The 56,674-nt window shown below is 70.4% G+C and carries 54 protein-coding genes and 1 pseudogene (2 of these 55 cut by a window edge); 17 read left to right on the top strand and 38 right to left on the bottom strand.

Features of this window, described 5'->3' with window-relative positions; genetic code table 11:
* The 4 genes from mqnC to CEB94_RS23630 form a co-directional block, all read right to left on the bottom strand.
* Window positions 1-1,068, bottom strand: the 5' portion of a protein-coding gene (mqnC, locus tag CEB94_RS23645; protein ID WP_175434123.1) for a cyclic dehypoxanthinyl futalosine synthase. It extends 132 nt beyond the left edge of the window; 1,068 of the gene's 1,200 nt are visible here — the first part of the coding sequence; its start codon is at window positions 1,066-1,068; its stop codon lies off the left edge, out of view.
* Window positions 1,069-1,138: 70 nt separating this feature from the next.
* On the bottom strand, window positions 1,139-2,134 hold the full coding sequence (locus CEB94_RS23640; RefSeq protein WP_246111894.1) for a CPBP family intramembrane glutamic endopeptidase: 996 nt from the start codon (window positions 2,132-2,134) through the stop codon (window positions 1,139-1,141).
* 26 nt (window positions 2,135-2,160) lie between these two features.
* Window positions 2,161-2,889, bottom strand: a complete 729-nt coding sequence (locus CEB94_RS23635; protein ID WP_175434122.1) for a prepilin peptidase — start codon at window positions 2,887-2,889, stop codon at window positions 2,161-2,163.
* Window positions 2,886-5,879, bottom strand: a complete 2,994-nt coding sequence (locus tag CEB94_RS23630) for a BTAD domain-containing putative transcriptional regulator (protein ID WP_175434121.1) — start codon at window positions 5,877-5,879, stop codon at window positions 2,886-2,888. The genes CEB94_RS23635 and CEB94_RS23630 overlap by 4 nt, the downstream gene beginning before the upstream one ends.
* Before the next feature lie 321 nt (window positions 5,880-6,200).
* Here CEB94_RS23630 and CEB94_RS23625 point away from each other — a divergent pair, with 321 nt between their 5' ends.
* Window positions 6,201-6,848, top strand: coding sequence for a hypothetical protein (locus CEB94_RS23625; protein ID WP_175434120.1), 648 nt, complete (start codon window positions 6,201-6,203; stop codon window positions 6,846-6,848).
* Between the two features lie 44 nt (window positions 6,849-6,892).
* The gene (locus tag CEB94_RS23620) at window positions 6,893-7,903 is read left to right on the top strand and encodes a hypothetical protein (protein ID WP_246111893.1); all 1,011 of its coding nucleotides are present in this window, start codon (window positions 6,893-6,895) and stop codon (window positions 7,901-7,903) included.
* Between the two features lie 105 nt (window positions 7,904-8,008).
* Here the strand turns inward: CEB94_RS23620 and CEB94_RS23615 are convergent, their stop codons facing one another.
* The 10 genes from CEB94_RS23615 to CEB94_RS23570 form a co-directional block, all read right to left on the bottom strand.
* Window positions 8,009-8,239 (bottom strand): hypothetical protein, encoded by a 231-nt coding sequence (locus tag CEB94_RS23615; protein WP_031141079.1) that lies wholly within the window; start codon window positions 8,237-8,239, stop codon window positions 8,009-8,011.
* Between the two features lie 296 nt (window positions 8,240-8,535).
* Window positions 8,536-9,006, bottom strand: a complete 471-nt coding sequence (locus CEB94_RS23610; protein WP_175434119.1) for a pilus assembly protein TadG-related protein — start codon at window positions 9,004-9,006, stop codon at window positions 8,536-8,538.
* A complete protein-coding gene (locus tag CEB94_RS23605) occupies window positions 9,003-9,431 on the bottom strand; it encodes a TadE/TadG family type IV pilus assembly protein (protein ID WP_175434118.1) in 429 nt (142 codons plus the stop codon). The genes CEB94_RS23610 and CEB94_RS23605 overlap by 4 nt, the downstream gene beginning before the upstream one ends.
* Window positions 9,432-9,893 carry a TadE family protein gene (locus CEB94_RS23600; RefSeq protein ID WP_175434117.1) on the bottom strand — a complete coding sequence of 154 codons (462 nt, stop codon included), beginning with the start codon at window positions 9,891-9,893 and terminating at the stop codon, window positions 9,432-9,434. It abuts the gene before it with no gap.
* Window positions 9,894-9,922: 29 nt separating this feature from the next.
* Complete coding sequence (locus tag CEB94_RS23595; RefSeq protein WP_175434116.1) at window positions 9,923-10,174, bottom strand: hypothetical protein; 252 nt, start codon at window positions 10,172-10,174, stop codon at window positions 9,923-9,925.
* 74 nt (window positions 10,175-10,248) lie between these two features.
* Window positions 10,249-11,172, bottom strand: a complete 924-nt coding sequence (locus CEB94_RS23590) for a type II secretion system F family protein (protein WP_175434115.1) — start codon at window positions 11,170-11,172, stop codon at window positions 10,249-10,251.
* On the bottom strand, window positions 11,172-12,122 hold the full coding sequence (locus CEB94_RS23585) for a type II secretion system F family protein (protein ID WP_175437127.1): 951 nt from the start codon (window positions 12,120-12,122) through the stop codon (window positions 11,172-11,174). Before CEB94_RS23585 ends, CEB94_RS23590 begins: the two co-directional genes overlap by 1 nt.
* A 46-nt stretch (window positions 12,123-12,168) precedes the next feature.
* A complete protein-coding gene (locus tag CEB94_RS23580) occupies window positions 12,169-13,476 on the bottom strand; it encodes a TadA family conjugal transfer-associated ATPase (RefSeq protein WP_175434114.1) in 1,308 nt (435 codons plus the stop codon).
* Entirely contained in the window at window positions 13,473-14,363 is an 891-nt protein-coding gene (locus CEB94_RS23575; RefSeq protein ID WP_175434113.1) for a hypothetical protein, read from the bottom strand. Before CEB94_RS23575 ends, CEB94_RS23580 begins: the two co-directional genes overlap by 4 nt.
* A 17-nt stretch (window positions 14,364-14,380) precedes the next feature.
* A complete protein-coding gene (locus tag CEB94_RS23570; protein WP_175434112.1) occupies window positions 14,381-15,121 on the bottom strand; it encodes a hypothetical protein in 741 nt (246 codons plus the stop codon).
* Window positions 15,122-15,657: 536 nt separating this feature from the next.
* On the opposite strand from CEB94_RS23570, the gene CEB94_RS23565 reads away from it, so the two are divergent.
* Both CEB94_RS23565 and CEB94_RS23560 read left to right on the top strand, forming a co-directional pair.
* A complete protein-coding gene (locus CEB94_RS23565) occupies window positions 15,658-15,795 on the top strand; it encodes a hypothetical protein (RefSeq protein ID WP_175434111.1) in 138 nt (45 codons plus the stop codon).
* Complete coding sequence (locus CEB94_RS23560) at window positions 15,785-15,961, top strand: hypothetical protein (RefSeq protein ID WP_175430197.1); 177 nt, start codon at window positions 15,785-15,787, stop codon at window positions 15,959-15,961. The genes CEB94_RS23565 and CEB94_RS23560 overlap by 11 nt, the downstream gene beginning before the upstream one ends.
* Here CEB94_RS23560 and CEB94_RS23555 read toward each other — a convergent pair whose 3' ends face one another.
* The 6 genes from CEB94_RS23555 to CEB94_RS23530 form a co-directional block, all read right to left on the bottom strand.
* Window positions 15,962-17,122, bottom strand: coding sequence for an LCP family protein (locus CEB94_RS23555; RefSeq protein ID WP_246111892.1), 1,161 nt, complete (start codon window positions 17,120-17,122; stop codon window positions 15,962-15,964).
* A gap of 35 nt (window positions 17,123-17,157) precedes the next feature.
* On the bottom strand, window positions 17,158-19,083 hold the full coding sequence (locus tag CEB94_RS23550; RefSeq protein WP_175434110.1) for a bifunctional polysaccharide deacetylase/glycosyltransferase family 2 protein: 1,926 nt from the start codon (window positions 19,081-19,083) through the stop codon (window positions 17,158-17,160).
* A gap of 513 nt (window positions 19,084-19,596) precedes the next feature.
* Entirely contained in the window at window positions 19,597-20,436 is an 840-nt protein-coding gene (locus CEB94_RS23545) for a hypothetical protein (protein ID WP_175434109.1), read from the bottom strand.
* A 59-nt stretch (window positions 20,437-20,495) separates the two neighbouring features.
* On the bottom strand, window positions 20,496-21,074 hold the full coding sequence (locus tag CEB94_RS23540) for a hypothetical protein (RefSeq protein ID WP_175434108.1): 579 nt from the start codon (window positions 21,072-21,074) through the stop codon (window positions 20,496-20,498).
* A gap of 46 nt (window positions 21,075-21,120) precedes the next feature.
* Window positions 21,121-22,296: a hypothetical protein gene (locus CEB94_RS23535; RefSeq protein ID WP_175434107.1), complete on the bottom strand. Its 1,176-nt coding sequence runs from the start codon at window positions 22,294-22,296 to the stop codon at window positions 21,121-21,123.
* Between the two features lie 63 nt (window positions 22,297-22,359).
* Window positions 22,360-22,935 (bottom strand): hypothetical protein, encoded by a 576-nt coding sequence (locus CEB94_RS23530; protein ID WP_175434106.1) that lies wholly within the window; start codon window positions 22,933-22,935, stop codon window positions 22,360-22,362.
* Between the two features lie 498 nt (window positions 22,936-23,433).
* Here CEB94_RS23530 and CEB94_RS23525 point away from each other — a divergent pair, with 498 nt between their 5' ends.
* The 6 genes from CEB94_RS23525 to CEB94_RS23500 all read left to right on the top strand — a co-directional run bounded on the left by CEB94_RS23525 (window position 23,434) and on the right by CEB94_RS23500 (window position 28,807).
* The gene (locus CEB94_RS23525) at window positions 23,434-23,784 is read left to right on the top strand and encodes a hypothetical protein (protein ID WP_175434105.1); all 351 of its coding nucleotides are present in this window, start codon (window positions 23,434-23,436) and stop codon (window positions 23,782-23,784) included.
* A gap of 101 nt (window positions 23,785-23,885) precedes the next feature.
* Window positions 23,886-25,277, top strand: a complete 1,392-nt coding sequence (locus CEB94_RS23520; protein ID WP_246111891.1) for a C2 family cysteine protease — start codon at window positions 23,886-23,888, stop codon at window positions 25,275-25,277.
* A 47-nt stretch (window positions 25,278-25,324) separates the two neighbouring features.
* Entirely contained in the window at window positions 25,325-25,669 is a 345-nt protein-coding gene (locus tag CEB94_RS23515; protein ID WP_246111890.1) for a hypothetical protein, read from the top strand.
* Window positions 25,650-26,417 (top strand): hypothetical protein, encoded by a 768-nt coding sequence (locus tag CEB94_RS23510; RefSeq protein WP_175434103.1) that lies wholly within the window; start codon window positions 25,650-25,652, stop codon window positions 26,415-26,417. The genes CEB94_RS23515 and CEB94_RS23510 overlap by 20 nt, the downstream gene beginning before the upstream one ends.
* Before the next feature lie 95 nt (window positions 26,418-26,512).
* The gene (locus CEB94_RS23505) at window positions 26,513-27,190 is read left to right on the top strand and encodes a hypothetical protein (RefSeq protein ID WP_175434102.1); all 678 of its coding nucleotides are present in this window, start codon (window positions 26,513-26,515) and stop codon (window positions 27,188-27,190) included.
* A 180-nt stretch (window positions 27,191-27,370) separates the two neighbouring features.
* Window positions 27,371-28,807: a PE-PGRS family protein gene (locus CEB94_RS23500; protein WP_175434101.1), complete on the top strand. Its 1,437-nt coding sequence runs from the start codon at window positions 27,371-27,373 to the stop codon at window positions 28,805-28,807.
* A gap of 56 nt (window positions 28,808-28,863) precedes the next feature.
* Here the strand turns inward: CEB94_RS23500 and CEB94_RS23495 are convergent, their stop codons facing one another.
* Both CEB94_RS23495 and CEB94_RS23490 read right to left on the bottom strand, forming a co-directional pair.
* The gene (locus CEB94_RS23495) at window positions 28,864-29,703 is read right to left on the bottom strand and encodes a hypothetical protein (RefSeq protein ID WP_175434100.1); all 840 of its coding nucleotides are present in this window, start codon (window positions 29,701-29,703) and stop codon (window positions 28,864-28,866) included.
* Between the two features lie 38 nt (window positions 29,704-29,741).
* Window positions 29,742-30,002, bottom strand: a complete 261-nt coding sequence (locus CEB94_RS23490) for a hypothetical protein (protein WP_175434099.1) — start codon at window positions 30,000-30,002, stop codon at window positions 29,742-29,744.
* Between the two features lie 204 nt (window positions 30,003-30,206).
* Here CEB94_RS23490 and CEB94_RS23485 point away from each other — a divergent pair, with 204 nt between their 5' ends.
* Both CEB94_RS23485 and CEB94_RS23480 read left to right on the top strand, forming a co-directional pair.
* On the top strand, window positions 30,207-30,467 hold the full coding sequence (locus tag CEB94_RS23485) for a WXG100 family type VII secretion target (protein WP_031141039.1): 261 nt from the start codon (window positions 30,207-30,209) through the stop codon (window positions 30,465-30,467).
* Window positions 30,468-30,735: 268 nt separating this feature from the next.
* Window positions 30,736-31,185, top strand: a complete 450-nt coding sequence (locus CEB94_RS23480; RefSeq protein WP_175434098.1) for a hypothetical protein — start codon at window positions 30,736-30,738, stop codon at window positions 31,183-31,185.
* Window positions 31,186-31,248: 63 nt separating this feature from the next.
* Here the strand turns inward: CEB94_RS23480 and CEB94_RS23475 are convergent, their stop codons facing one another.
* From CEB94_RS23475 to CEB94_RS23460, 4 genes are all read right to left on the bottom strand, one after another.
* Window positions 31,249-35,730 carry a type VII secretion EssC family protein gene (locus tag CEB94_RS23475; RefSeq protein ID WP_175434097.1) on the bottom strand — a complete coding sequence of 1,494 codons (4,482 nt, stop codon included), beginning with the start codon at window positions 35,728-35,730 and terminating at the stop codon, window positions 31,249-31,251.
* Window positions 35,731-35,828: 98 nt separating this feature from the next.
* Window positions 35,829-38,225 (bottom strand): serine/threonine-protein kinase, encoded by a 2,397-nt coding sequence (locus CEB94_RS23470; RefSeq protein WP_175434096.1) that lies wholly within the window; start codon window positions 38,223-38,225, stop codon window positions 35,829-35,831.
* A 197-nt stretch (window positions 38,226-38,422) separates the two neighbouring features.
* Complete coding sequence (locus CEB94_RS23465; RefSeq protein ID WP_175434095.1) at window positions 38,423-40,372, bottom strand: serine/threonine-protein kinase; 1,950 nt, start codon at window positions 40,370-40,372, stop codon at window positions 38,423-38,425.
* A 92-nt stretch (window positions 40,373-40,464) separates the two neighbouring features.
* A complete protein-coding gene (locus CEB94_RS23460) occupies window positions 40,465-41,313 on the bottom strand; it encodes a menaquinone biosynthetic enzyme MqnA/MqnD family protein (protein WP_175434094.1) in 849 nt (282 codons plus the stop codon).
* Between the two features lie 322 nt (window positions 41,314-41,635).
* On the opposite strand from CEB94_RS23460, the gene CEB94_RS23455 reads away from it, so the two are divergent.
* The 3 genes from CEB94_RS23455 to CEB94_RS23445 all read left to right on the top strand — a co-directional run bounded on the left by CEB94_RS23455 (window position 41,636) and on the right by CEB94_RS23445 (window position 42,954).
* On the top strand, window positions 41,636-41,839 hold the full coding sequence (locus tag CEB94_RS23455; protein WP_003992177.1) for a cold-shock protein: 204 nt from the start codon (window positions 41,636-41,638) through the stop codon (window positions 41,837-41,839).
* A 110-nt stretch (window positions 41,840-41,949) separates the two neighbouring features.
* Window positions 41,950-42,189 (top strand): hypothetical protein, encoded by a 240-nt coding sequence (locus tag CEB94_RS23450; protein ID WP_175434093.1) that lies wholly within the window; start codon window positions 41,950-41,952, stop codon window positions 42,187-42,189.
* A 105-nt stretch (window positions 42,190-42,294) separates the two neighbouring features.
* On the top strand, window positions 42,295-42,954 hold the full coding sequence (locus CEB94_RS23445; protein ID WP_175434092.1) for a class I SAM-dependent methyltransferase: 660 nt from the start codon (window positions 42,295-42,297) through the stop codon (window positions 42,952-42,954).
* Between the two features lie 313 nt (window positions 42,955-43,267).
* On the opposite strand, the gene kstD is transcribed toward CEB94_RS23445, so the two are convergent.
* The 4 genes from kstD to CEB94_RS23425 form a co-directional block, all read right to left on the bottom strand.
* A complete protein-coding gene (kstD, locus tag CEB94_RS23440) occupies window positions 43,268-45,049 on the bottom strand; it encodes a 3-oxosteroid 1-dehydrogenase (protein ID WP_175434091.1) in 1,782 nt (593 codons plus the stop codon).
* A gap of 221 nt (window positions 45,050-45,270) precedes the next feature.
* Entirely contained in the window at window positions 45,271-46,392 is a 1,122-nt protein-coding gene (locus tag CEB94_RS23435; RefSeq protein ID WP_175434090.1) for a sugar ABC transporter substrate-binding protein, read from the bottom strand.
* 107 nt (window positions 46,393-46,499) lie between these two features.
* Window positions 46,500-48,419, bottom strand: a complete 1,920-nt coding sequence (locus CEB94_RS23430; RefSeq protein WP_175434089.1) for an AMP-dependent synthetase/ligase — start codon at window positions 48,417-48,419, stop codon at window positions 46,500-46,502.
* A 327-nt stretch (window positions 48,420-48,746) separates the two neighbouring features.
* Window positions 48,747-50,036 (bottom strand): acetyl-CoA C-acetyltransferase, encoded by a 1,290-nt coding sequence (locus tag CEB94_RS23425; RefSeq protein ID WP_175434088.1) that lies wholly within the window; start codon window positions 50,034-50,036, stop codon window positions 48,747-48,749.
* Window positions 50,037-50,141: 105 nt separating this feature from the next.
* On the opposite strand from CEB94_RS23425, the gene CEB94_RS23420 reads away from it, so the two are divergent.
* Window positions 50,142-51,446, top strand: a complete 1,305-nt coding sequence (locus CEB94_RS23420) for a 3-oxoacyl-ACP reductase (RefSeq protein ID WP_175434087.1) — start codon at window positions 50,142-50,144, stop codon at window positions 51,444-51,446.
* On the top strand, window positions 51,446-52,297 hold the full coding sequence (locus CEB94_RS23415) for a MaoC family dehydratase (RefSeq protein ID WP_175434086.1): 852 nt from the start codon (window positions 51,446-51,448) through the stop codon (window positions 52,295-52,297). Before CEB94_RS23420 ends, CEB94_RS23415 begins: the two co-directional genes overlap by 1 nt.
* Here CEB94_RS23415 and CEB94_RS23410 read toward each other — a convergent pair.
* The 8 genes and pseudogenes from CEB94_RS23410 to mqnE all read right to left on the bottom strand — a co-directional run.
* Window positions 52,285-52,950: a TetR/AcrR family transcriptional regulator gene (locus tag CEB94_RS23410; protein ID WP_175434085.1), complete on the bottom strand. Its 666-nt coding sequence runs from the start codon at window positions 52,948-52,950 to the stop codon at window positions 52,285-52,287. The two genes, CEB94_RS23415 and CEB94_RS23410, sit on opposite strands and share 13 nt — an antisense overlap.
* 94 nt (window positions 52,951-53,044) lie before the next feature.
* The gene (locus tag CEB94_RS23405) at window positions 53,045-54,343 is read right to left on the bottom strand and encodes a dicarboxylate/amino acid:cation symporter (protein ID WP_175434084.1); all 1,299 of its coding nucleotides are present in this window, start codon (window positions 54,341-54,343) and stop codon (window positions 53,045-53,047) included.
* Between the two features lie 68 nt (window positions 54,344-54,411).
* Window positions 54,412-54,471 (bottom strand): annotated as a pseudogene (locus CEB94_RS42255) (putative leader peptide); the annotation flags it as partial.
* Window positions 54,472-54,653: 182 nt separating this feature from the next.
* Window positions 54,654-54,953 (bottom strand): DUF4229 domain-containing protein, encoded by a 300-nt coding sequence (locus CEB94_RS23400; protein ID WP_175434083.1) that lies wholly within the window; start codon window positions 54,951-54,953, stop codon window positions 54,654-54,656.
* A 91-nt stretch (window positions 54,954-55,044) separates the two neighbouring features.
* A complete protein-coding gene (locus CEB94_RS23395) occupies window positions 55,045-55,569 on the bottom strand; it encodes a GNAT family N-acetyltransferase (RefSeq protein ID WP_175434082.1) in 525 nt (174 codons plus the stop codon).
* Window positions 55,570-55,585: 16 nt separating this feature from the next.
* Entirely contained in the window at window positions 55,586-56,044 is a 459-nt protein-coding gene (locus CEB94_RS23390; protein ID WP_342790431.1) for a uracil-DNA glycosylase family protein, read from the bottom strand.
* The gene (locus CEB94_RS41910) at window positions 55,977-56,237 is read right to left on the bottom strand and encodes a uracil-DNA glycosylase family protein (protein WP_342789745.1); all 261 of its coding nucleotides are present in this window, start codon (window positions 56,235-56,237) and stop codon (window positions 55,977-55,979) included. The genes CEB94_RS23390 and CEB94_RS41910 overlap by 68 nt, the downstream gene beginning before the upstream one ends.
* A gap of 93 nt (window positions 56,238-56,330) precedes the next feature.
* On the bottom strand, window positions 56,331-56,674 hold the 3' end of the coding sequence (mqnE, locus tag CEB94_RS23385) for an aminofutalosine synthase MqnE (RefSeq protein ID WP_175434081.1). Its footprint extends 820 nt past the window's final position; 344 of the gene's 1,164 nt are visible here — the last part of the coding sequence; its start codon lies off the right edge, out of view; its stop codon occupies window positions 56,331-56,333.

Raw genomic sequence — 56,674 nt, 5'->3', positions numbered from 1 at the left:
CGTGGTCGCGCGCTGGGCGGGCACCCGGCCCGCCTTCCGGATCAGATCGATGATCTCCATCCGGTTGGACCGGTGCTTGGCACCGGCCGACGACACCACGTTCTCCTCCAGCATGATCGAGCCGAGGTCGTCGGCGCCGTAGTGCAGGGAGAGCTGCCCGACCTCCTTGCCCGTGGTCAGCCAGGAGCCCTGGATGTGGGCGATGTTGTCCATGAACAGCCGCGCGATGGCGATCATCCGCAGGTACTCGAAGAGCGTCGCCTGCGTGCGGCCCTTCAGGTGGTTGTTCTCGGGCTGGTAGGTGTACGGGATGAAGGCGCGGAAGCCGCCCGTACGGTCCTGGACGTCGCGGATCATCCGCAGGTGCTCGATGCGCTCGGCGTTGGTCTCGCCGGTGCCCATGAGCATGGTGGAGGTGGACTCCACGCCCAGGTTGTGCGCGATCTCCATGATCTCCAGCCAGCGCTCGCCGGACTCCTTCAGCGGGGCGATGGCCTTGCGGGGCCGCTCGGGCAGCAGCTCGGCACCGGCGCCGGCGAAGGAGTCGAGGCCGGCGGCGTGAATACGCTGGATGGCCTCCTCGACGGACACCTTGGAGATCCGGGCCATGTGCTCGACCTCGGATGCCCCCAGGCTGTGGATGACCAGCTGAGGGAAGGCCTGCTTGATGGCGGCGAAGTGCTTCTCGTAGTACTCGACGCCGTAGTCCGGGTGGTGTCCGCCCTGGAACATGATCTGCGTGCCGCCCAGCTCGACGGTCTCCGCGCACCGGCGCAGGATGTCGTCCAGGTCACGCGTCCAGCCCTTGGCGGTGTCCTTGGGCGCGGCGTAGAACGCGCAGAACCGGCAGGCCGTGACGCACACGTTCGTGTAGTTGATGTTGCGCTCGATGATGTACGTCGCGATGTGCTCGGTCCCGGCGTACCGGCGGCGGCGTACGGCGTCGGCGGCGGCGCCCAGCGCGTGCAGCGGGGCGTCCCGGTACAGCACGAGCGCCTCGTCCGGGGTGATCCGCCCACCGGCGGCTGCACGGTCGAGGATGGGCTGAAGGTCGGCCTTCTCGGTCACCGGGCGTCCCTTTCGTAAGGGTTGTGGACGGACCAGCCCAGCGTACGCCAGGGGTTCGGGGGGCTGGACGTCAGGCCGTGCGGGCGGGGTAGGGGTACGGGGCGGGCGGCATCGCCGGGGCGGAGAGGCGCTGCGGCTTGCGCCGCCGGGCGAGCCACAGCACGATCGCCGCGTAGAGCAGGTCGGTGACCATGGCGGCGAGGGCCAGCGACCAGGGCGCGTCGGCCGCGGTCTCGTCCGACGACAGTCCACCGACGACCGCGGCGGAGGCGCCGAAGGCCAGCAGGTTGTTCAGGACGTGCAGGGCGATGGCCGCTTCCAGGCCGCCGGTGCGGATCGTGAGCAGCCCCGCCACCAGACCGTTCACCAGCAGACCGAGGAAGCCCCACCGGGTGCCCCAGCCGTGGGCCGCGGCGAACAGCACGGCCTGCGGGACGACCGCGAGCCAGGGGGAGCGCACGAACGCGCCGACCGCCTGGGTCAACCAGCCGCGGAAGACGTACTCCTCGGCCGCGGCCTGCAACGGGACGAGGACGGCCAGCACGGCCAGGGCCGCGAGGAAGGAGCGCAGGCCCACCCAGGTGTCGGACTCGCCCGGCTCGCCCGGCAGGAGGAAGGCCGTCGCCGTGAGCAGGAGGAGGGGCGGCAGCCCGGCCAGCAGACACCACCCCAGCCAGCCGATCCGCAGCCGTCCGGTCACCGACGAGACGGTGCCCGCGGGCCGTCTCGCCGGCCACAGCGTGGCCAGCAGCACCAGGGGCAGGGCTATCGCGATGGACACGAGATCCATCGCCGTGTTCCCGAGCGGCCCTAAGTCGACACCGGCGTCGGGCAGTTCCGGCGCACCGATCGCCGTTCCGAGACCGTAGGTGACGCCCAACAGCACGAGGAGGATCACGAAGTAGGCGACGGCCAGCAACAGGGTCCCGACCCATGCCCGCCACCAGCGGTGACGGCCTGTGGTGCGGTCCATGCGGTGGTAGGGCTGGCCGGTGGGGTGGGGGGACGGACCGGTCGGGTGGGGGTACGGGGACGGGCCGGTGGAATACGGGGAGGCTGTTGTCATGATCACCAGGATGCCGGGCCCCCGTCTCACGCCGTGCAGGAACCCACCAAGAGCCCCAGGAACGCCCCCGCGATCAGGAACGGCCCGAAGGGGATGGCTGTTTTGCGGTTGGCCCGGCGGGTGACGACCAGGGCGGTGCCGTACAGCGCGCCCAGGAGGAAGCCGGCGAACGTGCCGAGCATGACCGTCGGCCAGCCGTACCAGCCGAGGGCGGCACCGGCGCCCAGGGCGAGTTTGACGTCGCCGAAGCCCATGCCCGCGGGATTGATGAGGAACAGCACGAAGTAGCCGCCGCCCAGGGCGAGGGAGCCGAGCAGGGCGGTGGTCCACTCCCCCGCGTGCTCGGGGACGAGAGCGGTGAGGCCGAGCAGGGCCAGGGCGGCACCGGCGAAGGGGAGGGTGAGCGGGTCGGGCAGGCGCCGTACGCGGAAGTCGACGGCCGTGAGCAGGACGCCGACCGGGGCGAGCAGCAGCCAGACCCCGAGCTCTGGGCGGGTTCCGGTCGCGGCGGCCAGGACGGCGCAGACCAGGGCGGTCGCGATCACCAGCGGAGTCGTACGCGGCCCGAATCCGGGCTCCGCGCACTCCGGGCACGCCGCCCGCCCCAGCCAGCCCTTGACGGCGTGCCCGCCGGGGCACTCCTCCCGCCATGCCTCCCCCGAGGGCGCCGAGAACCGGTAGGCCGCCCGCGGCAGCAGCGCTCCCGCCACCGCGCCCCACAGCGCGGCGGCGAGGACCAGCAGCCCGGTGCTCATCCCACCGCGGCGATCGCGTCACGCCATGTGGGCAGCAGCTCGTCGAGCAGTGCCTCGGTGCGCGGCGGCAGCCCGCGGGCCCCGCTGCGGCCGATGAGGTCGGTGGCGAGGGCGGTCAGCCGGTCCGTGTCGCCGCCTGCGTGGGTGGCGCGCAGCAGCTCGTGCCACAGCCGCTCGTCGGCCGGAGCGGTGCGCAGGGCCGCGTTCAGCGCCTCGATGGCCTTCTCCGCACGGTTCCTCTCCATGTGGAACTCGCACAGCGCGAGCCCCGTGTCCGCGACGAGCAGCGGCAGCTGGGCGTCCACGATCTCGTGGGTGAGCCACCGGTAGCGCCCCTCGGGCCGGTCGGCGAGCAGCGGCCCGCGCACCAGCACCAGCGCGTCGGTGAGCAGCCGGCCGCGCACGGCCCGGCTGTCGACGCCCTTGCCCTGCGTGGCCTCGTGGTAGAGGGACCGCAGCACGTCCAAATCCGAGACGACCGTCTTGGCGAGCGTGAGCCGGCCGGAGCCGTCGGTGGCGAGGCGGGGCGTGCCGTCGGGGTCGGTGCCGAGCCAGTCGCGCAGCCGGTCCAGCAGCGCGGTGCGCACGTCGTCGGTGACGCCGCGCGGCCACAGCGCGGAGGACAGCACCCGCGGATGCACGCCCTCGCGGTGCAGGAGCAGCAGGGCGAGCGCCTCGTGCAGCAGCGCGCTGCGCTCCCCGTCCGGGTTGTCCAGGCCGATGATCTCGTACGGCCCGACGAGCCGGGCGTACACGGCCGGCCGGCCCTGCTCGCTGATGTCGACGAGGAACGGCGGGGTGTTGGCCGGCCTGTCGGTGTCGCGCTCAGGGTCGGCCTCGACGAACAGCTCGACCACGGCCCGCTGCTGGGCGGCCGGCAGCAACTGGGCGTCGAGTTCGAGGCCGAGGAGCGGCGCGAGCAGCTTGCCCTGGCCGGTGATCTCCATCTCCCAGGCGGCGCCCGGCAGATCGCCGGTCTCGGTGCCGACGACGTAGCCGATGCCGAGCCGGCTCGCGTCGGCGGCGAGTTCGGCGAGCTTCACGGCGTCCTCGGCGGACGGCTGGGCGGCGAGCAGGACGAGGTGCGGGGCCCAGCGGGTGTGCTGGGCGGGCCCGGTGCGCCCGGTGAGGACCGAGTCGTGCCCGGCGGCGCCCAGCGCTCCGCGCCGCTGCCGCGTCTCGGCCTCCATGGTCTCCACGAGGGCCTCGATGTCCTCGAGGTGCCGGATCCGGTTCGGGGCGAGAGGGGTGAGGTCCTCCCCGAAGCCGACGAGCGTGATGGTCATGCGGTCGGACCACCCGTTGGTCGCCAACTCGGCGGCGACGGACGCGAAGACGGCGGCCCGGTCGGCCTCCCGGCCGCTCAGCGAGACGATGCCGGGCACGGCCTCCAGGTTGAGCAGGAGCCGCGAGTCGTCCATGGTGCCGAGGCTGACGAGCCCCGGGTAGGGCGCGGCCGTGTCGACGTCCTCGTAGCGCTCGGCGTCGGTCCGGGACAGCATCCAGAACGTCTGGTCCTGACCCTGCTGCCAGGGCGCGGGGGGCTTCCCGGAGGGCTGGGCGAGCTGGAGGTGCAGGTCGCCGTTGCTGAGCCAGGCCGCGTACACGACCGGCAGCGCGCGCGACTCCTCGGCGAGGGAGGCGGCCAGACCGCGCAGGCTCAGGTCGAGCAGGCGCACGCCCTCGGGGTCGGCGCCGACGAGCAGCGCGTCCTGGACGTCCTGCGCGTCACCGCTCGGCGTGGGCGGCTCCATGCCGCGCCGTCCGCCGACGGCCCCGAACGCCGACTGCCACAACGCCTGCCGGCGTCGCCGCCCCAGGGCGCCGAGGAGACCGGCGGCGAGGAGGGGCGCGGTGAGGAGGGCTTCGGGAAGGCCGAAGGAGCTGTCGGACTCGGCGCCGACGGCCGTGGCCTGCTGGTGACCGGTGTCGTGAGCGGGCCGCTGCTGTTCGGGAACGGACACCTGGGTGGCGCCGCCACCGGCGTGCTCGTGTCCACCGCCCTGGGCGCCGGAGCCCCCTCCGCCCTGGGCGTGGTCCCCGGTCTGCGCGTAGTCGCCGATCTGCTGCTGCACGTCGGGCGACACGTTGGGCGCCTCGTCGGGCAACTCGACGAGCTCGCCGCCGCGGGCGTCGCCCGGCATCTCCATGATCCAGCCGGGCCGGATGAGACTGGCCTCGGAGAGCTTGGACCCGTCCGGCTGTACGCGGTCCTTGTTGAGCTGGAAGATCTCCTTGTAGCGGCGCCCGTCGCCGAGGTGCCGTTGGGCTATCTCCCAGAGGGAGTCGTGGTGACGCCCCTCGGGCGGCTGGATCCGGTAGTACTTCGTGTCGCCCTGCTGGGCGGTGCTGCCACCGGCGTCGGCGTGGGCCGCGGCGTGCGAGGCCTGCTCGGCGAGGGCGGCCGCGGCGCCGGCGGCCTGGTCCTGCTGCTGGGCGAAGAGCCCCGGGGTCGCCTGGGCGGCCGCGACGGTCGGCTTCTGGTTGCCGTCGTAGCTGTGCCCGAGCTGCGACAGGCCGGGCGTGAGGCTGGCGGCGGTGGCGCCGACGAGCAGCAGCGCGGCGACGAGCTGGCGCGCGAGCAGCTGACTCGGTCCGGCGCCGGGCACCCGCCCCGGCACGCCGACACCCGACAACGCGGCCTTCATCTCCACGAGCACGCACGCCGTGAACTGCGCCCACGCCAGCCACACGATGACGGTGAGGATGTTCAGGAACGTCTGAACGGTGATCTCTTGCTGCAGCCAGTCGAAACTCGGCACCCCGTTCGGCAGCGGCCACCCGATCTGCGTGGCCAGCGCGCCGGGCACGCCGACGAGCAGCACGGCCAGGGCGACGAGGGCGAGGAACGCCTTGACGAAGTCCCCGAACGACCGCCGCCGCATCCGCACCGGCTGCGGCGTCCGGTTCCTGGGGGCGGCCGTGGTTCCCGTCGCTCCCGTCGTACTTCCCGTCGAGCTTGACGAGCTTGAGGTGCGGCGTCGCGGCATGGCGGGTGTCCTGGGGTCGTGTGTGGAGTGGGGTGAGGCCGAGCTGCGGGTAAGGGGTGTGCTGAGCCTACAGAGATCTTATTGACCTTTAGTGGGGTCGTCGAAGGGCAGAGGTAAGGAACCTCACCGCCGTCCGTTTTGCCCTTGTGGCTACGGGCGTCGGCCCCTGCGGCCGGACTTGACGATCACGTCCCTTCGCGATCGCTACGTACACTCCTCACCTTCCCCACACAATCCCCCACGGCCTCTCATGGCGTCGTGATCCACCACTGATAGCTTCGTTCCCTGTCGCGTACACCGAAACTACGGGGGAGATCAACTGTGGCCCGCCGCGCACTGCCCACGACTGCCGCCGCGTTTGCCACGGCGGCAGCGCTGCTTCTGACCGCCTGCGGCGGGGGTGATGATTCGCCGTCGGACGACATCAAGGGCGCGGGCAACAGCTCGGGCAGCCCGTCGGCCTCGCCGTCGTCCTCGGCGCCCGGCGTCAAGCGCCCGGTCATCAAGCTCCCCAGCAGCTTCCAGCTGACGTTCGAGAACTGGACGAGCAGCGATCCTGTCGAGCAGGCGGTGTTGAACGACGGCAAGGAGGAGCTCCGGGCCGGATACGCGGCGGTCATCGCGAACGACCCCGACAGTGAAGCCGTCGCCTTCTACGACACCGAAGGCGTTCACGGACAGACCAAGCAGTGGATCAAGTCCTACACGGACAAGGGTTTCACCGTCATCGGCAAGCTGCCCGTCTTCAATCCCAAGGTCACCCTGGCCGAGAACGGCAAGGGAGCGGCGCTGACTTACTGTACGGACGAGACCGAGGCGAAGACCAGGAACCGCAAGACCGGCAAGGTCGAGGGAAACCCGGCGGGCACGAACCCCTACGTCCTCTACTCGCTCTCCCTGACGAAGAACGAGCAGGGCGTGTGGCAGAACTCGTCGGTGCGCGGTGAACGAGGGAAGTGCTCCCGGTGAAGGCGCCGCACCGAGCGATACCCCTGATCACGACGTCCCTGGTCGTGACACTGCTGAGCTCGTCGCCGGCCGGCGCCTTCGGAGGCCCCGGCAGCGATGTGCGAGGTGGCACCAACGACAGCGGTGAACTCTCCGCCTCCGCCTCACAGTCCCGGATCAAGGTCACGCAGACCAGCGGCCCCACCGGCGGCAAACAGGGCACCGTCGCGTCGACGGACGTGAACTGGAAGCCGCCGCCCTGCTGGTACGAGCCCGTGTTCACCCCCGAGCAGTTGAAGAACTTCTCGGAGAACGACGGCAGCGGCGATGTCGGTCTGCGTGACGGCTGGTACGGCTCGGAACTCTGGACCGACCACTTCAGGGACGAGAAGGACGCCAACACCATCTTCACCAAGCCGGCCGCCGTGAAGGGGTACAAGAACTACAACCTCGGCAAGAAGGGCTACTTCTGGCGCGGAGTGGCTCCGGACGTCACCGCGATCGACGACACGTCGCTGTGCAGTCGGCTCATGTTCTGGCAGGACGCGGGCCAGATCCCCGACGACCCGAACGCTCCCACGGCCGAGACCCTCGCCGACTACGCCTACGACAAGGTGAAGGTCCCCGAGACGGAGGTGGAGCTGAAGCCGGCGGCCAGGTCGACGGTGAACCTGCCGACCTGGGTCTGGCTGGACAAGGGCACCTTCCAGGACGTCAAGGTGCGCGCGGAGCTCCCGGGTACGGGCCTGTGGGCGGAGACCACCGCCAAGCCGGTCGCCCTGCACCTGAACCCTGGCACCAAGGACGCCGAGGTCTTCCCGGCCTCCGGCGACTGCGAGATCAACGACGACGGTTCCATCGGGACGCCGTACACCAAGGGCGCCGCCGACAAGACCCCGCCGTGCGGCATCCGTTACCTCCGCGCGACCGACGGCGCCCCGTACCAGCTTTCGGCCAGCGTCACCTGGCAGATCACCTGGGAGGGCTCCGACGGCTCCGGCGGCGACCTTCCGGACGGCACATTCGAGACCACGCAGGACATGAACGTCCAGGAGATCCAGTCGATCAACCGCTGAGGCGGCACCTGACGGTCAACGCATTGCGGGGGCGGGCGGACCGCTGCCCGAGAGACGCGAAAGGCCCCGGATCCGAAGATCCGGGGCCTTTTCGCGCGCGTTCTGTCAGGAAGCGACAGCGGCGTTGAGGTGCAGGTCCGCCGCGATGCCCTGCGGCGAGAGGGCGAGGCCCACGCCGCCGCCGACGCCGGCGGTGAGGCCCGCGGCCGTGGTCTCGACGTAGAGACCGGCTGCGGCGCCGGCACCCGCGGTGGCGCCACCCGCCTGGCCGCCGGCGATGGTGTCCAGCTCGGCGTCGGACATCTGGGCGGTCTGGATCTGCGGGGTGAAGGCCATGGAAGGCGGTTCCCTTCGTTTCAAAAATTCGAAGTGCTCGAGCGCGACCGATCAAAGCACGTCGGAAGAAGGCACGGCCAGTCAGCGATTATGAGTGGGAGTTGAGTTTCGGAGGGCGAATTCATGGGTGTGACCATTCGGTCACCAGGGGGCTGGTGGTCTTCACACGTTCCGCCACATCGCGAAACAGAAATGTGGTCCACAGCTCGGGAAATGGGCCGGGCTCAGGATCTCCCCCACTCCGTCCCATCCTCACAGTGAACGGTGTGCAGATTCGCCGAATGTTCGAGATCGGCTCAGCCGACCTCGTTCTGCGCCACCGCCCGGCCGTGGACCACCACGTCGCCGCCGTAGAACATCCCCGTGAAGACCGGGGAGTACGTGAGCTGGACCTCGACCTCGACCTGCTCGGCGTTCGCCGCCACGCAGTGGGTCGCTCCGATGTCCGCGCCCGTCATGTCCATCTCGCGGGCGAAGGCCTTCACCCGGGCGCCGCAGTTCTCGAAGTTGATCGGGGCGGGACCGCCCTCGTTCTCGTAGAGGGCGTCGCGGTCGATGTCCTGGGCGGCGTAGCGGGCCGCCTGTTCGGCGATGTCGGCGGCGCGTTCCCGCTTGGAGATGGACAGGCCGCCGTCGATGACGAACGCGGAGAGCGAGAGGAAGACGAGCGTGAAGATGATGACCGCGCCGGCGCCGGAGCCCCGGTCGTCCAGATGTGCGCGACGGGCCGCCCCACACGATCGCACGTACAGCCGGAGCCGGCTCATGCCGACCTCCTGAACGGGTCGAGCGGGGAGCTGAAGCTCGCCGTCAGCGTCGTCGGCACGTCGAGACCGAGCATGGCGAGACCCCGCACCTGACAGCTCACCTCGACCGTGAAGATGGTGTCCGGCTCGAAGCCCTGGCTGGTCTGGACGACGGACACCGGGCCCGAGCAGACGTCCGTCAGGTTCGCCTCGGCGGCCTTCCTGGCCTCGGCGATGGCCGTCGCGTGGTCCTTCTGGATCGAACCCGCGCGGGCCGCGTCCCGGGCCGCGCCGTCGAGCGCTCCGCGGCCGTCCACGAGCTGGCCGAAGGCCACCAGGACCAGGATGAACAGGATCATCACCGGGGCGAGGATCACGACCTCGACGGTGGACAGGCCGCTGTCGTCCGCGGACCAGCGGCCCTCGGGATGAGAAGGGACGGACATTCAGTTCCCCTCTTCCTGTACGAACCGCTCCACCGGCCCCACCGACTGCGCGTGCACCGTCAGATCCAGCCCCGGGAACACCGTCGGGACCCTCGCCGCGATCTCCACGCCCACCGTGTTCTGCTCAGGCTGCACCATCGTCACGTCCGGGGACAGCACCAGCTGCGGGCCCAGTTGCCGGATGTAGCTGTCCACCACGTCCCGCGCCTCGCCCCGCCACGCGCCCGGCTGTTCGTCGGCCGTGGCGCGGGCCTTGCGGGCTCCGGCCTGGGCCGCCGCCTGGGCGACGTGGTCCGCGAAGAAGTACAGGGCGAACTGCACGGTCGCGAAGATCATGAAGAAGAGGACCGGGGTGAGCAGCACGAACTCGATCGCGGTCATGCCTGAGTCGCCGCGGGTGGCCGCCCGTTTCCGTACGGCCCGCACCCAGCGGCGTGCCCGTCTGCCCACGTCTGCCGGCATCCCCGTGAACCTCGTTGCTCCTGAGACGATCAGCAGGTCTTGCCCGCGTCCGCACCCTTGATGCAGTCGCCGACCTTGTTGGCGCCCTCACTCAGCGCGGCGTTGATGATGGCGGCCACGACACCGACGATCGCCACGACGACCGCGGAGATGATGACCCACTCGACCGCGGAGGCGCCGCGGTCCAGCTCGCTGGAGCGGGCACGCTCGGTGCGGGCCTGGAGGAAGGTGACGAGGAAGTCCACGGCAGGGATGCCGGTGTGGAAGTTGCGTCCGTTCATGACGTCTTGTCCTTTCGAAATCGGTTCACGGAAGTTCTGGAGTTGTGAAGGTCGCTGCGAGGCTCATGCACGGCTCACTGCACCTGGAACACCCGCATCGCCGCCGGAAAGATCAGGAACACCAGAAACCCGGCGCACAGCAACAGCTGCGCCACGAGCATCGACTGGGACTTCTCGCCCGCGCTGCCCTCGATGTCGGCGAGTTCGCGGTGCCGCATGGTCTCGGCGCGGGAGGCGAGGGACTCGCGGACCTTGGCACCGTCGTCCGCGACCAGGGCCAGGGAGGCGGAGAGGTCCTTGAGTTCCTCGACTCCGATCTCCTCGCCGAGCGCGCCGAGCGCCTGCCACTGGCTGACTCCGGTGATGCGGGCATCGGACAGGGCGTTGCGGATGCGCTGGTTGGCCCAGCCGTCGGAGATCTCGGCCGCCGCCATCAGGGCCTCGGGCAGGCCGCGTCCGCCGGCGAGGCTCATCGACACCAGGTCGAGGTAGGCGCCGATCACGCGCCGCAGGTCGCGCCGCTTGTCGGCGGCGTCCCGCCGGACCTCCAGGTCGGGCAGGAAGAAGAAGATCGCCGCGAAGAGCAGGGCCAGCCAGACCGGGATGATCGGGCTCCGGCCGAAGCCCAGCGTGTAGACGATGGCGAACAGGAACGGGCCGAAGAACAGGCCGGCCACGCCGAGCAGCACCTTCGTCGCCAGGAACTTCTCCCAGCTGCGGTCCAGCACCGCCAGGTCCGCGCGCAGCGAGCGCTGCTCCCAGCCCTGCTGGAGATAGAACTCGGAGACGCGCAGGCCGACTTCGGCCCGCAGCGCGCCCAGGCGTCCCTTCTCCCGCTCGACGCGGGCCGACTCGTAGGCCGAGCCGCGGGCCCGCATCGCGTCGATCCGCGCGACCTGCGAGATCGCGCTGCGCTTGCTGGGCATGAGGGCGCGGACGAGGGCGTAGATGCCCAGGCCGATGACGGCACCGACGACGAGCGGCATCGTGAGGTCCATCAGCGAGCCCCCTCTTCCTGCGGCAGCCGCTGCTGGGACTGCGCTTGCGACGGCGTCCTCGGGCGGACGAACTGGACGGAGGCCTCGTCGCGGACCAGGAAGCGCTCGGGCGTCTCGATGGTGGACAGCTTGCGCAGCCACCAGAAGCCGAGCGCGAACAGGCCGCAGACACAGGCCAGGACGAGCTGGCCGACGGCCGTTCCGTACGGCTCCACGAAGTCGCGGTTGAAGATCGACAGGCCGAGGACGAAGGCGATGGACACCGCGACGACGATCTGCACCGAGCGGCGGGTCGACGCGCGCTGGGCCATGACCCGCTGGCGCATGTCGACCTCCTCGCGGGCCGACTTGGCCAGGGCGCCGAGGACTTGGCGCAGACCCGGGCCGCGCAGCCGCGCGTTGAGGATGAGGGCCGCGACGATGATGTCGGCGGAGGCGTCGTCGATCTCGTCGGCGAGCTGCTGGAGCGCCTCGGGCAGCGGGGTGCGGGCGCGCAGTCGGTCGACGAGGGCGTCGAGATGGGGCCGCAGGACGGGGGCGGCGGCGCGGGCCGAGGCCGGGATGGCCTGCTCCAGGCCGACGGCGCCGGCGATGGTGTCGCGCAGGGACTCCGTCCAGGAGGCCAGGGCCTCCACACGGCGCATGGCGGCCCGTTCCTCACCGGCTCCGCCGAAGAGGCGGTCCCAGAAGAAGACGAGGACGCCGGCCGCGATGCCCGCGACGGCCCAGCGGGTGAGGACGAGGACCACCAGGCCGACGATGGCGGCGAGGGAGCCGCGCCGGCCGGCGAAGCGGATGAGTTCGCCGGCCCGCTCGGCGGCCTTCTGCTTCTCGTGGTCGGGCTTGGCGGGCAGCCCGCGTACGGCGATGAGGAGGAGGGCGAGGCCGCCGCCGACGGCGACGCCGCTCCCTATCGAGTACAGGACGGTGGTGGAGAACAGGCCGCCCATGGAGCCGAGCGAGCCGAGTGCCGCGTAGGTCGTGTTCATCCCCGGCTCACCCCCAGGTCCCGGTCGGCTGGTAGCCGTATGCCATCAGTTCCTCCAGGCAGGCTATGGGGGCGTGCGCCACGATCCGGCCGTCGGGAGCCTCCGCGAACACCTCGCTGGACAGCACCCGTCCGTCGACGCCGTTGACCTCGCGGACGGAGGTGACCATGCGCTGGAGGCGGCCGCCGTTGCCGTAGTTGTTGCGCCGCTGGATGAAGACGACGAAGTTGACCGCGCCCGCGATCAGCATCTGGCTGGCCTCGATGGGCAGCCGTTCCGTGGCCTGCAGCGCGTAGGTGGAAATACGGTTGAAGACCTCGTGCGAGCTGTTGGCGTGGATCGTGGACAGGGAGCCGTCGTTGCCCTGCGACATCGCGTTGAGCATGGTGACGATCTCGTCGCCGAGGACCTCACCGACGATGACGCGGGAGGGGTTCATACGCAGCGAGCGCCGCACCAGTTCCGCCATCGAGATGGTGCCCTGGCCCTCGGAGTTGGGCAGGCGCTCCTCGAAGGCGACGACGTTGGGGTGCAGGTCGGGGAAGGTGTCGAGGCCGAGCTCCAGGGCCCGTTCGACGGTGATGAGGCGCTCGTGCGGCGGGATCTCGTTGGCGAGGGCCCGAAGGAGCGTGGTCTTGCCGGCATTGGTGGCGCCGGCGATCATGATGTTCTTGCGGGCGCGGACCGCGCAGGCCATGAAGTGGGCGACCTCGGGCGACAGGGTGCCGTTGCCGACGAGGTCGGAGATGAACACCTTGCCCATGCGCGCCCGCCGGATGGACAGCGCGGGGCGTCTCGTCACGTCCATGACGGCCGACAGTCGCGAACCGTCGGGGAGCCGCAGGTCGAGCTGCGGGTTGGCGGAGTCGAAGGGACGCGAGGACAGACCCGAGTACGCGCCCAGCACCTGGATGAGCTCGATGAGCTCCTCGTCGGTCTCGGCGACGGGGTCGACCTTCTCCTCGCGCCCGTCGGCGTACCCGACGAACACCTGGTCGCAGCCGTTGATGTCGATGTTCTCGACCTCGGGGTTGTCCAGCAGCGGCTGGAGCCGGCCGACGCCGAACAGCGCGGCGTGCACGGCGGCCGCGTACTGCTCCTCGGTCTCGGCGTCCAGCGGCGTACGGCCCGCGTTGATCTCGGCGCGGGCGTACTCCTCCAGGATCTGGGCTATGACGGCCCGGGCGTACTGCCGTTCGTCCTCCGGGGACATCGGGGTGACGCCCGCGACCTGGTCCTGTCGGCGCTGCTCGGCGATGCGGTCGCCGGCGTCCTGACGGAACCGCTTGACCAACTGGTGGTCGACAGCGGTCATGTGCCGGCCCCCGCGTGGCCCTGCGTCTGGCCCGGGGCGTGCGGGGCGTGGTGGGCCTGGGGCACCGGGTTGGCCTGGGCGGAGGCGGCCCAGGCGGCGCCGTACTGCTGGTAGAGGTCGGCTGCGACCTTGCGGGCCGAGCGGATCAGCAGCGACTTGTCGAGGCGGCCGCGCTTGCGGCCGGCCAGCTGGTCGGCGCCGGCCGGGTCGTCGGCGAGGGTGCCGACCACGCGGGCGCCGGTCTGGGCGTGCACGAGCATGTCGTTGACCTGCGAGGCGAGCTTGCCGGCCGTACCGGTGTCGGCGATCAGGACGACGCCGATCATCGGGGTGGCGAGGCTCGCGGCGCCGCGGGGCCCGCCGTGCAGCTTGCCCGCGAGGGCGGCGGCACGGTCGCGGACGCGGGCGATGGCCTCCGGCTCGGTGCGCGAGATGAGCAGCACGAGCGCGGCGTGCGGGAACAGCTCCACGGCGGGGGTGTCGCCGCTGATGCGTCCGCAGTCGGCGATGACGTCGGCGGCTGCGTGCGGGGAGTCGGCCAGGGAGTTGAAGGCGTGCCCGAGGGTCGGCCACAGCCCCGCGAGTCCGGCGGCCTGCTCGGCGATGCCGAGCCCCACGAGGACTTCCAGTCCACCGCTCAGCGGCTGTACGTGGTCCCAGAGCTGGTCCGGCACGAGGCCGCGGCGTGCGGTCGCGGCGATGGACAGCATGCCGGTGTTGGGGTTGAGCGGTCCGCCGTGCGCGGCGGCACTGCGGTATACGAGGTCACCGCCCGCCGGGTCCGCCTCGGCGAGCAGGACACGCCGCGGCCAGACCGCCGCGAGGGCGACGGCCGCGGTGGTGACGCCGGGGGAACCCTTGTCGGCGGCGAGAGCGATGAGCGCCATGGGTCGGGTGCCGCCTTCTAGTTGCCGGAGTTACCGGGGACCTGGACGAGAGCGACCTCGCCGTTGGAGGCGGCCTGGGCCAGGTCGGCGGCCTTGTCGCTGTCGACGGTCAGGGTGACCGCGAGGTTGGTGCTGCTGACGATTTCGTCGCCGCTGTCCTTCGGGCCCGGGACGTAGGTGACGCGGGCGTTGTCGACGATGACGGAGCTGTTGGACGCCGATGACGAGGAGTTGCTGTTGCTGTTGCCCGAGCCGGAGGCGGAGCTGACGCGGTAGGCCGCGACGGTGTCGCCCTGCTTGATGCCGGTCGGGTACTGGCCGGCCTTGAGGGACAGGCCCACGGTGGCCTTGCCGGCGGCGACACCCGCCTCGTCGCCGAACATCTCGCCGACCGCGACGACTCCGGCGGGGATGGCGTTGACGGCCTTCAGCTTCTGCTTCTTCAGCTGGTCCAGCTGGGTCCACTCGATGTAGTGGATGCTGTCGTCCTTGGCGACCATGACGGGGGTCGAGTTCGACGTGTTGACCGAGCCGCCCGCGGGGATCGCCTGGGTGACCTTGACGACCTCGATGCGCTCACCGACCTGGAGCACGAGCATGGTCGCGCCCAGGGCACCCATCAGGATCAGCAGCACCGCGAGCGCGGCCAGTGCCGGTTTGCGCTCGCGAGGCGGAGTGGGAAGCCGGTCACCGACCGACGGCTGAGCCGGAACGGCAGAACGGCCTGCGCCCGCCCCCGTACGCTCTTGGATCTTCACGCAACCGCTCCCCGTACACCCAAGAAGATGTCTGTCATGTGCCTTCAAATTCGGACACTTCGCCCGCGTCGACCCGCACGGAGAAGTACGGGACGGGCCGGACGCACCCGCCCGACCTGGGCGAATAGCCAGCACTGGGGGTGAGTGTCAAGCCATCGCACCGTATCAGCCGCACATAAGCCCCTCAAGGCGCGTCCGGCCCCACGGGCCGCAGGCTGCGGCCTGTTATCCATCTGCAACGTCACGCCCACTCAACCCTGCCGGGACCAGCCCCACATGACGGCGGCACCTGTGCACCAGCGAATCGCCACGGGCGCCAACCGTCTGTGCCGATCGGCAGGTTCGTCACCTTCCGGCCATCATGCCTGCACGATTCACTCACGAAGCCGGGCCGAGGCGTCGCACGGCTCGGCCCTCGTGGGGGCGACGGCCGTCAGCGTCCAAGGGCGTGGACATGTACGGCCTGTAGCGGTCGCGAAGATCCAAGTAGAGTGCCGCGCGGGCAGCGATCGGACCGCGGGGGCATCCCCGGCCGGTTGCTGAAGCTGCCCGACCCCTCCCTCGGCAACACCCGCCTGACCTACTACGACGCGACCGACGGCCCCCTGACCGCCCTACCCGGTGGAATCGCCCGGCTCATCGACAAGGTGAGGGAGACCGCAGGTGTCCACTGACGAGGACGCGCTGCGGGACCGCCGCGCCCCAGAGGTGCTCACCGACACGGACGAGAACGGCCGTACGGTGCCCTACTTCGAGGCTCCGGCCGGGCGGAGCGCCTGGGCGGCGAGCGGGTACGGCCCGCCGATGCCCCCGTCGGCCGGGCTCGGCAGGGCTCGTTGATCAGCCGGGCGGCCGGTCCTCACGCAGGGCTCTGAACAGGGCGCGGGCCCGCCGGTCGTCCCACTTCACCGCGCTGCCCTTGGAGGTGCGCAGATCCGGGTCGGCCACGGGCACGTTGAGCTGTCGGCCACCGCCGCCCGTGGCCTTGCGCAGGGCCTCGAACAGCGCCATGAGGTCGGGCAGTTCGGTACCGTCGTCGACGATGAGCGTGTCGAGTCCTGCGCCCAGGGTCGGGAACGACTTCGACGGGTCGGCGAGAGTGGCCGGGTCGGCCGCCTTCCGGGCGAGGGCGGCGAGGAACTTCTGCTGGTTGCGGGTGCGGCCCAGGTCCCCTTGGGCCTCCTGTTTGCGCTGCCGTACGAAAGCCAGCGCCTCGGCGCCGTCGAGGGTCTGGCAGCCGGCGGGCAGGTTCGCTCCGGAGTCCTTGTCCCGCACGGGCCGGCCCAGGCACAGGTCGACGCCGCCGACCGCGTCCACCACGCCCACGAAGCCGGCGAAGCCGATCTCCGCGTAGTGGTCGATGCGCAGGCCGGTGTTGCGTTCCACGGTCCGCACCAGCAGGCCGGGGCCGCCCAGCGAGAACGCGGCGTTCAGCTTGTTCGGCGCGGCCCGGTAGCCGCGGCCGGTGCCCGGGTCGACGTAGGGCGGGAGGGTCACCCAGGAGTCGCGCGGCAGGCTGAGCATCGTGGTGCCGTTCGCGCCGGTGTGCAGCAGGATCACCGAGTCGGTACGGCGGCCCTCGGCCGAGCCGGTGTTGAGGTCCTTGCGGTCCTGCTCCGACAGTCCCTCGCGGCTGTCGGAGCCGACGACCAGGTAGTTGGTGCCCTCGCCCGGCGGCACCCTGCTGCCGAGCGCACCCAGGTCGACCTGCTGGTCGAGCCGGGTGTCGGCCCAGACGTACGTACCGGCGCCGCCGAGCAGCAGCGCGGACGACAGGACGGCCGCCGTCCGCAAGTACCGGCGGCGACGGCTGGGCCGGCGCCGGTTCCTGCTGCCCGGGCCGCCACGCGGATGAGGGCCGCTGTCATAGCGTCCGGGGGCGGCGGGCGAGGGCATGCCGGGCAGCGGGGCGGTGCGGGTCGAGGGTGGCGGGGCCAGGGGTTCCCGCCGTGGGGTCCACTCCGGCGGGGATGTACCCGGGCGGTCGGTCCAGTCGCTCATCGACGCCTCGAAGGTGCTGTGGGGGGGCTCTCGGGTCAGCGCATCGGCACACTCCTATACGGGACGGGCCCACCGATCTGTTCAGCGGCCGTCCCGGACCGCTGCATCCGCTGCCATCGCAGCCGGCTGCCGAGCAGCAGCGCGACCAGCGACTGGATGACGACGAGATACATCAACTGCCGGTAGACGACGATCTGGAACGGCATCGACCACAGGGCCCGCACCGGCTCGCCGTCGAGCCTCAAGGCGTATCCGGAGCAGACGATCTGCCCGCCGAGGAACGCGAACCAGACGGCGGCCGACTCCCACGGGTCGCGGAACAGCACGCCGTAGAGGGCATAGACGTCGATGACGGGCGCGAGCAGCGGCAGCGCGACCTGGAAGAGCGCGAGATACGTCAGCCCGCGCCGCCCGAACCGCCCGGCGGGACCGGTGCCGAGCAGCGCTCCGCGGTGCTTCCACATGGCCTGCAGCGTGCCGTAGCACCACCGGTACCGCTGCCGCCACAACTGCCGGACGGTGGTGGGCACTTCGGTCCATGCGACGGCGGACTCCTCGTACAGCACCCGCCAGCCGGAACGCCACAGGGCCATCGTCAGGTCGGTGTCCTCGGCGAGGGTGTCCTCGCTGACCCCGCCGACACCGATCACCGCGTCCCGGCGGAACGCCCCGATGGCACCCGGCACGGTCGGCATGCACTCCAGCACCTCGAACATGCGCCGGTCGAGGTTGAACCCGAACACGTACTCCAGATGCTGCCACCGTGCGAGCAGGCTGCGCCGGTTTCCGACCTTGGTGTTGCCGCTGACGGCACCCACGGCCGGGTGCGCGAGCGGCTGCACGATCCGCTCGACGGCGTCGGGCTCGAAGACCGTGTCGGCGTCGACCATCACGACGATGTCGTGGCGGGCGTGAGCGAGCCCGGTGTTGAGGGCGGCGGCCTTGCCGGCATTGGCCTGCCGTACGACCTCCACCCGCGCATCCCCCGTGTTCTCGGCGATGTCGGCGGTCCGGTCGGAGGACCCGTCGTCGATCACGATGACCTGGAGTTCCCGATGGGTGGAGTCGAGCAGCGACCGCAGGGTCGACCCGATCCCGGCCTCCTCGTTGTACGCCGGGACGAGCACGGTCACGGGCCCCGACGTGTCCCGCATCCAGGGCGCACCGGTCCGGAAACGCTCCAGCCGCCGCACATGGGCCCGGGCGAAGAGCGCGAGCAGCAACAGCCGCAGCACGCCGAGGCCACCGGCGACGCCGAGGATCCAGATCATGGCAGTGGAGAAGACCTGCCCGAGGCCGGTGATCCGGATCAGCCCCTGCCCGGCCCACCGCTCGACCAGGGACGGGGACGCGTAGGGAACGAGCCCGATCCCCTCCGACACGGTGGTGAACCGGTCGACGGTCCGGTTCTTCAGAAGCCTGCGCGCCTCCTGATAGGCGCTCTCCGTCTGGCTGAGCTGCCGGACGATCCCCTGTTCCGGCCTTCGCGAGCCCTTGTCGGCGGCGACGAGCACGTACCCGTGCCCGGTTGCCTGCCGTGCGGCCTGCCACTCCCGTCCGCACAGGGTGTCGGGGAACGTGGTCCGTGGCATCCGCAGCAGATTGGTCCGTACGCCGGTGGTCCCCGCGAGGGCGCTCTGCGTCAGCTCCAACTCGGCCTGGAAGCGGGGCCCGGACGACTCCCCCAGCACGGCCCCGGTGTACGTGTTCGACCCGATCTCATGCCCCTCGGCCCGGATCCGCCGCACCAGCTCCGGATGCCGGGCGGCCTGAGCACCGTGCACGAAGAAGGTCGCCCGGGCGTTGTTCCTGCGCAGCAGGTCGAGCAGCCGGGGCGTCCAGACGGGGTCGGGCCCCCCGTCGAAAGTGAGCGCCACGGTCCGGGCGGGCATCGACGCGGTCCGTATCCCGTCCCCGTTGATCCCGATCACGGGCCCGCCCTTGGCGACGGCCTCCGGCACCGGTGCCGTACAAGGCGACCGCGCCTTCGCGGCGTCGACCTCGTGCGAGGTCCAGCCCTCGAAGAGCAGCAGGGCGAAGACGAGGGGGAGGGTGAGGGCGAGCAGGAGCCAGTGGGCTCGGGGGTCGCGGGATTGTTTGTGACGGGCCCGGGCTTTGGACGCGAGGGGGTTCAGGGGACGTCACCGCCCCCGGGCTCCGGCCATCGCCCGGCTCCCGCGCCCTCGGCGGGCTGTCTTCTCCACACGCTTCCGTTGAACGCGCCGAATGCTGGGGGTGCCGTATACGCCGTGGTGCTACGGGAGTTGCGCATGGGGCGCGAGTGTAGTTTCGGCGGCCGGGCCGTACGGGTGGAACGGCGACCTTCACAGGTTGGCGGGTTCGCGCGCCGGAACGGCACCTTCGGCAACGCCCAGCTAGGCCCGGGCTCTCACAGACCGGACCAAGCCGTGCCGAGCGGCGGACACTTTTGCCGCTGCGCGGCACGACCCGGCATGATTCCGGGCAGGCGCCACTCACCCTGGGTGCGGCGCCGTCGCGAACTCCTCCGCGGCCGGAAGCAGATCGGTGATCAGCTGCCAGACCTCCTTGGCATCGACCCGGACCAGCCTGAGCGGAGTGTTCTCATCCACCTGGCCGGGCAGGATCGGCTCGGCGGGTAGTTCACGGTGCCAGTAGCCGAGAGGGCCGCAGTCCCACACCGCGAATCCGCGCACCTGCCGGGCAGGGGCCCCTTCGTCGTGCCCCTGCCACGCAGCGGTCATCCGCCAGCTGGAACGCATCCCGGCGATCAATTTGGCAAGGGTGCTGAGTTGTGACTTCCGGGTGAGCCCGGCGCCCTTCAGCGCCTCTGCTATCCGGTCGGTGCCCTCCTCGGCCGTCAGACCCTGGAGGCGGTCCAGGGTGGCGAGCCCCGCGTCGAGGACGGCCATCGTGGCATCGATCTCGGGCGTGGCCACGTCCACCTGGTCATCCCCCTGGAGGTTGACCATCCGCGCCAGCGCCCAGACGAGCATGTTCGGCTCCAGCCGGACATACTCCGACTCTGCTGAGCCCGGCCAGGACTCATGGGAGTAGACGTAGCCGTCGCCGATGGTGACGCCGTGGTGGAGGGTGCCGTGCTCACCGAGCGCCTCCACGTGGAGGACGACGGTGGGAGCCCGCAGGGTGCTGACCAGCGGGCTCAGCGCGAAGTCGAGGTTTCCGGCCTGGTCGGTCAGGCCGGCCTCGCGCAGTTCGCGTTCGGCCTCGGCCAGCTCCGAGGGCACCTCCTCCCCTTCGATACGGTGACCGAGGACGGCCAGGTGGTTCTCGGCAAGCCGGAACCGACCCCGCGTGCTGTCATACGAGGGCATTGGGTGTCGCTTTCGTCAGCGGAAACGTTTGCCGGTGATGGCTCAGGGAGTTCATGGGGTCAGTGGAAGACGTCCAGCCACTGCATCGACCTGCCGAAGAAGGCCCGAACGGCCCCGCCTCTGGTGAGGTTTCGGGTGTTGACGCCGCACATCACGGCGGCCAGGGCGAGGTCGGTGGCGTCGGCCGGACCCAGGACGGTGAAAGTGGCCTTCTTCCGCGCACCGCTGCCGTGGCGACGGATCCGGACCTCCACCCCGTTCCGGGTCAGGGCCCGGTCGCGGTGCCGTGCGCTGGTCGCCAGGTAGCGATACTCCCGCCCGGCAACCTGCATCCGCACCGCGCGTCCGGCTCTGGTCTGTGCCCAGCGGTTGCGCTTGAGCCGGACTCCGGTCCCGCCGACACTGAGCTCCGCCATGTAGAGCGAGGGCTTTCGTCCGTAGGCCCAGCCCATGAAGGAGGTGACCGGCACCGTGTCGCCTTTGACCTCGGTCACATGACGGTCGCCGCGCCGACTCGCCGGGTAGACCACCTCGATCCTGCCGAACTCGCCTGCCGTGCCCCGATAGCCGAACTTCCAGGCCAGCCGATGACCTGAACGGTCCTCCCAGTGGTCGAGCGTGTACGTGTGCTGCTGCATGGTTCCTTCCCTCGCGCCGCTCGGCGCGGATGTGCCACGGTCGGCATCAGTCGAACGGATTGAGGGCGCTACCCAGTGCCTTGGCACCGTCGGAGATGGCCTCACCGGCCTTGTCGGCCTTGTCACCGACCCAGTCCGCGGCCTCCTCCGCACCATCGCTGATGCTGTCCCAGTTGTCCCATACCAGTGTTCCGGCATAGGCCAGGCCAGTGCCGACAGCCAGACCGATGGTGACCGGGTTGGGGGCGACCATAGCGGCGGTGAGCGAGGCGTTGAAGGCCGTACCGGTCCAGTTGGAGAGGTACTTGGCCTTGTCCTCCTTCCACGCCTTGCCGTGATCCATGGTCGCCAGGTTCGCGACACCCCAGGCGGTGGCACCGACGGAACCGACGATGCCGGCGCCGCGCATCCATCCGGCGGCCTTGGCCGCGTTGGCGAGACCACCGCGCTGAGCGACGCGGAGCAAGTTGGCCTCGGTGGAGGTGGGCATGTAGAAGGCGCCGTTGCGCATGTATCCGGCGAGCATCGCCGCCTCATCGGAGCCGGAGAGCACGCCGACGGGCACTCGGCTGAGCCAGCTCCCGGCCCGGGGAATCCTGGACAGTTTGTCCCAGTGACCGTTGATCAGGCGGGCGGTGAAGGTGCCCGGCGCATTGAGCACTTTGGAGCTTTTGAAGTACGAGATGAGGGACTTGCCGCCCAGCAGCGCCGTGGTCGACGACGTGAAGAAGGCCGACAGGTTGGCGGCCCCCTCGATGTACGTCGCGACCGCCTTGCCCAGTTTCTCGTTGCCGGTGAGCTGAGTGACGGCGTCGCCCTGCACCCTGACGAGCCAGTCGTCGAGAGTCTCGCCGTCCTTCTTCTTGAGCCAGCCATCGTCGACTTCGCCGTCGGACGCGGTCGCATTGGCCACCAACAGGACGTCTGGTGGCAGATCCTTGTTCTTGAGCTGCTCAGGGGTGAATCCGGCAAGCAACAGTCCGGCCAGCGGATCGCCGTCCTCAAGGCGAGCATAGGCTGCCTTCCTGCGGAGTTCGGGCGCCGTTTCCGACAGCCAGGAATGCATCGGGCGTATCGCGGTCAGTTTGCCGGACACCCCGAGCGCCGAGGCCCGCGTGAATGCCTCGCCGAGTTTGTCCCCGACTCCTCCCCGCCCATCGAGCAACTTGGCCAGTTGCTCCAGGTCTTGCGGGTTCACCACTCTGTTCGGCTTACCGGTCACAAGGCTCCTTCAGATGATCAATTCGGCTCCTTGGTTGTTGGGCCCAGGAGCCGGGCCCCGGCTTCAGGTCTGCCGGGCTCGCATGAGTGCGTCCAGCAGTGCCTCACGGTGGTGGGTGGCGATCAGCAACGACTCACCCTGTGCGGTCTCGACCACGATCTGATCCATGCCCGTCGGCACGGACCATCCCCCACCCATGATCCGGGGCGGCTCGGTCGCACGGCTCCTCCGCCGCAACTCCGCGAGCTCCTCACTCGACCGCGAGGCCAGGGACGCTGCCCACTCCGCGTCCGACGGCTGATCACGAGCCTCCCGAAGTGAGTCGACTGTCAACGACTCCACCGGAATCGTCTCCCGTCCCACGGTCAGCTGCCCGCTTCGGACATGGACTCGATGATAGATGCGCTTTGAAATCGGAACGGCATTGAATACGAGCGCGATAAGCGTCGAGAAACCGAGAATGACGAACCAGACCGTGCTTTCTTCAGGAAGCAGGATGCCGGCCTGATAAGCGACCCAGCCGGCTATCACCGTCGTGGTAGCGATCGTCCAGCGCCTCGGCAGCTTCTCCTCATACACCACCGCCTGCCCGTACGGCACCGTCGATGCACCCGCTCCATGACCGTCCGCGCCGCCCACGATGGTCCCCTTACGTTCCGCTTGGCTTCCGACCCGCTCAGGCTACCCACCGCCCACAACAGCGAGCTGAGGACTGCCCCTCGGCGACTCGTACGGGCGCCGCCGGTAGCAGCTCGAATGTGAGTCCCCGACCCCATCGCCTGACCCTTTCCCTCTTTCCTCCGAACCCCGGCCGACCGGGGCGGCGCACGCAAAGCCACTGCAAAGCCAAGGTAATCGCAAGGCCGGGAGCCAAGATACCCGGGGACCATCGGCACCATGTAGGGACTACCGGGCATAGCGGATGTTGTCGGACCAGAGCAGGCGCAGCCCCTCTCGGCGCGATCAGCGGGTGCTCGCAATGAGAGGGCCTTATGGATTGTGGCGACCATGTGACGGTCGGGGAGATTTCCAACGCCTTCAGATGGTCGAGCACCACCCCCGTATGCTTCCCCAGCGATGCTGTGGGCCAATGCGCGAGCGCGGTAGGCACCAGCAGCAAACGGGGAGGAAGAGAACGTGGGGCCCACGCCGGGCGATGACGCAGCCGAATTGAAGAAGCGGGCCGAACGGTTGCGGGATTGTGCGCGGGAGGCGCGGGCGCTGGCCCGCAGGCTGGGGCCGTATCTCGACGACGCGGTGAAGAAGGCCACCCCGCGCGCCGCCGCCTTCCGTACCGGTGGCGACGAGGGCGCGATCTGGCAGGGCCCGTTCGCCGACGAGTGCACCGCCAAGCTCCAGCAGCGACAGCGCGTGCTGAGCGGCATGGGCACCGCGCTGTTGGCGGACGCCACCCGATGGGAGGGTCAGGCTGACGAACTGGACCGGCAGGCCGAGGACAAGGCCAAGGCCGGAACGGGCGGCAGCTGATGGTCTTCAGGGGATTCGACGCCCCCAAGCTGACGGCTCTCGCCGGCCGGCTGGACACCCTCGCTCAGAACTCCGGGAAGCTTCACTCGCAGCTGGCGTCCGTGCTCACCACCGCTCAGCAGAACCTGCCGTCGGGGCAGAACGCCTCCCGGAACCCGGATCTCCAGGACCTCGTCGGCGATGTGGTCCCGATGCCGTCGTTCTTCCGTCGCCCGCGCCTGCCCGGTTCCCTCGGTGGTGAGCTCGGTGACATGCAGTCGTCGATGAAGCGCCGTATCAAGCAGCTCGAGGGACTTCAGGAGCTGGAGCAGCGGGGTTATCCCGTCAGCGAGAACAGCGTCTTCCTCGACGAGAAGGCGCCTGACGCCAAGAAGATCGACGAGGCCTTGCGCCACCTTCGTGAACTGCACGGCAAGGACTTCGGCACCAACGGCAACCGCGACGACTTGGAGCAGATCTCCGGCGAGCTCGACGGGCTGACAGCCGCCGAGCTGGACACGTTGGTGACGAAGGCGTCGCCCAGGGACCTAACCTTCTACAACCAGCTGCTCACCTGTACTGACGACTCCGCCTGGAACCCGTTCGACCACAACGGGCTGCCCGAGGACAAACGCCGGAACACGCTGAGTCTGATGCTGTCCAAGGTGAGTCCGGAGAAGGTGGGCAAGTTCACCGCTGCCTTTCCCGGGGTGCAGCCCACATTCACCAACACCGCCGCGTATGAAGACGGGGGCAACGAGCAGAACGGACAGAACAACTCGGGCATCCACTGGCAGGCGCCACCCGATCCGCTGTTCAAGGACTCGGTGAGTGTGGACGACATCCACCAGCGGCAGTTCGGGGACTGCTGGTACGTCGCCTCGCTCGCCGCCGTCGCACAGAAGGACCCGCAGTTCATCCGAGACGGCATCAAGCAGAATCCCAATGGGACCGTGAGCGTGCGCGTCTGGGACGAGGGGGGCAACTACCAGTGGGTCACCATGACCGCGGATCTGCCCTGTGACACCAATGGCAACCCGATCAGCACCTACGGTAACGGGGAGTCCTGGCCGGCGTACTACGAGAAGGCTTTCGCCCTTTCGTACACGGGCGACGACGAGGGCGAGCGCGGCTACGGTGGGATCGAGGGCGACGATCCCAAGCAATCCGCGCCCTACCTGACGGGCAACGGCGGAGAGGACCTGAAATCGGGCGGGTTCCTCGGCATCGGCGAGCACGAGGACAAGAGTCTGTCGTCACTGAAGAAGGAGTTCGACTCCGGCAGGGCGGTGACGGTGTACACCCCGGCTGACGAAGGCCTGGACGACGACCACCCCGCGGAGTGGGGAGACACCTATCACAGTAACCACGCCTACTACGTCCGCGGGTTCACCGATGACGGCAAGGTCATTCTCGGCAACCCTTGGGGAAGCGACGGCTATCCCCCGATCGAGGTGTCACAGGAGCAGTTCAACAAGTACTTTGCGGGACCTGAGGCTTTCGATGTCTCGTGAGACGGGCCCACGAGGGTGCGGACGAGAATACGGACGTGGTGAGTCCAGTGACTGAGCGCGCGCGGGTGAAGTACCCATTCGAGATCAACGGCCGTTGGGCACTTCGATACCACATCCCGTATGAAGTGGAGCACGAGGGCCGCTCCTACCACATCGTTGCGACCCTTTTCGCCAAGCCAACGGTGCACGGCCGGATCCACGTCGGCTGCGAGGGTGAGCCCTTGGTCCGGTACGACGATCTCACTCCCGGAGACACCGTGGAGATCACCGGAGACGAGTGGCGAGTGACCGCCGTCGACTACCGGACTCGCATCGTGCTCGAACGCGTAGAGGGCCACGTCGCGCCCGACCGCGAGGGCAAGGAGGAGACCGGTGGCGAAACCGGTGAATAGCAGGTACGTCGTCGCGAGCACCGTGGTCCTGTTCGCACTGTCGGGGTGCGGAACGTCCGACGGGGGTGGCGACGGCGACGGCGTGACAGCCCCGCCCGCACGGGACAAGGGCCCCTTGTGTGCCGGCGAAGCCACCGCGGGCGGTCTGCATGTGCTGCGCGGGGGCGGCTTCCGGCTGCCCGGTGGCGGGGGCGTGCAGTACGCGGCAGCCCATGCCGACGGCAACACCCGCAGCGCCACCGTCCGGGACGGGGCCAGGTACGAGGCGGGCCAGAAGCAGCAGACGGTCGAACCCGGGCAGCGGATCACCGTCTCGGGACATGGCTACACCGTCACGCAGATCTGCTCCTATCGAGTCGTCCTGGAGCCGCGGGACGAGAAGGTCGGAGCCGCGGTGGCTGCGGCCCCCGACTCACTCGAGTCTCAGGGGGGTCCAGCGGACGACGGCCTTTGCTTCTCCACCAACCGATCAGTGCTGGCCGCTGCCTCGAAGGGGTTCCCTCCCAAGGGAGGAACCCAGTCCCTGCTCGACAACAGCGGTGTGTGGACCTCCCCCACCGGCTTGTCGATCACAGCCCACGTCGGCAGCGACGCACAGACCGGCGGGATCAGCGCGAGCTGCGCGGGCATCAAGGTGGCCGGTTACGAGGACGTCCGAGTCGGCGACACGGTCGAGTTCGCGAACGTGTTGTTCAAGGTGTCGGAGTTGTCGGACGACGTCGTGCGGATGAAGCGGACAAGCACGTAGCACGCGCAGGAGTGCACACCCGGCCTCCCCACCGAGCGAACTCACCGGCTGGGGTTAGGGTCGGAACCCATCCCTGAAGCGACCCGGAGAGCACCGTGTTCGGCAAGAACAGGCACGTCGACGAACCTCCCATCCCCGTCGTCCCGTGGACGGACGCTTGGGAGTTCGCCCTCACCGACGAGGAACGGCCTGCCGCGGGACAGCGCAAGCGTGCCGCGCTCGGCGTCCGCGCATTCAGGGTTGCGCAGGGTTCAGGTGTCCAGCGTGTCAACGCCCCCTGTGCCTTCTTTCCGCCGCAGTCCTCGGCTGCGGACGCTCGGCGCCTGTACGAGGACGCCGAGGGCGGCAGGCTGATCTGCTCGCTCGACGAGCCGCAGGACGTCGAGGGCCGGCGCCACTACACGGTGCGCGACGAGCGGGGAGAGGCCATCGGAACCATCCAGCGCATCGCTCCGCTGAAGCACGCCCTGAAGCCCACGTGGCGCATCGCCCAACCGGGGCACCCCGAGATCGTGAGCAGCGCGGAGTGGGCGCAGGGCGGCCCCAGGGAAATGGTCCAGCGCGGTGCCGGCAAGCTGCTGCTGGGCGTCGTCCAGGCCGTCGCCGACATGGGCGCGGAAGGCGGTGACCAACCGGCCAAGTCGCGGGTCCTCGAATGGAAATCCGGTGACGAACTCGTCCTGACCTCCGAGGGCGACCTCAGGTTCCTGGTTCGGGCCGCGTGGCTGGACCGACGCCTGGTCTTCGCATACGCACTCCTGCGTACAGGGTGAGAACAACACCGGAACGTGCGGTGCAGAGGCTGCGATCTCCCTCAAGAGTGCGTATGCACACGGTAAAGAGACAGTGATCCAACGGTTTCGCGGGAACCCTTGTCCGTAAAATGGGCCAGCGACTTCACAGCCTTGACCGGCTGGTTCCGGAACACGGCTCTGGGGATTTGAAACGTGGGCATGCGGAATGTGAATCCGGACGACCTGGACCAGCTCGCGAAGCTGCTCGACGGGCGCGGCGGGGTCCAGGACAAAGTGGATGAGGCATTCACCAGAGCGTCCAGGCTCGGCGTGACGAGCAAGTTGACCACGCTCAAGCCCTTGCGCGGCTGGGTCAAGGACACCGCACCGGACTTGCGTAAGCGGGCCGTCTTCGCACGGCTGGAGAGCGGTGACCCGCAGGCCGGACTCACGTGGGCCGGGTTCAGCCCCAAGGAGATCGAGAAGTACAAGAGCGAGGGCCTCGGCCCCGACGCCCTCCTGCTGGCCAACTCCGTGGCGGCCAGCGACGATCCGAACGCCTACAAGTTCAAGCGACAGCCCGACGAGTCGCTGGCCGACTGGATCGAGCGCCTGGAGGCCCACGCCATCGCCCAGATCCCCGGGCTCCAGCCGCACGAGGAGACGATCGCCTCCATGATCGGCCTGTACGGCGACTGGGGCTCGGTGACCGCCGCCACGGCCGTCGTCACCCTCCAGGGCACCTCACTGACCAAGGTGCTGCTGGGCAACTCCCTGAAGACGGGCGCCCTTCGGACCTGGAAGACGCGGCTCGGCGTGGTCCTGCGCGGCTCCGAGAGCGGGCTCATACGGTCCGCGGGCAACGGCCTGATCAAGTGGACTCCGAAACTGCGTTCACTGAGCGCGCCGGGCAGTTGGCTGCCCGGTCAGCTCGGCTCGCTCTTCGGCCGGAGCACCACCTATCAGAGCCTCTCCCGCATCCCCCTCACCAGCGGCATTCGCGGAGACCTGATCGGCCAGGGTTACAACTGGGCGCGCGCCACGCCTTTGATGAACACACTCCGCGCCAACGGCGTCATCGACTTCCTGGTCGGCTCCGACCAGGCGGCCAAGATGTACGGCGGTTTCACGCACTCCGGCCAGGCTGTCGCCCGCGCCGGCAACGCGAGCCTGATCAAGGTGTTCACCAAGGCCGCGAACAGCCAGCGGTTCGCCAACTCCGTGGCGGAGGCCACCAACGCCGCGCGGGGCGCGGGGGCCCTCCGTACCGGCCTCGGCGCCGCCGCCAAGACCGCAGGGTTCCTGCGCGGCGCCGGCATCGTGGGCGGTGTCCTGTCGACCGGCTTCAGCGCCGCCAACGTCATTTCTCAGGGCAACCCCGTCGACGCCTTCAAGAAGAAGGGTGCGGCGTACGTCGCCGACGTCGCCGAGGTCGGCTTCAACGCCTCTCTCACGGCCGCCATGGTCGCCCCGAACCCGGTCACCATCGGCCTCGCGGTCGGGACGGGTCTCGTCTACGGCGGTGCGAAGGTCGTCCAGCACTGGGACGACATCAAGGAGGGCGCGGGCAAGGCGGCCGGCTGGGTCGGCGACAAGGCCAAGGACTTGGGGAAGAGCATCGCCAAGTCCAAGGCGAATCCGATGAACTGGTTCTGACTTACGGCTCGGGGACTGAGGGTGATTACACCCGGTCACGTACGGCACTCCAGGGGCTACTCGTCCGCGATCAGCAGTTCTTCCTTGTCCGGCAGTAGATCCGTGATCTTCTCCCAGACTTCGGCGGAGTTGGACTTCACCAGGACAAGTGCGCTGTCCGGGCCGACCTGACCCGGCATGATGGGCTCTTCGGGCTGTTCGCGGATCCAGTAGCCGAGCGGCCCGCAGTCCCAGACGGCCAGGGCGCGGACCATGGTGGAGCGCTGCCCCTCGTGTTCGCCGTCCCAGGCGGTGGTGATGCGCCAGGTGGCGTTCAAGGAGACGACCAGGTCCAGGAACTGGCCCAGGGCCGGATCCGTGAGGTCGGTGTCCGCCTCGACGAGTGCCTTGCGAACAAGGTCGCGGGTCGTGTCGTCATCGGCGCCGGGCTCTTCCAGGGCGACGAACGCGGCGTCCAGAGCACCCATGGTCGTCTCGACACGGACCTCGGGAGCGCCTTCCTCCGGCTTCTCCGTCCGGTGCAGGTTGACCTTGCGGGCCAGTTCCCACACGAGGGTGTTCGGCTCGATGGAGACGTACTCGGACTCCTCCTCCCCCGGCCAGCCGTCGTGTGAGATCACGGCCTCCTGGCCCACGATCACACCGTGGTTGACCACGCCGTGCTCGCCTGTGATCTCCACCTGGACCATGACCATCGGGTCGGCCAGGACGCCGAGCGGCTGGCGGAGAACGGGAGCCAGTTCTCCCTCCTCACCGACCAGGCCGATGCGCTGGAGCTCGACCAGTGACTCCCACAGCTCCTCGGGGGGCGTCTCGCCGTCCAAGAGGTGTGCGAACACGGCGATGTGACGGTCGGCCAGCCGGAAGCGGGCCCGGGAGCTGTCGTAGGAGGGCACTGGTGCGAATTCCTCTCGCTGCAACAGGGGCAGCCCTGCTACTTCTTCTCGTCCTTCAGGTCCTTGGCGTCCTGCGCGCACTGGTGCGCTTCGTCGCGCAGCGCCTTGGCGACCGTGCCGCACGTCGTGTGCCACGTCTTGAGCCGCCCGCGCACGTCGTCCGCGTTCGGACCCGACCAGGTCTTCATACCGGTGGTGCTGTGCTTCTTGGCCGCATCGACAAGTGAGTCGATGTGGTCAGCCAGCGACCTCAGCTGGCCGGCCCGCTGGTTGAGTTCCTGAATGTCTGGATTTGCCATAGCAGCCTCCCCCGCTGTCCCAGGAGCCCCAGCATACTGGCGCAGCGTGTAGACCTTCATAAGCCTTCTGACCCGGGCCAACACCACTCGTTCACATGAAACCCCCATCTCCGAAGGTGCTGGATTGCAACTACATCTGGTGCGGTAGCGTCCCTTGTTGCAAACGGATAGTCCGTTTACGTGTGTGACACGGGGAGGATCGCCATGGATCGCGGTGCAGATCTCACTCAGCTTCGGGAGCTGTCCAAGCTCTTCGGCAAGAAGGCCACCGACCTCCAGGGCCTCATCAAGGCTCTGGAGTCCGCCACCAGCCACAGCTCGGGGTACTGGAAGGGGCCCAAGGCCGACCGCTTCCGGAACGACTGGCACGACATCAAGCCGACGTTCGACAAGTGGGTCGACACGCTGAACGAGGCGAGCAAGTCGGCCAACACCAGCGCCGACAACATCGAGCGCGCGACCTGAACGGACGCGGCACGCGCGGTCGCTGCGGCCTGCCGGGGCATTCCTTCGAGGTCGTCGAACCTCGAAGGAATGCCCCGTCTGCTCGGCCCGGTGACATTGCATGACTAAGAAGAGAAGAAGACGCCCTGCGGAGCAGTATCAACTCCCGCCTCATGTCAAAAGAGGCCGCCAGGACGTCGCCAAGGCAAAGGCGTGGAAGCCGCACCGTCCGCTTCCGCAACGCCGCGTGATCCTTGCGGGGTTCGGCCTATTTCTGTTGTGCGTAGGGATGACCCTGTTCTTCTTGCTCCCGTCGCGCTCCTTGGTTCAGGACCTGCGGTCCCGCGGAGTGAGCGCCGCTGCCACGGTCATTGGTGTCGACTCGAAGCCGAAGTACATCCGGGTCCGTCTTGTGAGCAGTCCCAAGGCAGGCACCGAGGCCAAGCTTTCGGAATACGCCGGGATGCTTCCCGAAACGGAAACGGGCGCTTCCGTGATCGTCACATACGACCCTGAGGCCCCCTCCCGGGTCCTCACTCAGGGCTGGGTAGCGGACCCGCCGGCGAACCTGCCGGCCTACGGCACTTCGGCTCTGGCGGTCATCTGCCTCGGCCTCACCACGGCAGTGATCTGGCGCCGTCTCCGGATTCTTCGCACGCTCGGCCCGGAAGAGTCCCCAGCCGCATCGACGGGTGGCAAAGAGCCGAGCGACGAGAGCGTTCGCCACACGAAGTCATAGCTCGCAGTAACAGGAAAGCAGCGCCGAGGGGCTCCCGCTCAGTGAGCGGGAGCCCCCCTCGGTTCAGCCGTTCGTCACGGCCTGCACCGGTACGAACGCCCCGCCGGCCACGAACAATCCGCTGCCCGCTGCCCCGCCCCCGCTGTTCGCGGGCAGCCGGATGCCGAACAGTTCGCCGTCCGAAGAGCTCTGCGGTGTCAGCAGCATGCCGTTGCGGGACTTTCGGGCCTCGACCGCGAAGCCCCGGTACTGGCCGGACAGGGAGTCCGTCGTGCCGGCGGCGAGCAGGCCCACACCGCCATCGGCTCCCTTGCGGATGACCCCTTCCAGGGGCTCGTCCAGCGATGTGTCGTAGAGGAGTTCGGCGTCGTCGACCACGACCACGTACGGCCGTCCGCCGAGCTGGTCCTGAAGCTCCTCCAAGTCGTCACCGGAGCTTTCCGCGTTGAGGACACCGAGGACCCCTTCCCGGCCTTCCAGCTCCCGCAGCGGAGAGCGGCGAGGTGCCACGACGACCAGCGGAGTGCCTGCGCGCAGAAGGGACTCGGCGGCGCAGAGCAGTGCCGTGGAGCGGCCGGACTTCGGCGGGCCCGCGATGACGAAGCCGGGTCCGTTCTCCTCCAGGTCGATACCGATGGGGTGGAGTTCATCGCCGCCCACGGCGAGCAGCGCCCACAGGGGCGACGGCGGGACGAAGTCCGGGTCCAGAGCCATGGCCTCCGACGCCGTGACGCGCGTCGGCAGGGCGTCGACCCGCAGGGGGCGGCGGCCCGCCGGAACGCGACCGTAGTGGGCTCGCGCCTCTTCCGCGATCTCTCGGAGCGCACGGACCTGGGCCTGGCCGGCCGGGTCCTGCGCCAGCAGGCCGATCTGCGTCTCGTCCACGCCCGTGTCCGTGATCCGCAGGGCGCGTCCGGGCGGCATGTTCTTCGGGACCTCGCGGGCCTGGAGACCCGCCGTTGAGTAGTCGTTCGGGTCGGCGAAGCGCATGACGAGACGGTCGGAGAAGGCCGAGGAGACGTGACCGCTGAGGCCACTGCGGTCTGCCGTCATGACGACCTTCAGCCCCGCTGCGGAACCTTCGCGGAAGAGACGCTGGGCCGCTTCCAGCAGCTGACCGTAGTTGTAGTTCTCGAAGGTCGACGCGAAGCCCTCCCAGCTGTCCAGGAGCAGAACCATCCAGGGCAGGCGCTCCTCCGGGGACGCTCCAGCGCGCTGCTCCGCCGCGCTCGACGCCCCCTCCATCGCCAGGAGTTGCTGGCGACGGGCGATCTCCACCTGCAGGCGCTGAATCAGTCGGCGTACGCGGTCCGGCTCGTCTCGGGTCACGACGGCGCCCACGTGGGGAAGGCGGACCAGGGGCAACAGGGCGTTGGAGCCGCAGTCGATGGCGTAGACGTGCACGTCGAGCGGGGAGGTGTTGCGGGCCAGTGAGCCGGCAAGGGTACGCAGCGCCGTCGAGCGGCCGGAGCGAGCGCCGCCGAGCAGCAGGGTGTGCTCGCCGTGGACCAGGTCCAGGGACACCGGCAAGCGGCTCTGCTTCGCCGGCAGGTCGACCAGGCCGTAGGGGATCGGGGCCACGTCGTCGCCCGGGGTGGTGACCGGTGCGCCGCCGTACCTGGACAGTTCGTCGAGCGTGACGGACTCCGCCAACGGCGGCAGCCACGGGCTGCGCTGCTCTCCGAAGCCCATCCGCTCCGCGCCGTCGCGTACCGCGTCCACGAGGACGGCCAGGTCGGTGACCATCGTGCCGTCGTCCTCGGCCTCGTCCCGCTTGGGCAGCGGGCGGGCATAGGCGTTCCAGGGCAAGGGGACCAGTGTGGCCTTCGGGCCCGTCTGGCCCGTGGCGGGGCGGCGGCCACCGATGCGGGCCGACTGCACACCGACCAGGGACTGGGCACCGGAGCGGACGTACATGCGGCCCGGAGTCGACTTCGAGATCGCGCCGGAGTCCGGAGCGTCGATCACGTCCATCGACTCGGCGGCGTCGGTCACCCGCAGGGCGATGCGGAGGTTGGTGTTGGCACGGATGTCGGCGCTGACCACACCCGCGGGACGCTGCGTCGCGAGGATCAGGTGCACGCCGAGCGAGCGGCCTCGGCGTGCGATGTCGACCAGGCCCGCGATGAAGTCGGGCAGTTCCGCCACCAGGGACGCGAACTCGTCGATGACGAGCACCAGCCGCGGCATCGGCTCCAGTTCGGGGCGGAGCTTGCGGGTGTCGTTGTAGTCCTCGATGTCCTTGGCGGCGGCGTCGAAGAGGATCCGCTCCCGGCGGTGCAGCTCTGCCGCGAGCGAGGCGAGGGCCCGCTCGGTCAGGTGGGCGTCGAGGTCGCTGACCATGCCGACGGTGTGCGGCAGGCGGGCGCAGTCCATGAACGCGCTGCCGCCCTTGTAGTCGATGAGGACGTAGTTCAGGGCGTCCGGGCGGTTCGCCACCGCCAGCGAGGCGATGATCGTCTGCAGGAGTTCGGACTTACCGGCACCCGTTGTACCGGCGACGAGCGCGTGCGGCCCGTCACGGCGGATGTCCAGGACGAAAGCGCCGTCGGCGGCGAGGCCGATGGGTGCGGACGTCGTCGAACCGCCCGCCTGCCAGATGCGTTCCACGTCGGTACCCGCCGGGTTGGGCAGGTTCAGCAGGTTCAGCAGCCGGGCCGAGGTGGGCAGCGCGGAATCGGCGTCGTCGCGACTGACATCGCGGATGGGGGCGAGAGAGCGGGCCAGGAGTTCGCACCATTCGTACGGAACCTGGTCGGCCAGGACATCGCCGATGGCCTCCAAGCCGTAGCCACGCACCCGGACATGGTGGGCTGCGTCCGGCGACCAGGCCACGACGGCCTTGCACTCCTCGGGGAGCAGCCGCTCGTCCTCGTCGATGCAGAGAGCGAAGATGCCGTACTGCGGTCCCTCGGTCAGGAGTTGCGGGACGCCGGGTACGCGGCGCAGCAACCGTGCTCCGTCGAGTATCAGGAGCACGTTGGCGTCCGGGTACAGCTGGCCCGTCATGTTGTGCTGCTCGCGGGCCGCCTTGCGCCGAGCCAGCTCGTTGAGAAGTTCGTTGACCCGGCGGCTGATGCCCTCCGAGTCGAAACCGACCAGGGCGACGCAGTCCTGCCCCTCGTCGGGGTTGGTGTGCGGCAGCCAGTGCGCCCAGTGCCATTCGGCGCCGGCTGCGGGCGTGGCGGCCAGGGACACCAGTGACAGGTCGCGGGGGCTGTGCAGCACGGCGGCTTGAACGCTCAGCCAGCGCGCGGTGGCGAGGGCACGGGCACGGTCACCCGCGATGCCGACCACGCCGAGCCGGGCGAAGGGCAGGGTGACCGGGACGTCGGGGAGGACCGGGGGCTCCGGGGGCTCCTCGTCGTGCGCCGAGCCGCCACGTGCGAAGACGAGTTCCACGTCGGAGGGCAGGGCGCCGAGCCCGATACGCAGCTGCATCGCATCCGGGTCGGTGAGCCGGCGCTCCCAGAGGCGACGGCGGGGGCCGGTCGCGAAGAGCAGGACCTCTGCGGGGTCGGGGTTGTCCTCGCGGCGGGCGTGCTGTTCTTCCTTGCTGAGGGTGACGAGTTCGGCCTCGTGGGCCGCGAGGTCCTTCCTGTACTGCTTGAGGGACGTCTTGTGCTTCTTCTTGCCCTCGCGGTTCTCACTGATCCACTGGCCCAGCATCATGAGCGGGCTCATCAGGCAGAACAGCAGCATGTAGATCTGTTTGGTGAAGAAGTACATGGCCAGCCCGAACAGCATGGGCATGAACGCCATGATGAACTGGAACCGCGCCCGTTCCCCCTTGCTGGGCGGTACCGGCACGGCCAGCCGTCGCCGGGGCCGCAGTGGCGACAGCCGAGGGGGACGGTTGTAGGCGAGACCGCCTTCGCTCATCAGGGACAGGTGCGCGTCCGGCTCGGCCACCTTGTCGAGGACCAGCAGCGAGTCGCCCACCCGTACGACACCGCCGAGCGGCCATGCAGTCCCGGCCGTCACCGCGTCGTCATTCAGCCGGACACCGGCCCCGGCCTCCGGGGTGAGGGTGACGTTGCCCTGAAGGTCGATCGTCAGCCGGAGGGCGACCGGCGGCAGTGAGCCGTCCGGCAGGGGGAGCGAACAGGTCGGCGCGGATCCGGCAGTGGCCGCGCCGACGCCCAGCCGGACCACCCGCCCGGAACCGGGACCGCCCGCCACCCGCAGTTCGTACTGCCCGACCGGCTCGCCCTTGCGCAGCAGCGGGCCTATCGAGCGGTCGACGGAGACGCGCATGCCGTCCCGCAGGACGCCGGCCGCCGGTGCCGCCGGGTCGCACAGCTCGCCGTCTGCCCACAGCGCCGGCGCCCCGGCCACCGCGGTTCCGTAGCCGGGCAGCGAAGCCAGTGAGGTGCCGGGCATGGCCAAGACGTTCCCCGAGCCGACACCCCGCGGGTCGATGGTTTGTCCGACGGCCTGCGCCAGCACCTCCGCGACATCGCCTGCCGTGGCGGTGTCGTCGGTGGTGACGACGACGTCCTCCGGCTCACCGCCTTCGCGTACGACCGTGACCAGCATCCGCATGATGGTCGTCCTCCCCGTCGGCCCCTGTGGCCACGTTCGTTAACTTCAGCTAACGGAGACTATGGCAGCCCCCGGCATCGCGCCCCAGCGCCCCGGCGTCACACCGCCGGCATCGCGTAGACCTCCGGTCCGTTCGTCACCAGCAGTCGGTTTCCCGCAGGAGCGATCTGCCACGGGGCGCCGGAGTCCTTGTCGTCCGTCCAGGTCCAGCGCACTTCGCCGGTCTTGGCCTCGAGGGCGATGACGCCTCCTGACAAGGGCCCGGCGGCGCAGTACAGCGTCGTGCCGACCCTCGCGAACGTCCCCGGCCCGCCACGGTCCTGGTCCTCGCAGAGCCAGATCCGCTGGTGCGTCTTGACGTCGACGGCCCAGATACCGCGGTCGTAGTCGCTGACGTAGAGCACACCGTCGATGACGGCCGGGTTGTTGAAGCCGCGGCGGCCCTCGGGGGAGAGCGTCCAGCGGGTGCGGCCGGTCTCCGCGTCGACCGCTGTCAGCTTCTCGCCGGGCAGGAAGACGAGGCCGCTCGCGACCGTGGGCTGCCAGGCCCAGTCGTCGCCGATCTTCTGCGTCCACAACTGGTCGCCGGTCGCGGTGTCGCGCACGGTGAGGTTCTGGTTGGAGTCCGCGTAGACGAGGTACTTGCCGGAGACGGTGCCCTGGACGTCGTAGTCCCGCGTGCCCCAGTCGCGGTGCTGCAACCACACCTTCTTCCCGGTGCTGTGGCTGATCGCGGCGATGGCGGTGCGGTAGTCGGTGGCGCTCTGGGCCTGTGCGTAGTCGGTTGCCGTGACGTACACGTTCTTGTCGTCGACGGCGATGGTGCTCTCGATGCCGAGTTTCTTGCCGAGACGGCTGCGCCACACCTCCTCGCCGGTCTTCACGTCCCGCGCGACGAGGACTCCCTCGATGCCGCTGTCGGTGAGGAACACCTTGCCGTCGTGGAACAGAAGCTGGGAACCGGGGGCGCAGACGTCAGGTTTCGACCAGCGGGACTCACCGGTCTTCACTTCGTACGCCACCAGAGGGTCGCCGCTGATCAGGAGCAGGCCCTCATGGATGAGGAGCGGTACGTCGGTGGTGGTGCTGTCTTCCGCCGCGGTCTCGTGCCACAGGGGTTGGGGGGCGACTCCGGCCGGCGGGGTGGTGAAGTTCTCCTCGACGGGCTGCGCGGAACCAGCGCCGTTCGTGCCGGTCGCCCCGTCGTCGGTGTCGCCGTCCCGGCCCAGCCACCAGGCCGCGCCGCCGCCCGCCACCGCCACGGCGGCGGCACCGCCGAGCGCGAGACCGAGGACACGGCGGCGGGAGGGAGCGGTGGGGGTGGTGGCCACGGTGGAAACCGGCCCCAGGGCGCCGGGCTGTCCGTGAGCGCCATGGCCCGGCGGTGTCGTCCCGTACCCCGGGGTGGGAACGCCGCCCGGCGGTGTGGCGTAGCCAGGGACCGGGTTTCCCTGGGCGGCGGCCGCGGGGGTGCCGCCGTATCCCGGAGCCTGCGGATAGCCGTAGCCCGGAGGCGGTGTGCCCGGTGACTGCGGTGTCCCGTCCGTCATCGCCGGTGCGGGCCCGAAGGACGCGGCGACCGCGGGCTGAGGCTGCTGCGGTGCCTCGAGGTCCAGGATGCCGGCCGCATGCGTGGCGATCGTCGAGGACACCGCCGACGGCAGCCAGTCGCTGAGGACACCCTCGACGCCCTGCGGGGCGAGCGCCGTCACGATCTCCGACGGCATGGGCCGATGCGCCGGGTCCTTGGCGAGGCATGCGCGAACGAGGCCCATCAGTTGCTGCGGCACGCCCTCCAGGTCGGGCTCACCGTGCACGACCTGATACAGCAACGAGGCGTGCGAGACGGCGCCATGGCCGAAGGTGCCCCGGCCGGTTGCCGCGAACGCGAGCACGGCACCCAGGGAGAAGACATCACTCGCCGTGCCGACGTCCTTGCCGAGCGCCTGCTCCGGTGACATGTAGCCGGGTGAGCCGACGACGACTCCCGTCTGTGTCATACGGTTTCCGTCCACCGCCCGAGCGATCCCGAAGTCGATGACGCGCGGACCGTCTGCCGCCAGCAGGACGTTCGACGGCTTCATGTCACGGTGGATCAGTCCGGCCGCGTGAACCTCCTGGAGGGCAGCGGCGAGGCCTGCTGCCAGCGCCCGGACGGTGTGCTCCGGCAGCGCACCGTGCGCGGCGACCACGTCCGTGAGGTCCGGGCCGAGCACGTACGACGTCGCCAGCCACGGCAGCGGCGCGTCCGGGTCGGCGTCCACGACCGGGGCGGTGAAGCGGCCGGAGACTGCCTTGGCTATCTCGACTTCGTGCCGGAAGCGGTCGCGGAAGTCGCCGTCCGCCGCAAGATCCGGACGCACGACCTTCACGGCGACGGTACGGCCACCGGGCGAGCGGGCGAGGTATACGCGGCCCATGCCGCCGACGCCGAGTCTTCGGAGAAGCCGGTACGTTCCCAACTCCACTGGATCATCCGGCTGCAGTGTCTCCATGGTGGTGGGCCTTCCCGGCAGCACGCAATGTGGCGCGTCAGTCGTATCTCTTGGCGTTCGCTATCGCAGACACAGTAGTGAGCGCCTGAACCAGGACGGGAGTTAGGGGCCGTAAGCCGGGCGGCCGCCTCCTTGCCACCCTCTCGGGATCGTCGTCCTGATCACCTTGTTCGTGAGGCACGGAGGCAGGTCGGTACCTACCGCACCTTCGACATCCGAGCCTCCGGCCGGCCCGACTCCTCGCTCTCCGACCGGTACTGGAGGTCGTCGCCCACCGGCTTGAGGTGGACGGTCGTCTTCGCCGGGTTGCAGCCGCTGTGGTTGGTCTTCGCGCCGACCGACGTCGCGACGAGTTCCTTCTTCGTCACCTGCTTCAGGGTGAGTACGTCGACGCAGACGCCGCCGATCTGGTCGGTCTGGCGAAGCTTGCCCAACTCCTCGCCGACAGCGACCTGTCCGACGGTGATGCGGAACGTGCCGAGGGGGAGTCTGCCGTCGAGGGCGACGCCCTGGCCCTCCCAGGTGCCGAGGTACGCGGCGGGCACCGTACCGGAAGGGGCGGAGCTCGCGGTCGCCGCCGGAGGCGAGTCGGACCCGCTGCCCGAGTCCGCGTCGTCCTGGCCGCCGTCCCGCCCCGGCAGCAGGTCGAACACGAACACCGATCCGATTGTCACGGCCGCCATCGCCCCCGCGACCGCCAGCACCACGGAGCAGCTCAGCCTCCGCACCCGCCCGCCGCCCTCCGGCGTGGACGTCGCCGCCACGGAGACGGAGACCCTGCCGGGGCGGCGCCCGAGCCCCGGGGCGGTGTCCTGCGGGTGATCACCGTCCCGGGGTTCGGGTGCGGCTGCGAAGAGGGCCGCGGGCCCTCCGATCGGCGCGGACCCTCCGATCGGCCCTGGCCCTCCGATCGGCCCTGGCCCTCCGATCGGCGCGGGGCCGTCGGCCCGCCCGGCCCCTCCGCCCCGCCCGGTCCCTCCGGCCTGCACGTATGCCCCGCCCTGCACGGGCCCCCCGGCCTCCGCGGACGCCCCGCTCCGCGCGAGCCCAGACCCCCCGCTCTGCGCGGGCAGAACCGGCGGCGGCACGTTCGGAGGCGGTGTCACCCCCGGCGGCATCACCGGCGGCGGTCCGAACACCCCCATCGCCGCGCCGGTGCCCGCACCCCCCGCCGCTTCCGGCCCCACCGAAGGGCTGCTGAACCCGACCGGCCCGGACGGCCCCCCGGCTCCCGGCTCCGGCCCCGGCCCCGTCGCCTCCAGATTCAACAGCTGCACGGCACTGCGGCTCACCTGCTCCACCAGCGCCCCCGGCAGCCACCCGCCCGTCACCAGCCGGGCCGCGCCCTCGGGGGCCAGCCGGCGGGCCACCTCGGCGGGGGCGGGCCGCGTGCCCGGGTCCTTCGCCAGGCAGGCCGCCGTCAGGCTCCGCAACTCCCCGTCCAGCGGACCGAGTTCCGGCTCCTCGTGGACGACCTTGTAGAGCAGGGCGGCGGAGGAGTCCCCGGGGAAGGGCTGTTGACCGGTCGCCGCGTACGCGAGGACCGCGCCCAGTGAGAAGACGTCGGCCGCGCCCGAGACGCCCTTGCCCAGGATCTGCTCGGGCGACATGTAGCCGGGCGAGCCGATGGACACGCCGGTGGAGGTGAGGGATGCCGTGCCGTCGGTGGCCCGGGCGATCCCGAAGTCGATCAGGAGGGGACCGTCGAGGGTCAGCAGGACGTTCGACGGCTTCACGTCCCGGTGCACCAGGCCCAGCTCGTGCACCGCCGCCAGCGCCTCGGCGAGTCCCGCGCCCAGAGCCCGTACCGTGTGGGCCGGAAGGGGCCCGCCGTCCGTGACCGCGGCCGACAGGGACGGACCGGCGGCGTACGCCGTCGCCACCCACGGCACCCGCGCCCCGGGGTCCGCGTCCAGGACGGGCGCCGTCCATGCGCCGCCCACCCGGCGCGCGGCGTCGACCTCGCGCCGGAAGCGCGCCCGGAACTCCTCGTCCAGCGCGAAGTGCGGATGCACGATCTTGACCGCGACCGTACGGCCTCCGGCGCTGCGGCCCAGGTAGACCCGGCCCATGCCGCCGGAGCCCAGCCGGCCGAGCAGCCGGTAGGGCCCCACCATGGTGGGTTCGTCGACGTCGAGCGGCCGCATGGGCGTCACCCCTCCCCCGTAGGCAGGCGGGGACGGCTCCGGTCCCGGTACGCCTGCACTCCCAGCAGAGTAGTGCGGGAGCACCGCCCGGCTCACGGCTGGAGCAGGTCCACCTTCACGTCCGCCGGGAAGCCGGTCGTCGGGCCGACCCGTCGGGCGAACTCGGCGACCGCCGCCAGCTGCGGGCCGCCGAAGCGGAAGTCGAGGGTCGTGAAGTAGCGGGCGAGGGTCTCCTCGTCGAAGGCCTCCCAGCGGGCGGCCTGCTCGGCGACCTTGCCGACCTCCTCCAGGGAGAGGTTGCGGGAGTCGAGGAAGGCCTCGTGCACACGGCGGGTGATGACCGGCTCGCGCTCCAGGTAGTCGCGGCGGGCCGCCCAGACCGCGAAGACGAACGGCAGGCCCGTCCACTCCTTCCACAGCGCGCCCAGGTCGTGCACGTGCAGGCCGAAGCGCGGCCCGTCGAGCATGTTCGCGCGCAGCGCCGCGTCACCGATGAGGACGGCGGCGTCGGCCTCCTGCATCATCAGGCTCAGGTCGGGCGGGCAGGTGTAGTAGTCCGGCTGGACGCCGTAGCGCTCGGCGAGGAGCAGCTGGGCGAGGCGGACGGAGGTGCGGGAGGTCGACCCGAGGGCGACGCGGGCGCCGTCCAGCCGGTCCAGCGGGACCTGGGAGACGATCACGCAGGACATCACCGGGCCGTCGCAGCCGACGGCGATGTCGGGGAAGGCGACCAGGTCGTCGGCGTGCCGGAGGAACTCGACAAGGGTGATCGGACCGATGTCGAGCTCGCCCTGCACCAGCTTCTCGCTGAGCTTCTCCGGGGTGTCCTTGGAGAGCTCGAAGTCGAGGAGCGTGCCCGTTCTGGCGAGCCCCCAGTACAGGGGCAGGCAGTTCAGGAACTGGATGTGGCCGACGCGCGGCCGGGTGCGAGGATTGTCCACATCGTGAGGCTAGCCCTCACGGCGTACGGACCGGCGCGCGGGCCCGCCGCCGGGGTGTGGCCCGCCGTGGGCACCCCCTACCGCCGGTCGGCCGAGGGTTGTTCAAACATTCGGGTGACGTGATCTTGACCCCTATTGCATTCCGGGGCCTGCGTGCTAGGCTCATCGCAAGTTGCAGTTTGGTTTCCCTTGCAGTACAGAGCCTGCGGAGCATGTGACCGCGGGCTCTCGTCATTCACAGACATATGCACTTGTGCGGAATTCATCTTCACACTTGCTGGTTCTGGAGCAGGGCAACCCTTTTGAAGCCCAAGGAGGGCTTATGGCTACCGGAACCGTGAAGTGGTTCAACGCCGAAAAGGGCTTTGGTTTCATCGCCCAGGAGGGCGGCGGCCCCGACGTCTTCGTCCACTACTCCGCGATCAACGCGAGCGGCTTCCGCTCGCTCGAGGAGAACCAGCAGGTGTCTTTCGACGTCACGCAGGGTCCGAAGGGCCCGCAGGCTGAGAACGTCACGCCGGTCTGATTTGTAGTACCCAAGGAGCCCCGCGCCGCAAGGCGACGGGGCTCCTGCCCTTTCCGGACCCTTCTGTCCGATGAATTCCCGGCGAATTCCGGCCATGGGACGATGAGCGCATGCGGAAAGACCAGGAGAACAGTGGGGAGGACGGCGGTGCTCCCGCCGACCCATCCCTGGCCACGGGCCTGTCGGTCGGCCTGTCCCTCGGCACGGCCATAGGACTCGTGCTCGGTATGACCGTCTTCGACAACCTCGCCCTGGGCCTGGCCCTGGGCCTCGGATTCGGCACGGCGATCGGAGCGGGCGCGGGTATCGGCGCCGGACGGAAACGGGGAGACCAGGGGGACGGCCCCTAGCTCGGCCCCGGCCGCCGCCCTCCTGACGTCACGTCACGGGCAGGCCCAGGCGCCGGAAAGCCCCGGGCCCCTGTGCGGGGTGAGGCCGCGCTAGGGTCTCCGGCCATGACTGACGCTGACTTCGTGACCGAGACCCGCGTGTTCTACGACACCGTGGCCGAGGAGTACGCCGTCCAATTCAGTGATCTGCGCCCGGGGACGCCCCTGGACCGGGGCGTGCTCCACGGCTTCGCGGAGCTCGTGGGCGAGGGGGGCGAGGTCGCCGACCTGGGGTGCGGGCCCGGGCGGGTGACGGCGTACCTGGCGTCCCGGGGGCTGTCGGTGTTCGGGCTGGACCTGTCGGAGTCGATGCTCGCGATCGCCCGCCGTGAGAACCCGGGCCTGCGGTTCGTGCGGGGCTCGATGCTGGAGCTGGACCTGCCGGACTCCTCGCTCGACGGTGTCGTGTCCTGGTACTCGATCATCCACACCCCGGACGAGCACCTGCCCGCCCTCTTCGCCGGTTTCCACCGCGTCCTGCGCCCCGGCGGCCATCTGCTCCTCGGCTTCCAGTCCGGGGACGAGCCCCGCCGCTACGAGGAGGCCTTCGGCCACCCGGTGTCCCTGACGTTCCGCCGACGGCGGCCCGAGCGCGTCGCGGCCCTGCTGGAAGCCGCCGGTTTCACCCTCCGCGCACGGACGGTGCGCGAGCCGGACGAGACCAGCGGCGAGCCGGTCGCCCAGGCAAGCCTCGTGGCCCGCAAGCCGGCGCAGGCAACCGCCTAGGAACCTCCGTCACCGGCCGCTCAAGGCATCGCCCAGCCCCACGTGCGATGCCCGAGCGGCCCCGCAGCCGGTCACGCTCCCCAGAGCGGGCCCGCTGCCGACCACCAACCCGGCTGCCACCGGCCAAGGCCCAGCCCTGCCCTGCCGCGCAACCGGGCACACCCTCCCCCAAGCGAACCTCTGCCGGTCAAACAACCCCACCATCCCGCCGCCGGACGACGCCCAGCCCAGCCCCCCAGCCGGGCACACCCCCGCCGACGCCCAGACCAGCGCAGCGCAGCCCAGCCCAGCCCAGCCCAGCCCAGCCCAGCCCCTAGCGTGCCTCCGCCATATCCCGCGCCGCGATGTATCCGAACGTCATCGCCGGGCCGATCGTCGAGCCCGCGCCCGCGTAGCTGTGGCCCATCACGGCCGCGCTGGCGTTCCCCGCCGCGTACAGGCCGGGGATCACCGAGCCGTCCTCCCGCAGCACCCGGGCCCGGGCGTCCGTGCGCAGGCCGCCCTTCGTGCCGAGGTCGCCGGGGACGATGCGGAAGGCGTGGTACGGGGGGAGCCAGAGGGGGGCGAGGCAGGGGTTGGGGAGGACCGACGGGTCCGTGTAGTAGTGGTCGTAGGCGCTGTCGCCCCGGTGGAAGTCGGGGTCCTCGCCCTGCCGCGCCTGGGCGTTGAAGCGGTTGACGCTGGTGCGCAGGGCCGCCGCGGGGACGCCGATCGAGGCGGCCAGGGCGTCCAGGGTCCACTCCTTGTGCGCCGCCCCGGAGTCGTACCAGGCGTCGGGGAAGGGCAGCGTCGGCAGGACGTCCTTGAAGAGGTACCGGTTGCGGTAGTTCTGGTCGACGACGAGCCAGCACGGGATGGCCGGGTCGGTGTCGTGGACGTCGTACATGGTGTGCACGACGTCGCTGTAGGGCGCGGCCTCGTTGACGAAGCGCCGGCCCGAGCCGTTCACCAGCAGCCCGCCGGGCAGGGTGCGTTCGGCGAGGCAGAAGTACGGCTCGCCGGGGATCGGGATCGCCGGGCCCCACCAGGCGTCCTCCATCAGGTCGAGCGCGGCGCCCAGTCGCTCCCCCGCCCGGATGCCGTCGCCGGTGTTCTCCTTGGCCCCGACGGTCCACTCCGTGCCGATGGGCTGCCGCTGGAAACGCCGGCGCATCGCCGCGTTGTGCTCGAATCCACCCGAGCCGACGATCACCCCCCGGCGGGCGCGGAGCAGGCCGGGAGCGCCGTCGCAGGTGACGACGGCTCCCGTCACCGTGCCGTTCTCGACGTGCAGGTCCGTCAGGGGCGTGTTCAGCCATACCGGGACCCCGGCCGATCGCAGCCCGGCGCGCAGGCCCGCCGCCAGCGCCTGGCCCATCGTCAGGGGCTTCTGGCCGAGCGTCGCCGCTTTCGCGCCGCGGGCCAGGCACTGGGCGGCTACGGCCGCGCCCCGGGCGTTCACGGCGGCCAGGGCGACCCACTTGTAGTCGGCGCTGAAGACGACCATGCCCGCGGGGACGTCCATGTACGGCGGGTTCAGGTGCGCCAGTTCGGCGCCCAGGAGGTTGCCGTCGAACTGGTCCGGCTCGATGGAGCGGCCGCCCGGCAGGCCGCCGGGCAGTTCGGGGTAGTAGTCGCTGTAGCCCTCCATCCAGCGGAACCGCAGGGGGCTGTTGGCCATGACGAAGGAGATCGTCGCCGGGCCGTGGGTGAGGAAGGCCCGCTGCCGGTCGGCGGGGACGTCCGGGCCGACGACCGCGGCGAGGTAGGCGGCGGCCTTCGCAGGGGTGTCCGGGACCCCGGCCGCGAGGATCACCGCGTTGTTGGGGATCCAGATGCCGGCGCCGGAGCGGGCAGCCGAGCCGCCGAAGGTCGGTGCCTTCTCCACGACCACGCAGCTCAGGCCCTGGCGCGCGGCGGTCAGCGCGGCGGTCATCCCGGCGGCGCCGGAGCCGATGACGACGACGTCGTACGTGCCGAGCGGGGGTAAGTCGGCCGCATGGGCGCCCTGTTGTACTCCTGCGGCGACCGCGAGACCGGCACCGGCGGCACCGGCCAGCAGTCGTCTTCGGGACGGGGCTCCGGCAGTGCCCGCGGTGTCCGTGCGTGTGGTCATGGCCGCTCCAGCCCGACGAGAACGCGAAAGGGGTGGGGAATGTCGCGCACGGGTCTTGCGAAGTCAAGACCCGTGCGGCACCCGCCGCACGACCCGAGCCCGAAGCCCACGCGGCCCACCCGGCATGCGTCCGCTACCCGAGCCCGAAGCCCACGCGGCCCACCCGGCGTGCGTCCGCTACCCGAGCCCGAAGCCCACGCGGCCCGCCCCCCGCACGTCCGCTACTCGAGGCCGATGGCCGCGCAGTCCGCCTTGTACTTCGAGGTGCAGATGTCCTTCACGGTGTACACGCCGTCCGTGATCACCGTGTCCTTGATGTTGTCCTTGGTGAGGGCGACCACCGGGACCAGCATCGCGGGGATGTTCTTCTGCGTCGGGCTGTCGACCGTCTCCCGGGTCAGCGCGGCGAACTCGATCGAGCGTCCCTGGACCTTGGCCACCGCGATCTTCGCGGCGTTGGTCGCCTCCAGCAGGAAGGACTTGTACACGGTCATGTACTGCTCGCCGGACACGATCCGCTGCACCGCGTCGAGGTTGGCGTCCTGCCCGGTCACCGGCGGCATCCTGGTGGCGCCGGCCTCCTGCAGCGCCTCGATGACGGCGCCCGCCATGCCGTCGTTGGCCGAGTAGACGGCGGCGATGTTGTTCAGGCCGACGGCCTGGATCGCCTTCTTCATGTTGGCCTTGGCGATCGCGGGCTTCCACTCCTTGGTGTCGTACTGCTTCACGATGTCGACCTGGCCCTGGAGTTCGCTGAGCGCGCCGTCCTTGAAGCGTGCGGTGTTGGGGTCGGCGGGGTCGCCGTTCATCATGACGACCTTGCTCTTCTCGGCCTTGTCGCCGAGTTCCCCGATGATGGCGCGGCCCTGGACCTGGCCGACGAGTTCGTTGTCGTGGGAGACGTAGGCGTCGATCGGGCCCTCGGCGAGGCGGTCGTAGGCGATGACCGGGATGCCGGCGTCCTTGGCCTTCTGCACGTCCGTGGCGATGGTCTTGGAGTTCAGCGCGTCGACGAGGATGACGTCCACCTTGTCGTCGATCATCTTCTGGAACTGCTCGCTCTGTCTGGAGACGCTGGCCTCGGCGTTGGCGTAGCGGACCTTGCCCTTGTTCTCCGTGAGGGACGCGACCTCCTGCTTGATCAGCGGGTAGTCGAACTTCTCGAAGCGTGCCGTGTCAAGGTCGGGCAGCAGGAGGCCCACCGTGATGTCGTTGCCCTTCTTCGCGGCGGTGTCGTCACTCCCGCCGTCGCCGCAGGCGGCGAGGGACAGGGCCGACACGGAGACCGCCAGGGCTATGGAGAGACGCCGCACGGCGGCCTGACGGGGGTTGCGCGCTATCACTGGTGGTGCCTTCCGATGGGGGGAGCATCGTGACGAGGTGGTCGAAAGCCAACGGGCAGACGCCGGGCGTCGTCAAGAACCACGTGTGAAGAGATCGCAAAGGTGGCTCACCGCGTGTACAGACCCTCCACTTCCGCGGCGAACGCGCGCAGCACGGCCTCGCGGCGGAGCTTCATCGAGGGGGTCAGATGGCCCGCTTCCTCCGTGAAGTCCTGAGGGAGGATGACGAAGCGGCGGATGGACTCCGGGCGGGAGACCATCTTGTTGGCCTCGTCGACGGCACGCTGGAGGACGGCGCGCAGTTCCTCGTCGTCGATGAGGAGCGTGGGCGGTACGGGGTGTTTGCCGTTCATCTGGCGCCAGTGGGTGATGCCGTCGGGGTCGAGGGTGATCAGCGCCGAGACGAAGGGGCGGCCGTCGCCCAGAACGAGGCACTGGGAGATCAGCGGGTGTGAGCGCAGCCAGTTCTCCAGCGGGGCCGGGGCGACGGACTTGCCGCCCGCGGTGATGAGCAGTTCCTTCTTGCGGCCGGTGATCGTCAGGTAGCCCTCGTCGTCCAGTTCGCCGAGGTCGCCGGTGGCGAGCCAGCCGTCGGGGGCGGCGGGGGCGACGCCGCCGGCCTGCGGGTCCCAGTAGCCGCGCAGCACGTGGTCGCCGGCGACGAGGATCTCCCCGTCGGCGGCGATGCGGACGCGGGTGCCGGGCAGCGGCCAGCCGACGGTGCCCAGCCGGGGTTTCAGGGGCGGGGTGACGGTGCTCGCGCCGGTGGTCTCCGTCAGGCCGTAGCCCTCGAAGATCTCGATGCCGGCACCGGCGTAGAACGCGGCGAGGCGGCGGCCGAGCGGGGAGCCGCCGCAGATGGCGTAGCGGACTCTGCCGCCCATGGCGTTGCGGATGCGGCGGTAGACCAGGGGGTCGTAGAAGGCGCGGGCGGTCTTCAGGGCGCGGGAGGGGCCGGGGCCGGTGCCGGTCTGCTGGGCCTCCAGGGCCTCTCCGTAGCGCTGCGCCACCGCCACCGCGCGGTCGAACGACGAGACCCGGCCGCCCGCCTCGGCCTTGGCGCGGGCCGAGTTGAAGACCTTCTCCAGCATGTACGGGATGGCCAGCAGACAGGTCGGCCGGAAGCCGGCCAGGTCCGGGAGCAGGCGCTCGGCCTTGATGCTGGGCGCGTGGCCCAGCCGGACGCGGGCCCGGATGCAGGCGATGGCCACCATGCGGCCGAAGACGTGGGACATCGGCAGGAACAGCAGGACCGAGGCCTCTTCGCTGGTCTTCGCCCGGAAGACGGGGTAGAGCAGCTCGATGGCGTTGTCGACCTCGGCGAAGAAGTTGCCGTGGGTGAGCGCGCAGCCCTTGGGGCGGCCGGTGGTGCCCGAGGTGTAGACGAGGGTGGCGAGGGTGTCCGGGCCGAGCATGCCGCGCCGCACCTCGACCTCCTGGTCGGTCAGGTGCGCCCCGGCTTCCGCGAGCCGGTCCACGTGGCCCTTCTCGACGATCCACAGGTGCTTGAGGTCGGGCAGGCGTTCGCGCTCGGGGCCGAGGGCGGCGGCCTGCGCGGCGGTCTCGGTGACCAGGGCGACCGCGCCGGAGTCCTGGAGGATCCAGCGGGCCTGGAAGACGGAGGAGGTGGGGTAGACGGGGACGGTGACCAGTCCGGCCGCCCAGGCGGCGAAGTCCAGGATGGTCCACTCGTAGATCGTGCGGGCCATCACGGCGACCCGGTCGCCCGGCATGAGGCCCTCGGCGATCAGGCCCTTCGCCACGGCCCGCACCTGGTCGGCGAACCGCGTCGCCGTGACGTCGCTCCAGCGCCCGTCGGCGTCCTTGCGGCTGAGCGCCACGGCGCCCGGATCCGCGCTCGCGTTGTCGAAGGGCAGGTCGGCGAGCGACCCGTGGGTCCACGGCGGGGCCAGTGGCGGTACGGAGGCCTCCCGTACCGCCCCGTCCAGCCGCCGTACCTCGGGCTGAACCAGCACCGGTCCTCCGTACGCGTCGCCGTAGGCGGAGGAGGGATAGGCAGTGGACACGGGCGGCTCCTGGGGCGTGCAGCGAAAAAACTGCTTGCTGCATGACGTACGTGCCTCGCACGCCGAGGCGCTCAACCGGCTGAACCCCCAGAAAGGGGTTACTGACGGTAGGAACGGGATCGTACGGTGCTCACGTGGCGAGTTCGTGCGGGTTCGGGGATGGTCCGGAGCCAGGCCTGTGCATTCTCGGGGGTTACGTGAGGGTCTATCAGTTTCCGTGAGTCCGCCGCTTTCGGGCCCGTTCCAGGATCGCCGCCACCCCTTGCCCGCCCGCTCCTCTCGGGCCCCGTTCCAGGATCGCCGCCACCCCTTGCCCGCCCGCTCCTCTCAGGCCCGTTCCAGGATCGCCGTCACCCCCTGCCCGCCCGCCGCGCAGACGGAGATCAGCCCGCGGGCGGGGGCGTCCCGTTCGGTGAGGAGCTTGGCCAGGGTGGCGACGATCCGGGCGCCGGTGGCGGCGAAGGGGTGGCCGGTGGCGAGGGACGAGCCGGCGACGTTCAGCCGGGCGCGGTCCACCGTGCCCAGGCCCCGCTTCTCCCAGGCGGCGAGGGTCGCCAGCACCTGGGAGGCGAACGCCTCGTGGATCTCGACGAGGTCGAAGTCGTCCAGGCCCAGCCCGGCCCGCTCCAGCATCCGCGGGACGGCGTGGGCCGGTGCCATGAGCAGGCCGTCCTCACCGCCGGCCGCATCACCGTCCACGAAGTCGACGGCCGCCGTCTCGTACGCGGTGAGGTATGCCAGCGGCTCCAGGCCGCGCTCGCGGGCCCACCCCTCGCTCGCCAGCAGGACGGTCGCGGCGCCGTCGGTCAGCGGGGTGGAGTTCCCGGCCGTCATGGTCGGGTCGGGCTGGTCAAGCCCGAAGACCGGCTTCAGGGACGCGAGTTTGTCCATTCTCGAGCCGGGGCGCAGGTTCTGGTCGCGGGCCAGTCCGCGGAAGGGGACGACCAGGTCCTGGAAGAAGCCGCGTTCGTACGCCGCCGCCAGCCGCTGGTGACTGGTGGCCGCGAGTTCGTCCTGTGCCGCGCGGGCGACGCCCCAGGCGCGGGCGGTGACGGCGGCGTGTTCGCCCATGGACAGGCCGGTGCGCGGCTCGGCTTTGCGCGGGATGTCGGGGACGAGGTGGGCCGGGCGCACCTTCGCCAGGGCCTTCATCCGGCCGCCGAGCGACTTGGCCCGGCGGGCCTCCAGCAGGGTGCGGCGCAGGGAGTCGTTGACGCCGAGGGGTGCGTCGCTGGCCGTGTCCGCGCCGCCGGCGATCGCCGACTCCGTCTGGCCGAGGGCGATCTTGTTGGCGGCGGCGATGACGGCCTGGAGGCCGGTGCCGCAGGCCTGCTGGATGTCGTAGGCGGGGGTGCGGGGGTGCAGTTTCGAGCCGAGGACGGTCTCGCGGGCGAGGTTGAAGTCGCGGCTGTGCTTGAGCACGGCCCCGGCGACGAGCTCGCCGACCGCGCCGGGCTCCTGGAGCCCGTACCGCTCGACGAGGCCGTCGAGGGCGGCGGTGAGCATCTGCTGGTTGGAGGCGGTGGCGTAGGGGCCGTCGGAACGGGCGAAGGGGATGCGCGCTCCGCCGACGATCGCCACGCGCCGCACTGAGGGCGACAGTTGCTGGGGGCTCATCTCGACCTGCTCCTCGTCCGTGACGTAGCCTTACCTCCGGTAACCTTACTCCAGAGTAAGCAGGGGTGGGGCTTCAGTGAGCCGTCGTCGGAACTGGGAGTTGTCATGGCCGACCGCTATCTGCGCTTTACCGGTACCGCGCCCGGCCGCTTCCTCACCCGCCGACTGGGACTGCCGCAGCCCGCGGCGCTGACCCGCTGGTCCCCGGAGCGGCCCGCCCTGGACGGCGGCCTGCTGCACCTCACCGCCGGCCGGTCCGGTCTCGACCTGGCGCCTGTCCTCGCCCGCACCGGGATCGGCCCGGCCGGCTCCGGCCGCGCGGCCGCCGTCGTCCTGGACGCCACCGGGGTGCGGGACGTCGAGGGGCTGGCGGAGGTGCACGCCGCCCTGCATCCCGTACTGCGGCCGGTCGCCACGAGCGGGCGCGTGGTCCTGCTCGGCGCGCCGCTCGACCCCGCCGACCACCACCAGGCCGCGGCCCAGCAGGCCCTGGAGGGGTTCACGCGCTCCCTCGGCAAGGAGATCGGCCGGGGCAGGACCGTGAACCTGGTCCGGCTCACGGACGCCGCCGCCGCGGAGTCCACACTGCGCTTCCTGCTGTCGCCCAGGTCGGCGTATGTGAGCGGGCAGGTGATCGATGTGGGAGCACCCCAGGAGACCACTCCTGCCGACCCGGACCGTCCCCTGACCGGCCGCACCGCCCTCGTCACCGGTGCCGCCCGGGGCATCGGTGAGGCGGTCGCCGAGACGCTCGCCCGGGACGGTGCCCGGGTCGTGGTGCTCGATGTGCCGCAGGCCGGGCAGGACGCCCGGCGCGTCGCCGAGCGGCTCGGCGGCACCGCGCTGCTGCTCGACATGACGTCCGCCGACGCGGGCGCCCGGATCACCGAGGCCCTGCCGGACGGCCTGGACCTGCTGATCCACAACGCGGGCATCACCCGCGACCGGCGCCTGGTGAACATGCCCGCCGAACGCTGGATCTCCGTCCTCGAAGTGAATCTGGCGAGCGTGCTGCGCACCACGGACGCCCTGCTCAAGGACGGGACGCTGAGGCGCGGCGGCCGGATCGTCGCCACCGCCTCGATCGCGGGGATCGCCGGTAACGCCGGCCAGACCAACTACGCCGCCAGCAAGGCGGGCGTCGTCGGCCTGGTCCGCTCCCTGGCGCCGCGCGCGCTCGAAGAGCACGGTGTGACGGTCAACGCGGTCGCGCCCGGCTTCATCGAGACGAAGATGACGGCGGCCGTCCCGCTGTTCATCCGCGAGGCGGGCCGCCGCATGAACTCCCTCGCCCAGGGCGGCCTTCCGGCCGATGTCGCCGAGACCACCGCCTGGCTGGCCCACCCGGCCTCGGGCGCGGTCAACGGCCAGATCGTCCGCGTCTGCGGCCAGAGCCTGCTGGGGGCGTGATGGCCGGCCCCACCGATCTCGCCCTCACCCGGTCCCCCTCCCTCGCCCCGCTCCTCGCCCGCGGGGCCGTGCTGTCCCCCTTCAAACACCCGGGCCCCGACGCGGAGTTCCCCCGCACCCGGCTCGTCCTGCCGGGCCTGCGTGTCGACCTCGCGCGGCTCGCGGCGTACGAGCGGGTCTGCGGGTTCCCGACCGGGGAGGACGCGCTGCCGGTGACGTATCCGCACGTGCTCGGGTTCCCCCTGGCCATGCGGCTGATGAGCGGCCGGGACTTCCCGCTGCCGCTGCTCGGTCTCGTCCACACGTCGTTCACCGTCACGCGGCACGCCCGGATGCCGGCGAGCGGCGCGTACGAACTCTCCGTGCACATCGAGGGGCTGGCCCCCCACCGGCGCGGCACGCAGGCCACGGTCGTCACCGAGGTGCGCGGCGGCGGGGACGTCGCGTGGGAGTCGAGGAGCACGTACCTGGCCCGGCACCGCACCCACCACCTGGCCGAGGGCCCCCGGGAGCCGGAGGCACGCAAGCCGCTGCCCGAGGCCGCCGAATGGCGGCTCGCCGGGGACGTCGGGCGCCGCTACGGGGCCGCGTCCGGGGACCGCAACCCGATCCACCTGCACCCGCTCACGGCCCGGCTGTTCGGCTTTCCCCGGGCCATCGCCCACGGCATGTGGACCGTGGCCCGCTGCCTCGCCGCGCACGGCGTCCCGGAGTCCTGCCATCTGCGCGCCGAGTTCAGGGCACCGGTCCTGCTGCCCGGGACGGTGACGTACGCGGCGCGGGACGGCCGGTTCGAGCTGCGCGGCCGCCCGGACCGGATCCATGTGACGGGGGACGTCTACCCGGTGTGAGGGCCGGGCTGCTCCTCCTCAGGCGCCCAGGGCCGCCCCGCCATGAGGTCGCCGAGCCCCGCCCAGGCGAAGTTCATCAGGGTGGCCGCGGCCTGGCGGGCCGTGACGCCCGGGGTGGCGTTGGCCCAGGCGGCGAGCGACTCGGCGGCGCCTACCAGGGCCTCGGCGAGCCCGGCCACCTCGCGCTCCGGCAGGTCGGGGTCGCGGTGCGCCTCACGGGCACCGGCGAGGATCAGCTGCGTCACGAACGCGACGATCTCCTCGCGCATCGCGGCGACCTCGGAGGCGAACGGCTCGCCGTGCGTACGGGCCTGGAGGTGCAGGACCGACCACGCGTCCGGGTTCTCGCCGGTGTGTGTGAAGAAGGCGCCGAGGCCTTCCCAGAGTTGCCGGTCGGCGGGCAGGTCGCGCCGGACCCCGGCCCGTACCGCCTCGACGAGGGCCCCCGCCTCCCGGCGGATGCAGGCGGTGAAGAGGTCTTCCTTGGAGTTGAGGTACAGGTAGACCAACGGCTTGGACACGCCCGCCAGTTCCGCTATCTCGTCCATCGACGCGGCCATGTAGCCCCGTTGGCCGAAGATCCGCACGGCGGCGTCCAGCATCTGCTGCTCACGGACGGCGCGCGGCATCCGCTTGGTCTTCACGGCACCCATACCGCTTAGCGTACGGGCCCCCTGGACGGCTCTCGCCCGGGAAACCGGGGAGGACCGCCCAGGGGGCCCGTCATCTGTCGAGGGCGATCGGCCCTCAGGCGGTCGCGGGGACCGGCTCGGCCTTGTCGCGCGGCTCGTCCAGGGAGGAGCCGTCGGCCGTGGCGTACGCCGTGCGGTCGAGCAGGTTCTCGCGGGCCGAGACCAGCACCGGGATCAGCGCCTGCCCGGCGACGTTGGTCGCGGTGCGGATCATGTCCAGGATCGGGTCGATCGCGAGGAGCAGGCCCACGCCCTCCATCGGCAGGCCGAGGGTGGAGAGGGTGAGGGTCAGCATGACCGTCGCGCCGGTGAGTCCGGCCGTGGCGGCGGATCCGACCACCGAGACGAACGCGATCAGCAGGTAGTCGCCGACGCCCAGCTGGATGTCGAAGATCTGGGCGACGAAGATCGCGGCGATCGCCGGGTAGATGGCGGCGCAGCCGTCCATCTTGGTCGTGGCGCCGAACGGCACGGCGAAGGACGCGTACTCCTTCGGCACGCCGAGCCGCTCGGTGACCTTCTGCGTCAGCGGCATGGTGCCCACGGACGAGCGGGAGACGAAGGCCAGCTGGATCGCGGGCCAGGCGCCCTTGAAGAACTGGACCGGGTTGACCTTGGCGACGGTCGCGAGCAGCGTCGGGTAGACGCCGAAAAGCACGATGAGGCAGCCGACGTAGATGTCGGCGGTGAACGTCGCGTACTTGCCGATCAGGTCCCAGCCGTAGGTGGCGATGGCGTTGCCGATGAGGCCGATGGTGCCCAGCGGGGCGAGCCGGATGACCCACCACAGCGCCTTCTGGAGCAGGCTGAGGACGGACTCGCTCAGGGTGAGGATCGGCTGGGCCTTCTCACCGAGCTGGAGCGCGGCGATACCGGCGACGGCGGCCATGAAGACGATCTGCAGCACGTTCAGCTCGGTGAACGGCGTGATGACGTCGGTCGGGACGATGCCCGTCAGGAAGTCGATCCAGGAGCCGGTGTCCTCGGGCTTCGCGCCGTCCTTGGGCGTGAGGCCGGTTCCGGCGCCGGGGTTGGTCAGCAGGCCGATGACCAGGCCGATGCTGACCGCGATCAGCGAGGTGATCATGAACCAGAGGAGGGTGCGCGAGGCCAGGCGGGCCGCGTTGTTGACCTTCCGCAGGTTGGTGATCGAGACGAGGATCGCGAAGAAGACGAGCGGGGCGACCGCGAGCTTCAGCAGCCCGATGAAGGTGTCGCCGACCTTCTCCAGTGTCGTGACCAGCCAGGACAGGTCCTGGTCGCGGGCGAGCCAGCCGAGCAGCACACCCAGAACGAGACCGGCGAGTATCTGGGCCCAGAAGGGCACCTTGAAGGATTTCGTGTGTGAGGACACGGACTGACTCCGTTGGGGGGACGCGTTGGGAAACTGACGTGGGAGACGGCGGGGGGGGTTGCGTTACGTCAGGGACGACAGAAAGCGGACGCGCACCGACAGAGATCCACGTGCAGGCGCGCCACGAGCGGAACGCTCAGGGCTGAGTGGGGCGCGGCTGCTGACTTCATGCAACGACCTTAACACCTGAGCTTTGGGGACCCCAAAGCCTGGCTTTGATAGGTGACGACGCACACACACCCATACAACGCAAAGCGCCCCGTTTCCGAGCATGTACGGAAACGGGGCGCCGGAACGCGTGTGAGGGACCTTACGAGGTCTGCCCCTGGGCGCGGGCGGTGTCGTCGGCCACGTCCTCCTGGCTGCGGCTGGCGTCCATGTTGGCCTTCATCCGGTCGACGCGCTGCGCGACCTGCAGGGACGCCCGGTCCCGCTCCTTGCGCAGCGCGACGAAGCTGATCGGCGCGGAGATCAGCAGGGCGAGCAGCACGACCCACAGTCCGTTGCTGTCGCCGAGGCCGCGCGGGGCGATGCCCGAGTAGACAGCGCCCCAGACGACCACGAGGCAGCCCACGAAGATTCCGAGGCGCATCAGCGTGTAGCGGAGCATCTCAATCCACTCTTCCGGTTCGAACGGCCAGAACGCACCCAAAGGGGCACCGTCCAGTGAAGCACGCCGAACGGCCGATCTTGCAGGGGGGTCAGTCGAGCGGCAGCAGCATGATGACGTCGTCCCGGTCCTCGCCCGGCGCCACCCGGATCGCCCCGGGAATCCGCCCGACCTCCTTGTACCCGCAGGACGCGTAGAACCGCTCCAGCCCGAGCCCGCCCCGGCAGGTCAGCCGGATCGCCTCGATCCCGTCCATCCCCCGGGCCGCGTCCGCGGCGGCCCCCAGCAGATCCCGCCCGTACCCCTTCCCCTGATGCCGCGGGTGCACCATCACCGTGTACAGCCACAGCCAGTGCGTCATCAGATGGTGGGTGTTGAACGTCAGGAACGCGGTCGCCGCGACGTGCCCCTCCTCGTCGTGCCCGACGAGCAGTTTGACCCGCCCCTCCGCCATCGACACGAAGTGCTGCACCAGCGCGGGGCGGATCTCCTCCCGCGTCACCGGAGGCACGTACCCGACGGCGCCGCCGGCGTTGGAGGCATCGGCCCACAGATCGAGCAGGCCGTCACGCAGCTCGGAGGTGACGGCTGGTTCGAGCGTGAAGGTAAGGGGCATGACCGGATTGTAGCTATTACGACAGGGCGTCCGCGGCCACTTTCAGGTCCGACACCAGCCCGCGGTACGCCGCCTCCCGGTCGTCGGACCGCAGCACCGACGACGGATGCACGGTCGGCACCAGCCGCTCCGGCCGCCCGTGGATCTCCTCCTCCAGCACCGTCCCCCGCACCTGCGTGACCCGGAAGGAGGACCCTAGCAGCGCCTTCCCGGCGGTGGCCCCCAGTACGACGATCAGCTCCGGCTCCACGACCGCGAGCTCCGCGGCCAGCCAGGGCCCGCACGCGGTCATCTCCCGCAGGCTGGGCGCCTTGTGGATCCGCCGCTTCCTGGGCTCGGCCTGCGTGAACTTGAAGTGCTTCACGGCGTTGGTGACGTAGGCCTCGGAGGGATCGATACCGGCTTCCTCAAGGGCCCGGTCCAGCAAACTTCCCGGCCGGCCCGACGAACGGCTTCCCCTGCCGGTCCTCCTGATCCCCGGGCTGCTCCCCCACGAGCATGACCCGGGCGTCCTTGCTCCCGTCCCCGAACACGGTCTGGGTGGCATCCCGATGCAACGGGCACCCCCGACACTCGGCAGCGGCCTTCCGCAGAGCGGGAAGACCGCCCCGACCAGGAACAAAGGGTTCAGCGGTATAGGCATCCTCAGGTGCCGAGGTTCTGACCATGCCCTCCGGGTACCCCCCTCAGGGGCGCGGGACTCTGCCGATATGCGGCTCCGCCGCGGGGCGCGAGCAACCCCCACCCACCTGAAGCCGCAATCACACCCGCATAGGCTGCGGCGACTCGCGAAGCTCAGGGTCGGGCCCGTCATACTCCCGAATGATCTCGTACCGAGTGTTCCGCTCCACGGGCCGGAACCCGGCATCGCGAATCAGATCCAGCAGATCCTCACGCGTCAGCTTGTTCGGCGTCCCGTAGTTGTCCGCGTCATGCGTGATCTTGTACTCGACGACGGACCCGTCCATGTCGTCCGCCCCGTGCTGCAACGCGAGCTGCGCGGTCTGCACCCCGTGCATCACCCAGAACACCTTGACGTGCGGCACGTTGTCGAACAGCAGTCGCGACACGGCGAAGGTCTTCAGCGCCTCCGCCCCCGTCGCCA

The sequence above is a fragment of the Streptomyces hawaiiensis genome (genome assembly GCF_004803895.1).
In the GTDB taxonomy this organism is placed as follows: domain Bacteria; phylum Actinomycetota; class Actinomycetes; order Streptomycetales; family Streptomycetaceae; genus Streptomyces; species Streptomyces hawaiiensis.
This window is presented reverse-complemented; position numbering and strand designations above follow the sequence as displayed.

Coding starts and splice junctions, on each gene's coding strand:
- CEB94_RS23610 (WP_175434119.1), bottom strand. CDS start 9,006: ATGAGCCGGCTCCGGCTGTACGTGCGATCGTGTGGGGCGGCCCGTCGC.
- kstD (WP_175434091.1), bottom strand. CDS start 45,049: ATGACCACACGCACGGACACCGCGGGCACTGCCGGAGCCCCGTCCCGA.
- CEB94_RS23480 (WP_175434098.1), top strand. CDS start 30,736: ATGACCCTGTTCTTCTTGCTCCCGTCGCGCTCCTTGGTTCAGGACCTG.
- CEB94_RS23450 (WP_175434093.1), top strand. CDS start 41,950: ATGCGGAAAGACCAGGAGAACAGTGGGGAGGACGGCGGTGCTCCCGCC.
- CEB94_RS23580 (WP_175434114.1), bottom strand. CDS start 13,476: ATGACCGCTGTCGACCACCAGTTGGTCAAGCGGTTCCGTCAGGACGCC.
- CEB94_RS23575 (WP_175434113.1), bottom strand. CDS start 14,363: ATGGCGCTCATCGCTCTCGCCGCCGACAAGGGTTCCCCCGGCGTCACC.
- CEB94_RS23635 (WP_175434122.1), bottom strand. CDS start 2,889: ATGAGCACCGGGCTGCTGGTCCTCGCCGCCGCGCTGTGGGGCGCGGTG.
- CEB94_RS23640 (WP_246111894.1), bottom strand. CDS start 2,134: ATGACAACAGCCTCCCCGTATTCCACCGGCCCGTCCCCGTACCCCCAC.
- CEB94_RS23590 (WP_175434115.1), bottom strand. CDS start 11,172: ATGGACCTCACGATGCCGCTCGTCGTCGGTGCCGTCATCGGCCTGGGC.
- CEB94_RS23615 (WP_031141079.1), bottom strand. CDS start 8,239: ATGGCCTTCACCCCGCAGATCCAGACCGCCCAGATGTCCGACGCCGAG.
- CEB94_RS23595 (WP_175434116.1), bottom strand. CDS start 10,174: ATGAACGGACGCAACTTCCACACCGGCATCCCTGCCGTGGACTTCCTC.
- CEB94_RS23445 (WP_175434092.1), top strand. CDS start 42,295: ATGACTGACGCTGACTTCGTGACCGAGACCCGCGTGTTCTACGACACC.
- CEB94_RS23415 (WP_175434086.1), top strand. CDS start 51,446: ATGGCCGGCCCCACCGATCTCGCCCTCACCCGGTCCCCCTCCCTCGCC.
- CEB94_RS23410 (WP_175434085.1), bottom strand. CDS start 52,950: ATGGGTGCCGTGAAGACCAAGCGGATGCCGCGCGCCGTCCGTGAGCAG.
- CEB94_RS23605 (WP_175434118.1), bottom strand. CDS start 9,431: ATGTCCGTCCCTTCTCATCCCGAGGGCCGCTGGTCCGCGGACGACAGC.
- CEB94_RS23395 (WP_175434082.1), bottom strand. CDS start 55,569: ATGCCCCTTACCTTCACGCTCGAACCAGCCGTCACCTCCGAGCTGCGT.
- CEB94_RS23585 (WP_175437127.1), bottom strand. CDS start 12,122: ATGGGCGGCCTGTTCTCCACCACCGTCCTGTACTCGATAGGGAGCGGC.
- CEB94_RS23470 (WP_175434096.1), bottom strand. CDS start 38,225: ATGGAGACACTGCAGCCGGATGATCCAGTGGAGTTGGGAACGTACCGG.
- CEB94_RS23630 (WP_175434121.1), bottom strand. CDS start 5,879: ATGCCGCGACGCCGCACCTCAAGCTCGTCAAGCTCGACGGGAAGTACG.
- CEB94_RS23555 (WP_246111892.1), bottom strand. CDS start 17,122: ATGAGCGACTGGACCGACCGCCCGGGTACATCCCCGCCGGAGTGGACC.
- CEB94_RS23600 (WP_175434117.1), bottom strand. CDS start 9,893: ATGCCGGCAGACGTGGGCAGACGGGCACGCCGCTGGGTGCGGGCCGTA.
- CEB94_RS23420 (WP_175434087.1), top strand. CDS start 50,142: ATGGCCGACCGCTATCTGCGCTTTACCGGTACCGCGCCCGGCCGCTTC.
- CEB94_RS23500 (WP_175434101.1), top strand. CDS start 27,371: ATGCGGAATGTGAATCCGGACGACCTGGACCAGCTCGCGAAGCTGCTC.
- CEB94_RS23400 (WP_175434083.1), bottom strand. CDS start 54,953: ATGCTCCGCTACACGCTGATGCGCCTCGGAATCTTCGTGGGCTGCCTC.
- CEB94_RS41910 (WP_342789745.1), bottom strand. CDS start 56,237: ATGGTCAGAACCTCGGCACCTGAGGATGCCTATACCGCTGAACCCTTT.
- CEB94_RS23465 (WP_175434095.1), bottom strand. CDS start 40,372: ATGCGGCCGCTCGACGTCGACGAACCCACCATGGTGGGGCCCTACCGG.
- CEB94_RS23490 (WP_175434099.1), bottom strand. CDS start 30,002: ATGGCAAATCCAGACATTCAGGAACTCAACCAGCGGGCCGGCCAGCTG.
- CEB94_RS23540 (WP_175434108.1), bottom strand. CDS start 21,074: ATGCAGCAGCACACGTACACGCTCGACCACTGGGAGGACCGTTCAGGT.
- CEB94_RS23545 (WP_175434109.1), bottom strand. CDS start 20,436: ATGCCCTCGTATGACAGCACGCGGGGTCGGTTCCGGCTTGCCGAGAAC.
- CEB94_RS23455 (WP_003992177.1), top strand. CDS start 41,636: ATGGCTACCGGAACCGTGAAGTGGTTCAACGCCGAAAAGGGCTTTGGT.
- CEB94_RS23475 (WP_175434097.1), bottom strand. CDS start 35,730: ATGCGGATGCTGGTCACGGTCGTACGCGAAGGCGGTGAGCCGGAGGAC.
- CEB94_RS23425 (WP_175434088.1), bottom strand. CDS start 50,036: ATGAGCCCCCAGCAACTGTCGCCCTCAGTGCGGCGCGTGGCGATCGTC.
- CEB94_RS23485 (WP_031141039.1), top strand. CDS start 30,207: ATGGATCGCGGTGCAGATCTCACTCAGCTTCGGGAGCTGTCCAAGCTC.